This is a genomic window from Enterobacter sp. MGH 16 (assembly GCF_000493175.1).
In the GTDB taxonomy this organism is placed as follows: Bacteria; Pseudomonadota; Gammaproteobacteria; order Enterobacterales; family Enterobacteriaceae; genus Enterobacter; species Enterobacter roggenkampii.
Genome location: NZ_KI535695.1, coordinates 3571341 through 3627280 on the forward strand (window position 1 = coordinate 3571341; position 55940 = coordinate 3627280).

The window sequence follows — 55940 nt, forward strand, 5'->3', positions numbered from 1 at the left end:
ATAGACACATCTTTTTTCAGTTTAATAGTGAAAGCCTGGCTGTGGCAGCGCAGCGCGCCGATACGCACGCACAGACCGTCAACCGGAATGGTGTTCGCGGTATTGAGGATTTTGTTGGTCTCGGCCTGGCCTTTCCACTCTTCGCGGGTCTGGCCGTTATCCAGCTGTTTGTCGATCCACGGGATCAGGCCGCCGGCCAGCGGTACGCCAAAGTTATCCACCGGCAGCTCGCCGCTGCGGGTCAGCTCGGTCACTTTACGCTCGATATCGAGAATAGCGGATGCCGGATTTGCCAGCTCGGTCGCAACGCTCTGGTGCAGCTGGCCCATCTGTGTCAGCAGCTCGCGCATGTGACGCGCGCCGCCGCCGGACGCCGCCTGGTAGGTCGCCACGGAGACCCACTCCACCAGATCCTGCGCGAACAGACCGCCGAGGGACATCAGCATCAGGCTGACGGTGCAGTTACCGCCAACAAAGGTTTTTACGCCGTTGTTCAGGCCATCGGCGATCACGCCCTGGTTAACCGGGTCGAGAATGATGATGGCATCGTCTTTCATGCGCAGCGATGAGGCCGCGTCAATCCAGTAGCCCTGCCAGCCGCTTTCACGCAGCTTTGGATAGATTTCGTTGGTATAATCGCCGCCCTGGCAGGTCACAATAATGTCGAGTGCCTTCAGCGCTTCCAGATCGTAAGCATCCTGCAACGTGCCTGTGGTACCACCAAAGGACGGAGCAGCCTGGCCGAGCTGGGAAGTGGAGAAGAAGACCGGGCGGATAGCGTCGAAATCGCGCTCTTCAACCATGCGTTGCATGAGTACAGAGCCGACCATACCGCGCCAGCCGATAAAACCAACGTTTTTCATAGCATTTTTTTCCTGCTGAGGGTGTGTGCTGATTGTGCAAGCCAGTATTGAACTGGGATATGCTTCACATTACAAAATGCAGCCAAAGTCGCAAGCGAAATTAATCGATGATTGCCCGGCAATCAGAAATACAGCTAATTATCATAATAACCATAGAGAGTTTCAGGGATAATTTACATGAGTGAAATCATTTCCGCCGCGGTTTTATTGATCCTGATAATGGATCCCCTGGGTAACCTGCCGATCTTCATGTCGGTGTTGAAGCACACCGAGCCGAAGCGCCGCCGGGCGATCATGATCCGCGAGCTGCTCATCGCCCTGCTGGTGATGTTTATCTTCCTGTTTGCGGGTGAAAAAATCCTCGCCTTCCTGAACCTGCGCGCTGAAACCGTGTCGATTTCCGGTGGGATTATTCTGTTCCTGATTGCGATTAAGATGATTTTCCCGAGCGCGGAAGGCAGCAGCAGCGGCCTGCCTGCGGGTGAAGAGCCGTTTATTGTGCCGCTGGCGATCCCGCTCGTCGCGGGGCCAACCATTCTGGCGACGCTGATGCTGCTGTCGCACCAGTATCCGAACCAGATGAGCCATCTGGTGATTGCCCTGCTGATTGCCTGGGGCGGGACGTTTATCATCCTGCTGCAGTCGTCCCTGTTCCTGCGCCTGCTGGGCGAAAAAGGGGTAAACGCGCTGGAGCGCCTGATGGGGCTCATTCTGGTGATGATGGCAACGCAGATGTTCCTGGATGGGATCAGGGCGTGGATGAAAGGATGACGTTCTCCCTCTCCCTGTGGGAGAGGGCATCAGGCCGCAGAGGCCGTATTCTTGCCGGGTGGCTGCTTCGCCTTACCCGGCCTACAACGGCTCTAGTCCCGTAGGTCGGGTAAGCGTTAGCGCCACCCGACTTTTTTCACAGTGGCAGGATGCCTTCATTTGTACGCAACCAGCGCGGTGCTTTCAACATACCGCTATACAGCCCAACTAAGCCTTGCAACAAATCTCCAGCCACTCTTTCATCACTCTCTGAAAGTGAACGAGCCAACAGCAACTGCGTTAATAGCGGGCAATAGCTTCCCAACTGTTCAACTTCCGGTTCGAAGGCAGGGACGTCCAGAGGCAGGTCATCTACCGTTAAACTCGCTTTTAAATATTCAGGAACAGGTTCAAGCATGGGTGCGGCCTGATACCCTCAACCTCCCCCCAAATAAGTGAGGGCTACCCCTTACGAATCAAATACCGGTACGGCAGCGTTTCCGTCTGCTGCGCCACCAGTTCATGCTCCATAAAGGTACAAAAACCGGGAATGTCGCGCGTGGTGGCAGGGTCGTCGGCAACGATCAGCAGCGTTTCACCGGTCTGCATGTTGCGCACGGTTTTACGTACCATCATTACCGGTTCCGGGCAGCGAAGGCCCTGGGCATCAAGAGTGTGGTCTGGGCTGGAAAACAGGTCGGTCATGATCTTCTCGGTCAGGTAAAAACGGCTGTAGTTTACGCCCCGTTGCGGTCAATGCAAACCAGGTTAACGATTGCGTAAAAACTAACCATTGCAATGTCCCGCCAAAGCAGTATCATGCTGCGGTTTTTATTGGGTTCCCTCACCCCAACGTATAAAAAGGTCACAATATGACGCAGTTTTCTGAATCACAGCGCGTAAAAGCGTTGTTCTGGCTTTCGCTTTTCCATTTGCTGGTGATCACCTCCAGCAACTATCTGGTGCAGCTCCCTATCTCCATCTTTGGTTTTCATACCACCTGGGGCGCGTTCAGCTTTCCGTTTATTTTCCTCGCCACCGATCTGACCGTGCGTATTTTTGGCGCACCGCTGGCTCGCCGCATTATTTTTGCGGTCATGCTCCCGGCGCTGTTCATCTCGTACGGGGTTTCGTCCCTGTTTTATATGGGAAGCTGGCAGGGCTTTGAGGCGTTAACCCACTTCAACCTGTTTGTCGCCCGTATCGCCGCAGCAAGCTTTATGGCCTACGCGCTGGGGCAGATACTGGACGTACACGTGTTTAACCGCCTGCGTCAGAATCATCGCTGGTGGATGGCACCCACCGCCTCCACGCTGTTCGGTAACGTGAGCGATACGCTGGCCTTCTTCTTCATCGCCTTCTGGCGTAGCCCGGATGCGTTCATGGCCGAACACTGGATGGAAATCGCGCTGGTGGACTACTGCTTCAAGGTGCTCATCAGCATTGTGTTCTTCCTGCCCATGTACGGCGTGCTGCTGAATATGCTGCTGAAAAGGCTGGCAGATAAATCTGAAATCACGGCATTGCAGGCTGGTTAAGGGTTCGCTTTATCAGTTGTGATAAGATGAGCGAATGAGCCGTTATGGCCGTTTATCGAAAGGAAGAAGTCAATGCGCAATCTGGTTAAATATGTCGGGATTGGCCTGCTGGTTGTGGGTCTTGCAGCCTGTGATAACAGCGACACGAAAACGCCTGCTCAGGGCGCATCCGCAGAAAGCAATGCGACCGGCCAGCCGGTGAATCTAATGGATGGCAAACTTAGCTTCTCTCTGCCAGCCGATATGACTGACCAGAGCGGCAAGCTGGGCACTCAGGCGAATAACATGCACGTTTACTCCGACGCAACCGGGCAGAAAGCGGTCATTGTGATTGTGGGCGACGACACCAGCGAAGATCTGGCCGTCCTGTCCAAACGTCTGGAAGATCAGCAGCGCGGCCGCGACCCGCAGCTGCAGGTCGTGACCAATAAATCCATCGAACTGAAAGGCCATAAGCTGCAGCAGCTGGACAGCATCATCTCTGCGAAGGGCCAGACCGCGTACTCCTCTGTCGTGCTGGGCAAGGTCGATAACAAACTCCTGACCCTGCAGATCACCCTGCCAGCGGAAGATCAGCAGAAAGCGCAGACGGCTGCTGAAAACATCATTAACACCATCGTAATCCAGTAACGTTTCACGATGATGACGTGGCCTCCGGTGCCTGCACCGGGGGCCATTTTTTTAGCCGCCACGTCAGCAGCAATGCCATCATGACCAGACCCGCCGCGGCAAGATAGATCACCGGTACCCCCGCCCAGGCCATTACCAGCCCTGCCAGCGGCCCGGTAATGCCCAACGACATATCCATAAACACCGTATAGGTCGCCAGCGCCGCCCCCTGGTTCTGCTGCGGCACCGCTTTCACCGCGACCACGCCCAGCGCCGGGAAGACCAGTGAAAAACCGGCTCCCGCGAGAAATACGCCCATTTTCGCCATCCACGGCGCGCTGGCTACGCCGGTCAACAGCAGCCCGACAATCTCTACCGCAAAGCAGATCGTCGCCACGTTCAGCCCGCCCAGACGGTTGATGCCGTTAGGGAAAAGCAGGCGCGCGCCAACAAACGCACAGCTGAACAGGGTTAACGCAAAGGCCGCGCCGTCCCAGCCTTTGGCGTCATAGAACAGGGTAATGAAGGTGGCGATGACCCCGAAGCCGGTGGTCGCCAGCGCCAGCGCCATCCCGTATGGCCAGACCCGCCCGAGCACCGCCCGGAACGGCAGCGGCTTGCCCTTGCTGGCCTTCACTGTCGGGCGCGGCAGCGCAAACAGTATCGCCACAAGCGCGACCGCCATAATGGTGACGGCCAGGCCATACAGCCCACCAAAGGCATAGCAGGCCACGCCGAGCGGCGCACCGAGCGCCATTGCGCCGTAGGTGACAATCCCGTTCCAGGAGATCACCCGACCAATGTGTGGCGTCCCGACAACCCCCACGCCCCAGAGCGTCGAGCCGGTTCCCGCCAGGCTTTGCCCAATGCCGAGGATGACGCGGCCCAGGCAGAGCAGCGCCAGGCTGACCAGCGGCCAGTGGCTGGCTGAGGCAGCCAGCAGGTAGCTCAGGCCACTGAGGAAGCAGCCACACAATCCCACCACCACGATGCTTTTTGGACCGAACGTGTCCGCGTAGCGCCCGGCATGCGGGCGGCTCAGGAGCGTGGCGAAATACTGCAGGCTAATCACCAGCCCCGCCCAGAAGGCACTGAAGCCCATGACGTCATGGACATAGCCCGGCAGAACCGCCAGCGGCAGGCCGATGGTGAGATAGCTGGCAAAGTTAAAAATCACAACGGAAACGATGCGCAGATTGAGGCGCAGTCCGCTCAGTGCCGGTTCAGCGGCAGGTTCGGGCATGGGGTTCTACCTGGATTTTTTACAACAGTGTTTCACTATTACCACGCCCCAATAAGAAAATCAGCAGCGACTTTCAGATTAACGGTGCCAGACGAAGCGAGGCCCGGGCACTACACTTACCGGGTCATCACATTAAGGAACGCGCATGATCGCTAACCCGTCCGACAAAGCAGGACTCCACATCTTATTAAAACTCGCCTGTCTGGTGGTTATCCTTGCGGGTATCCATGCGGCCGCCGACATCATAGTTCAGCTCCTGCTGGCGCTCTTTTTTGCCATTGTGCTTAATCCTTTGGTCACCTGGTTTCTGCGCCGGGGCGTTAGCCGCCCGGTAGCCATCACTATCGTCGTCATCGTGATGCTGATTGCCCTGACGGCGCTCTTCGGCGTGCTGGCGGCCTCGCTGAGTGAATTCTCCACCATGCTGCCGCAGTACAACAAAGAGCTGACGCGTAAGATCGTCGCACTCCAGGAGATGGTGCCTTTCCTTAATCTGCATATCTCACCCGAACGGATGCTGCGCAGGATGGACTCCGAGAAGGTCATGACCTACGCCACCACCTTGATGACGGGGCTTTCCGGCGCGATGGCCAGCATTCTGCTGCTGGTCATGACGGTGGTGTTTATGCTGTTTGAAGTCCGCCACGTCCCGTATAAGCTGCGCTTTGCACTGAATAACCCACAAATTCACATTGCTGGCTTACACCGGGCGCTGAAGGGCGTCTCTAAATATCTGGCGCTGAAAACGCTGCTGAGCGTCTGGACCGGGATCATCGTCTGGCTGGGGCTGATGCTGATGAACGTGCAGTTCGCGCTGATGTGGGGCGTGCTGGCGTTTCTGCTGAACTACGTGCCCAACATTGGCGCGGTGCTTTCCGCCGTGCCGCCAATGATTCAGGCGTTTCTGTTTAACGGTTTTTACGAATGTATGCTGGTTGGCGCGCTGTTCCTCGTGGTGCATATGGTGCTGGGCAATATTCTCGAACCACGCATGATGGGGCACCGGCTCGGCATGTCGACGCTGGTCGTCTTTTTATCCTTACTGGTTTGGGGATGGCTGCTGGGCCCGGTCGGTATGCTGCTCTCGGTCCCCCTGACCAGCGTGTGTAAGATCTGGATGGAGACCACCAAAGGCGGCAGCAAGCTGGCCATTTTGCTCGGGCCGGGAAGGCCGAAAAGCCGGTTGCCCGGGTAGCTGACCTACCTTTATAGGTAGGTTTAAACCGCCAATAATCCGCCTTAAATTACCGCGTTCATTACCTGACGCGGTATTTTTATTTGCGTTAAGGAAATATTAATTCTGTTTTTGTTTACGTCGGTCGCATTACGTTGAAACGCAAATCATGATTTAACGCAAATTAAAAAAAATGAAATTGTTAATTATTTTCCATGTTATTATGCCCGCCTTCGCGTCAACGTAATGCAAACCTTAATATTGATTAAAAAAACATCTGGCACATAAGAAACGCCGGATAAATATTATTTGTAAAAACCAGTACCTTTAATTGTTATTATTGATATGGAGTTGTTGATGAAAAAGATCGTTAAATGGTGTGCTGCCGCCGTATTCGTTGGCGCACTGGCAGGCTGTGCGCGTACTGCCCCAATCGCTCAGGTTCACTCTACTGTGAGCGCGGGTCATACCGCCGACCAGGTAAAAACCGCGATTTTGAAAGCAGGACAAAAACGTGACTGGATCATGACGGAAGCCGGTCCGGGCGTTATCAAAGGTCGTCTGCAGGCGCGCGACCACTCGGTCGACGTTCGTATTCCTTATTCCGCAACAAGCTATTCCATTAACTACGAAAGCAGTATGAACCTGAAAGCGGCTGACGGTAAAATTCACAAAAATTATAACCGTTGGGTGAATAACCTCGACCACGATATTCAGCTGAACCTCTCCGCGGGCGCCGCACTGTAATATTTTTCTAAAGTCGGGCCGCATATGGCCCGATAACCCTTATTTCTTGCCCTGAAAGGTTACGCAGCAATGTACGAAAAGGATACGCTCAGCGCACTGGATGCCATTACCGAAGCGCAACGCATCGCTTTTGCTCCGATGTTATTTCAGACCGCGCTTTGTCTGCGTAACTCAGGCATTCTCGCCTGGCTCGATAAACAAGGTAAAGAGGGTGCCAGCCTCGAGGAAATAACCGAACACAGCACGCTCGGCAGCTATGGCGTCAGCGTACTGCTGGATATGGGATTAAGCGGGCGGATCGTTACCCAACAGCATGGACGTTATTTTCTGGCGAAAGTGGGCCACTTTTTACTGCACGATGAAATGACCCGCGTAAATATGGATTTCACTCAGGACGTTTGTTACAAAGGGCTATTTCACCTGGCGGACGCCCTGAAGGAAGAAAAACCTGCGGGCTTAGCGGTGTTTGGCAACTGGCCAACCATCTATCCGGCATTATCCCAATTACCGGCACAGGCGAAAGAGAGCTGGTTCGCCTTTGATCATTACTATTCCGACGCCGCGTTTGACGCCGCTTTGCCATATATATTCGCAAGCTCGCCGACAAAATTGTACGATGTGGGCGGAAATACGGGTAAATGGGCGTTACGCTGCTGCCGCTATGACGAAAATGTTGCCGTGACGATCCTCGACCTGCCGCAGCAGATAGCGCTGGCGCAGGAAAACATCGCAAAAGCAGGTTTTTCTCATCGTATTGGATTCCATGCTGTCGATATGCTTAGCCCAGCAGCCTTGCCGGGTGAGGCCGACGTCTGGTGGATGAGCCAGTTTCTGGATTGTTTCTCTCCGGATCAGATTGTCGCCATGCTGACGCGCGTCGCACAGGTCATGAAGCCAGGCGCACGTTTATGCATCATGGAGCTTTTCTGGGATGCCCAGAAGTTTGAAGCGGCCTCTTTCAGCCTGAATGCCACCTCGCTCTATTTCACCTGTATGGCGAATGGCAATAGCCGGTTTTACAGCGTAGAGGCGTTTTATCGTTACCTGGAGAGCGCAGGTTTCAGCGTTGAACAGCGTCTGGATAACCTTGGGGTCGGTCATACCCTGTTGATATGCACCAAACGTGAACAATAGAGCAGCTTAGCTGCCCGGGTGGCCAGGTCTGCCCTTTGAATACGGTTTTTTTTTTCGCGGACGCGCGTAGATGAAATTTTCACTGAACATTATCGACTGGCAGGCGAGAGCCCCAGGACTCAGCGATGCCACAGAGTGGCAGGCGTGGTCACGCCTGCAGCTGCCCGTCGATCCAGCGGCCCCGCTTCCCCGGCTGACCGCTTTACCGATGATGACCGCGCGCCGCCTCAATTCAGGCAGTAAGCTGGCGGTGGACATTGGTCTCGCTATGCTGCAACACCACGCCATTGATGCCGTCGTCTATTCCAGCCGCCACGGCGAGCTGGAGCGCAACTACCGTATTCTGCATGCTCTGGCGACGGGGCAATCCGTATCGCCTACCGACTTCGCCATGTCCGTGCACAATTCGGCGGTGGGCAATCTCACGATTACCGCACGCCAGGCTATCGTCTCGTCATCCATTTCTGCCGGGCTGGACACCTTCCAGCAGGCATTATGTGAAGTCCTGAGCCTGCTGCAGGCGGGCTACTCCCGCGTCTTGCTGGTCGATTTTGACGGCGCACTGCCGGAATTTTACCACCCAGCGTTACCGCACCAGATGCCCACCTGGCCCTACGCGCTGGCGCTGGTGATTGAATCCGGCAAGGAATTGCAGTGTGAAACCCGCAGCGGCAGCACGGGGGATGAACCCGCCCTTCCGCAAAGCCTGATGTTCCTGCAACGCTATCTCAGCGAGGCACGCCAGTTTGTGGTACCCGGCGAACGTTTGCTGTGGCAATGGACGCGCGCATGAACCGCCTGACTGCCCGAATTAACTGGTTATGGCGTCTGGTGATGACCGGATTCTGCTTCGTGCTGTTTGGCGTGGGCGGGCTGCTGCTGTCACTGGTATGGTTCAACCTGCTGCTGATCGTCCAGCGCGACCGCACCAACCGCCGTCGCCTTGCGCGGCGCAGCATTGCGGCCAGCTTCCGCTTCTTCCTGACCGTTGCCCGTGGCCTCGGGGTACTGGACTATCGCATTCACAATCTTGACGCCCTGCGCAACGATCGGGGTTGTCTGGTGGTGGCTAACCACCCCACGTTAATTGACTACGTGATTCTGGCATCGGTGATGCCAGAAACCGACTGTCTGGTGAAAAGCGCGCTGCTGCGCAATCCGTTTGTCAGCGGCGTCATCCGCGCGGCGGATTACCTGATTAACAGCGAAGCCGAGCCTCTGCTGGCTGCAAGCCAGCAGCGTCTGGCTCAGGGCGACACGCTGTTAATCTTCCCGGAAGGCACACGTACCCGGTCTGGCGAAGCTATTTCCCTCCAGCGCGGCGCAGCAAATATCGCCGTGCGCTGTAACAGCGATCTGCGGGTGGTGCTGATCCACTGTAGCGAACATCTGCTGGATAAAAAAAGTCGCTGGTATGATGTGCCGCCAGAAAAACCTGTCTTCACCGTGGATGTCCGCGACCGCGTGAACATCGACGAATTTTACGATGCAAATGAACAAGAACCGGCGCTGGCGGCAAGGCAGTTAAACCGGCATCTACAGCATCGATTAACATCAGGCCTTCAATCTTTGTCAGGAATTAATGATGCAAGCGCTTTATCTTGAAATTAAGAATCTCATTATCACCACGCTGAATCTGGACGAGCTTACCGCAGAGGATATTGATACCGATGCCGCGCTGTTTGGCGATGGGCTGGGTCTCGACTCTATCGACGCGCTGGAACTGGGTCTGGCCGTGAAAAACCAGTATGGCGTGGTGCTTTCCGCTGAAAGCGAAGAGATGCGCCAGCACTTCTTTTCCGTCGCCACGCTGGCGTCCTTTATCAACGCTCAACGCGCCTGAGATGTGATCACGATGACCGAACAAGAAACCATTTATCAGGAAGTCTGTGGCCTTCTGACCCGACTGTTTGAAATCGACCCGCAGGATATTACCCCTGAAGCCCGTCTTTACGAAGACCTGGAGCTGGACAGCATTGATGCGGTGGACATGATTGTTCATCTGCAGAAGAAAACGGGCAAGAAAATCAAGCCGGAAACCTTCAAATCGGTTCGTACCGTTCAGGATGTGGTAGACGCCGTCGAACAGCTTCTGCGCGAAGAGTAAGACGTCGTGCGCGGCGGACGGACATTCCCGATCATCCCACTTCTGACGGGGTTGATGCTGCTGGCGTGGCCCTTCCTGATTGGATTTGGGCTGGCGCATAACAGCCTGCAGTGGCTATTACCCGTGATGGCTCTGGTGTTACTGCTGCGGCTGCGTCAGGCGCAGCGGAACACAAGCCCGATGCGGTATGTGGTGCAGTGCGTGGCGCTGGCGGGGATCGCCCTCTGCACGGCAAGCTACCTGCTGAAAGCCCACCAGTGGCTGCTGCTCTACCCGGTGGTCGTCAACCTTGTCATGCTGGCCGTGTTTGGCGGTTCGCTGTGGACAGCGATGCCGCTTGTCGAACGACTGGCGCGCTTGCGCGAGCCAAACTTGCCCCCGGAGGGCGTGCGCTATACCCGTAAGGTGACCCTCGTCTGGTGCGGTTTTTTCGTCGGCAACGGCACGATGGCGCTGATTACCGTCCTCCACGGCGACATGCATCTGTGGACGCTATGGAACGGTATGTTGGCTTACATCCTGATGGGGATGCTGATGGCAGCAGAGTGGCTGGTGCGCCAGCGGGTGATAAAAAAAGAGATGCACAATGACTAACCCCCTTCCGCTGGGCCAGTGGTTAAATGCGCCGCGCCCTGACGACACGCCTGTTGCCTGGCTTGACGATCGTACCTGGACGCTGGGCCAGTTGCGCCACGATGTAACCTTACTGGTCGAGACCCTGCGTCAGCAGGAAGGCGAGCGCTGGGCGCTGTGCTTTGAAAACAGCTACCTGTTTATTGTTGCGCTGCTGGCCTCGCTGCACGCCGGTAAAACACCGGTCATTCCCGGCCATAGCCGCGTCTCGCAGCTTGAAGAACAGCAATCTTTGTTTAGCGGCGTTCTGAGCGATCGGACTCTTGGTTTTCATGGGAAACAGATTGTGGTGGCCTCCAGCCACCAGACAGCCAGCCACTGGGTGCCTCTGCCGGCCATTGACGAAAACCGCTTCGTTGAACTGTTCACCTCAGGCTCCACGGGCACGCCGCGCCGGGTGGTTAAGCACATCGTCAGTCTGGATCGCGAAGCCCGCCTGCTGGCTAACCGCTTTGGTGAGCGTCTGGCCGGATGCAGCATTGTGGCCTCGGTCGTACCGCAACACCTGTATGGCCTGACATTCCGTATCGTCTTGCCGATGGCGCTGGGCCTGCCGCTGCATGCCGCGATGCTCTATTACGCGGAACAACTGGCCGCCCTGCCTCCTGACAGGCAATACCTGTTCATCAGCAGCCCGGCGTTCCTGAAGCGCCTGGATACCGAGCTTGCCGCGCCGCCCGTCAGGATGCTGATTTCAGCAGGTGGAATGCTGCCCTGGCGTGACGTCTCGACCACTTCCGGCTGGCTTAACCTTTGGCCGGATGAAATTTATGGCAGTACCGAAACCGGGATCCTCGCCTGGCGCCATCGTCAGGAGGATAACGTGCCCTGGCTACCGTTCCCCGGCGTGATCTTCCATCAGGAAGATGACGCCTGTCGCGTTACGTCGCCACTGATCCATGAGCCAGAAGGGCTCCAGCTCGACGATATCCTGCACTTCGACAGCGAGGGGCTTTTCAGCATCGCCGGTCGCCGCGGGCGGGTGGTCAAAATTGAAGAAAAACGCATCTCGCTTAACGAGATCGAACGCCGCCTGCTGGAGCTCGACGGTATTTGCGAAGCGGCCGCACTGCCGGTCACGCGCGGGGGTCGTCAGGGGATTGGCGCCCTGCTGGTTCTGGATGAAACGGCCCGTCAGCGCGGGTATGTGCAGGATAAAAAAGCGCAGGAGTTCGCCTGGCGTCGCGCCCTGCTGCCGTGGCTTGAACCTGTCGCGGTGCCGCGCTACTGGCGCATCGTTGATGAAATGCCGGTAAACAGTATGAACAAGCGTGTCTATGCGCAGTTAGAGGAGTTATTTCATGAAAATTCATGAAATTGAGCGCCACCAGACACAGCCGGAGAAGCTGGAGATCGTTTTGCATCTCGACGCAACGCTGTTCTGGTTTCAGGGCCATTTCGCCGTACAACCGCTGCTGCCCGGCGTTGCGCAGCTTGACTGGGTGATGCACTACGCCACGACGTTACTGGCACCGGGCTATCGCTTTCACAGCATTCAAAACGTGAAGTTTCAGGCACCACTGCTGCCGGAAACCACGGTGACGCTGATGCTTGAGTGGCATGCCGAACGTCAGATGCTGACCTTCAGCTATCAACGCCATGCCGGGGCTGAGCGCCACACCGCCAGCAGCGGGAAAATTCGTCTATGTCAGTAATCTTTCGTCCCTGCGTGCTGATCCCGTGCTACAACCACGGCGCGATGATTGCCCGCGTGCTGTCACGTCTCGCGCCGTTCGGCCTGCCGTGCCTGGTGGTGGATGACGGCAGCGACGCAGTCACCCGTCAGGAGCTTGAGCGCCTGGCGGCGGAGCAGCCGCAGATGACGCTGGTTCGTCTGGCGCAAAACGCCGGAAAAGGTGCCGCTGTCATCAGAGGGCTGGAGGAGTGCGCGCGGACGGGCTACACCCACGCCGTGCAGGTGGATGCGGACGGCCAACACGCCATTGAGGATATCCCCAAACTGCTGGCGCTGGCGGAGCGCCACCCGGACGCGCTGATTTCCGGGCAGCCCATTTACGATGACTCTATTCCGCGCTCACGACTTTACGGGCGCTGGATCACCCACGTCTGGGTGTGGATTGAAACCTTATCGCTGCAGCTTAAAGACAGCATGTGCGGCTTTCGGGTCTATCCGGTTTCACCCACGCTGCGGCTGGCAGCGCGCGAACCGCTCGGCAAGCGGATGGACTTTGACACCGAAGTGATGGTTCGTCTCTACTGGCAGGGCAACACCAGCGTCTTTCTGCCCACGCGCGTGACCTATCCGCAGGACGGTTTGTCCCACTTCGACGCGCTAAAAGATAACGTGCGGATCTCCCTGATGCATACCCGGCTCTTCTTCGGCATGCTGCCCCGCATGCCCGGCCTGCTTTTCCGTCGACGCCGCCAGCACTGGGCGCAGCAGGACGAGGTCAAGGGTCTGTGGGGGATGCGCCTGATGCTGCGCGTCTGGGAACGGCTGGGTCGGCGGGCCTTTACCGTGCTGTTGTGGCCGGTTATCGGCGTGTACTGGCTTATCGCGCGTCCGGCGCGGCAGGCCTCGCGGCAGTGGATGGCGAGAGTGAAGCAAGAACTGCGTCAGCGGAGCATGCCTGTTCCCTCACGGCTTAACAGCTTTTTCCATTTCATGCGCTTCGGCAACGCGATGCTGGATAAAGTCGCCAGCTGGCGCGGCGAACTGAAGCTTCATCGCGATATTGTCTTTGCCCCCGGCGCGAGCGAAGCGTTAAACATCGCGGCTCCACAGGGCAAACTGCTGCTGGCCTCGCACCTTGGCGACGTAGAGGCCTGCCGGGCCCTGGCTCAGCTGGAAGGCAGTAAAATCATCAACGCCCTGGTTTTCAGCGAGAACGCCCAGCGCTTTAAGCAAATCATGAGCGAAATGGCGCCCGAAGCTGGCGTGAATTTGATGTCGGTCACCGACATCGGCCCGGACACCGCCATTGCCATCAAAGAGAAGCTTGAGCGCGGTGAATGGGTCGCGATTGTGGGGGATCGCATCGCGGTGAATCCGCAGCGCGGCGGCGAATGGCGCGTGATCTGGAGCCGATTCATGGGCCAGCCTGCACCGTTCCCACAGGGGCCGTTTATCCTGGCCTCCATCCTGCGCTGCCCGGTGGTGCTGATTTTCGCCCTGCGCCAGCAGGGTAAGCTCGTCCTGCACTGCGAGCCGTTTGCCGACCCGCTGCGCCTGCCGCGCGGTGAACGCCAGCAGGCACTGCAAGATACCGTCGATCGCTATGCGCAGCGGCTGGAACATTACGCCCTCATGTCGCCGCTCGACTGGTTTAATTTTTTCGATTTCTGGCATCTGCCAGAGTCCAGTGAGAAGGAGTAAAGGGTGCTGACCGATCCCCGCTTTACGACTGAAGTCGAAATCACCGTTCCGTTCCACGACGTCGATATGATGGGCGTGGTCTGGCACGGTAACTATTTCCGCTACTTTGAGATCGCCCGCGAGGCGCTGCTCAATCAGTTTGATTATGGCTATCGCCAGATGAAGGCCTCCGGCTACGTCTGGCCCGTCGTCGACACCCGGGTGAAATACCGCGATGCGGTGACCTTTGAGCAGCGTATTCGCGTCCGCGCGCACATTGAAGAGTATGAAAACCGCCTGCGCATTGCCTATCAAATTTTCGATGCGCAGACCGGCAAACGCACGACCACCGGTTACACCATTCAGGTGGCGGTGGAAGAAGCGACCCGCGAAATGTGCTTTGTGAGCCCGGCAATACTGTTTGAACGTATGGGAGTAACACCATGAGATGGTTGCCTTTACTGGCGCTGATCGTCAGCCCGCTGGTCAGCGCCGTGACGCTGGATGAGCTGCAGCAGCGCTTCACCGAGCAGCCCGTGGTGCGCGCGCACTTCGAACAGGTTCGCACGATAAAAGATATGCCGCAGCCGCTGCGCTCGCAGGGCGAGATGCTGATCGCCCGCGACAGCGGCCTGCTGTGGGATCAAAAAGCGCCGTTTCCGATGACGCTCCTGCTGGACGATAAACGGATGGTGCAGGCGATTAACGGCCAGCCGCCGCAAACCATCACTGCCGACAATAATCCGCAGATGTTCCAGTTCAACCATCTTCTGCGCGCCCTGTTCCAGGCGGACCGCAAGGTGCTGGAAGAGAACTTCCGCATCGATTTTAAAGACCTGGGAGCGGGCCGCTGGTCGCTGGTGCTTACGCCAAAAACGACGCCGCTGGACAAGATTTTCGCCACCCTCGATCTGGGCGGCGCGACCTATCTGGAAACGATTCGCCTCAACGACAAACAGGGCGACCGTACCGATATCGCCCTTTCTCACCACCAACTGACGCCCGCCAGCCTGACCGATGACGAACGCCAACGCTTTGCCGCACCGTAAATCCCTGCGCCCGGCGCTGCTGTGGGCCACGCTATGCCTGATTCTGCTGGGCGTGTTGCTGTCGCTGCTGCCCGGCGCGCGACTGAACAGCAGCGTGCTGGCCATGCTGCCGAAGCAGACGCTGGGGGCTATCCCGCCGGCGCTCAACGACGGGTTTATGCAGCGTCTCGACCGCCAGCTGGTCTGGCTGGTCAGCCCCGGCAAAGAGCCGGATCCGCGCGTGGCACAGCAGTGGCTGGCGCTGCTGCAAAGCACTGATTCGCTCAGCGAGGTCAAAGGCCCGATGGACGCCGCCGGGCAAAAGGCCTGGGGAGAGTTCTTCTGGCAGCACCGAAATGGCCTGATTGACCCCGCCACCCGCGCCCGCCTGCAAAACGGCGGAGAAGCGCAGGCGCAGTGGATTTTATCTCAGCTCTATTCGGCCTTTTCCGGCGTCAGCGGCAAAGAGCTGCAAAACGATCCCTTGATGCTGATGCGCGGCTCGCAGCTCGCTCTGGCGCAAAACGGCCAGAAGCTGCGGCTGATGGACGGCTGGCTGGTCGCAAAAGATGAGGCGGGAAACTACTGGTATCTGCTCCACGGCGAGCTGGCGGGCTCATCATTTGATATGCAGCAGACCCACCGGCTTGTGACGACGCTTAACGTGCTGCAGGAGACGCTGAAAGCCCGCTACCCTCAGGCACAGCTGCTTTCCCGCGGGACCGTGTTCTACAGCGATTACGCCAGCCAGCAGGCCAAACGTGATGTTTCGACGCTGGGTATCGCCACCCTGCTTGGCGTGTTCCTGCTCATCGTGGCGGTGTTCCGCTCTCTGCGCCCGCTGCTGCTGAGCGTGCTCTCCATTGCCATCGGCGCGCTGGCGGGGACGGTGGTGACGCTGCTGCTCTTTGGCGAGCTGCACCTGATGACGCTGGTGATGAGCATGAGCATCATCGGAATTTCGGCAGACTACACGCTTTACTACCTGACCGAACGGATGGTACACGGCGCGGAGCATACTCCCTGGCAAAGCCTGGCCAAAGTTCGCAATGCGCTGCTGCTGGCGCTGCTGACGACCGTCGCCGCCTACCTGATTATGATGCTGGCCCCCTTCCCCGGGATCCGCCAGATGGCAGTGTTCGCTGCCGTGGGACTCAGCGCCTCCTGCCTGACGGTGATTTTCTGGCATCCGTGGTTGTGCCGCGGGTTACCGGTGCGCCCGGTTCCCTTTATGGTCCTGATGTTGCGCTGGCTGGCCGCCTGGCGACGCAGTAAAAAACTGTCAATTGGTCTTCCCGTCGCGCTGGCGCTGCTCTCCGCCGTGGGAATAAGCACGCTGAAGGTGGACGACGACATCGCCCAGCTGCAGGCGCTGCCGAAAGATATTCTGGCGCAGGAGAAGGCCATTACCGCCCTGACCGGACAGAGCGTGGATCAGAAATGGTTTGTGGTTCATGGCGCTTCGCCTCAGCAAACGCTGGAGCGGCTGGAAGCCTTTACCCCGGCGCTGGCAGAGGCGCAGAAAGCGGGAGAAATTACCCGCTGGCGCACCCTGCCGCTGAACTCGCTGGCCCGTCAGAAAAGCGATCTTACGCTGCTGCAAAACGCCGCGCCTGCGGTAACGAACGTGCTGAAAAGCGCAGGGCTCAACGCCGTCTCCCCGAATCTGGACGCCATGCCGGTCAGCGTGGACGCGTGGCTTAAAAGCCCGGCCAGCGAAGGCTGGCGTCTGCTCTGGCTGACCCTGCCCGACGGTCAAAGCGGCGTGCTCGTGCCGGTGGACGACGCAAAAAACAGCGCGGCCCTCGGCGAGCTGGCCGCGCGCCATGACGGTGTCGTCTGGGTCGATCGCAAAGCCAGTTTTGACACCCTGTTTGCCCTCTACCGCACGCTGCTGACGGGGCTCCTGTTTGCCGCGCTGGCGGTGATTGCCTGCGGGGCGATGGTGCGCCTCGGCTGGCGTAAGGGACTGATAAGCCTGGTGCCGTCCGTGCTGTCGCTGAGCTGCGGGCTGGCGGTACTGGCCGCAACGGGCCACCCGGTAAACCTGTTTTCACTGCTGGCGCTGGTGCTGGTGCTCGGCATTGGCATTAACTACACGCTGTTTTTCAGCAACCCGCGCGGCACGCCGCTGACCTCGATGCTGGCGATTACGCTGGCGATGATGACCACGCTGCTGACGCTGGGCATGCTCGTCTTCAGCGCCACGCAGGCCATCAGCAGCTTTGGTATCGTGCTGGTGAGCGGTATTTTTACCGCCTTCCTGCTGGCGCCGCTGGCGATGCCGGATAAGAAAGAGAGAAAACGTAAATGAACGCTTTTTACCGCGCCGTCGCGCTAACCGCGGCGCTGCTGCTGGCAGGCTGCAGCCATTCGACCGATACCCAAGAGACGCGTCCCCAGGCCTGGCTCCAGCCGGGAACCCGCGTTACGCTCCCGCCGCCCGGCATTAGCCCGGCGGTAAGCTCCCAGCAGCTGCTGACCGGCAGCTTTAACGGGCAAACGCAGTCCCTGCTGGTGATGCTCAACGCGGATGCGCATAAAGTGACGCTGGCCGGGCTCTCTTCCGTGGGCATTCGTCTGTTCCTGGCGACGTACGATGAGACCGGTATTCATACCGAGCAGTCGATCGTTGTGCCGCAGTTGCCGCCCGCCAGCCAGGTGCTGGCCGACGTGATGCTCAGCCACTGGCCGATTAGCGCCTGGCAGCCGCAGTTGCCGAAGGGCTGGACGCTGACTGACACGGGCGATCGGCGCGAACTGCGTAACGCCAGCGGCAAGCTGGTGACGGAGATTGTCTACCTGCAGCGTAAAGGCAAGCGCGAGCCGATCAGCATCGAGCAACACGTTTTTAAATACCACATCACCATTCAATATCTGGGTGACTGAGATGATTTATATTTCCGCTGTTGGCATGGTCAACGCGCTGGGCAACTCGCATGATGAAATCGCTGCTAACCTGGTGACGGGCGCAGCGCCGGGTATGCATGCCCGAACCGGCTGGTTACAGGGTTCACCCGAAGCCGTGCTGGGCGGTGTGGAAGGCGAACTGCCGCCCATCCCGGAAACGCTGTCCGCACACCGCACCCGCAACAACCAGCTTCTGCTGGCCGCGCTGGCGCAGATTCAGTCGACCGTCGACGAGGCTATCGCCCGCGTCGGCCGCGATCGGGTGGCCGTGGTGCTGGGGACCAGCACCTCTGGGCTGGATGAAGGCGATGAGCACGTGCAGCGCATGACCCATGGCGAAGCGAGCACGCACTGGCAGTACCCGCAGCAGGAGCTCGGCGATCCGTCCCGCTTCCTCGCCAACTGGCTTCAGCTCGAAGGCCCGGCCTATACGATCTCGACAGCCTGCTCTTCCAGCGCGCGGGCGATGATTGGCGGCAAACGTCTGATTGAAGCCGGGCTGGTGGACATCGCGATTGTTGGCGGAGCAGATACCCTGAGCCGGATGCCCGTCAACGGGTTTAACAGCCTTGAATCCTTCTCCCCTACGCTCTGCGAGCCTTTTGGTCGCGACCGTCGGGGGATCACCATCGGTGAAGCCGCCGCGCTGATGGTGCTTAGCCGTGAGCCCGCGGACGTGGCGCTGCTCGGGACGGGTGAATCCAGCGATGCGTACCATATTTCCGCTCCGCATCCGCAGGGCGAAGGGGCGATCAGGGCCATCACGCAGGCGCTCAACGAAGCGGGTATGCAGCCCGGAGATATCGGCTACATCAACCTGCACGGCACGGCCACGCCGCTTAACGATCAGATTGAATCGCAGGTGATACACGATCTCTTTGGGGAAAGCGTGCCCTGTAGCTCTACTAAACACCTTACCGGCCATACGCTGGGCGCTGCCGGTATCACCGAAGCGGCCCTGAGCTGGCTGATTCTGACGCGCGATCTGCCCTTACCGCCGCAGGACTTCGCCCGCTACGCACCGGACGACACGCTGGCGCCGTGCGGTCTGCTGCACCAGCGCACCGCGCTGACAAAGCCGGTCATTCTGTCTAACTCGTTCGCGTTTGGCGGCAACAACGCCAGCATTCTGCTGGGGAGAGCGTCATGAGCTACTTATCACCCGAAGCCTATTTGCCGCACGATGCGCCCATGATGTTGCTGGAGTCCGTTGAGAATGTGACGGACGACATGGCGGTATGCCGCGTCGCGATAGACAGACAAAGCGTGCTGGCACCCTTTCTGAATGCCGATGGCGACCTGCCGGGCTGGTACGCGCTCGAGCTGATGGCGCAGACCATCGGCGTCTGGTCCGGCTGGCATCGCCAGCAGCAGGGGCAGGAGCATATTGCGCTGGGCATGGTGCTCGGCGCGCGTGAACTGATCTGCGCCAGCGGGCGTTTCGCCGCAGGCTTGACGCTGGACATCACCGTTAAGCTGCTGATGCAGGACGAACGCTTCGGCAGTTTTGAATGCGCAATTTCCGCTAATGAAGAGACGCTGGCCACGGGCCGGGTCAACACCTTCCAGCCAAGCGCAGAAGAATTAACCTCGCTTTTTAATCAGGGATCTAACGCATGAGTCGTTCCGTACTGGTCACCGGGGCCAGCAAAGGCATAGGGCGCGCCATCGCCCGACAGCTTGCCGCCGACGGATTTACCGTAGGCGTGCATTACCATCGTGATGCCGCAGGCGCGCAGGAGACGCTGGACGCCATCACGCAGGCGGGCGGCAACGGCCGTTTACTCTCGTTTGATGTGGGCAACCGCGAACAGTGCCGCGAGGTGCTGGAACAGGACATTGAAGCCCATGGCGCATGGTATGGCGTGGTCAGCAACGCGGGTATCACCCGCGATGGCGCCTTTCCGGCATTGAGTGAAGACGACTGGGACAGCGTGATCCACACCAATCTCGACAGTTTTTATAACGTCATTCACCCCTGCATTATGCCGATGATTGGCACCCGTAAAGGGGGACGCATTATCACCCTATCGTCCGTGTCCGGCGTGATGGGTAACCGCGGGCAGGTGAACTACAGCGCGGCAAAAGCGGGCATTATCGGTGCCACCAAAGCGCTGGCGATTGAGCTGGCAAAACGCAAAATCACCGTGAACTGCATTGCGCCGGGGCTGATTGATACCGGAATGATTGAAATGGAAGAGACCGCGCTGAAAGAAGCGATGTCCATCATTCCAATGAAACGCATGGGCCAGGCTGAGGAGGTCGCCGGGCTGGCAAGCTATCTGATGTCAGATATTGCGGGTTACGTCACCCGCCAGGTCATTTCCATTAACGGAGGAATGCTATGACGCGTCGCGTGGTGATTACGGGCATGGGCGGCGTGACCGCCTTTGGCGAAAACTGGCAATCCGTGTCCAGCAGGCTGCTGGCGTATGAAAACGCGGTGCGTAAAATGCCGGAGTGGCAGGTCTATGATGGCCTGCACACCCTGCTGGGCGCGCCGATTGATGACTTCACGCTGCCGGAACATTATACCCGCAAACGGATCCGCGCCATGGGCCGCGTGTCGTTGATGTCGACCCGCGCCACCGAGCTGGCGCTGGAGCAGGCGGGGCTGATTGGCGAGGCGGTGCTCACCAATGGGCAAACGGGTATCGCGTATGGCTCATCCACAGGCAGTACCGGGCCCGTCAGCGAATTCGCCACTATGCTCACCGAAAAGCACACCAATAACATCACCGGCACAACCTACGTGCAGATGATGCCGCACACCACCGCGGTGAATACCGGACTGTTCTTTGGATTACGTGGCCGCGTCATCCCGACCTCAAGCGCCTGTACGTCCGGCAGCCAGGCAATTGGCTACGCCTGGGAGGCGATTCGCCACGGCTATCAGACCGTTATGGTTGCGGGGGGCGCTGAGGAGCTGTGCCCGTCTGAAGCGGCGGTGTTTGACACGCTGTTTGCAACCAGCCAGCGTAACGATGAACCCAAAACCACCCCTTCGCCGTTTGATACGCAGCGCGATGGTCTGGTGATTGGGGAAGGCGCGGGTACCCTGATACTCGAAGAGCTGGAGCATGCCAAAGCGCGCGGGGCCACTATCTACGGCGAAATCGTGGGCTTTGCCACTAACTGTGATGCGGCCCATATCACCCAGCCTCAGCGTGAAACCATGCAGATTTGTATGGAGCAGTCGCTGGCCATGGCGGGATTAAGCGCCCTGGATATGGGGTATATCTCCGCACACGGTACTGCCACCGATCGCGGCGATATTGCTGAAAGCCAGGCCACTGCCGCTATCTATGGTGACAACGTGCCGATTTCATCGCTGAAGAGCTATTTTGGCCACACGCTCGGAGCCTGCGGCGCGCTGGAAGCATGGATGAGTTTACAGATGATGCGTGAAGGCTGGTTTGCCCCGACACTCAATTTAAGGCAACCGGATGAGCAATGTGGTGCTTTAGATTATATTATGGGAGAAGCCCGCCAGATCGATTGCGAGTATCTGCAGAGCAATAACTTCGCGTTTGGCGGCATCAACACCTCGATTATCATTAAACGCTGGGCGTAACTATGTACCAGTTTGTACTGGGAAAAATACCCACCCTTTGCGCGGACCCGCTGGCGTCAACGCTCGCAGACAGCGCACCTCAGGGTGCTCGCAATGCCTCATGGCTGGCTGGCAGGATGCTGCTCGCCAGAGCGTTATCCCCTCATCCGCTCCCCGACATTATTTACGGCGAGCAGGGGAAACCGGCCTTTGCGGAGGGCCATCCGCTGTGGTTCAACCTGAGCCACAGCGGTGACGATATCGCCTTGCTGATGAGCGATGAAGGCGAAGTCGGCTGTGATATCGAAGTGATTCGCCCCAGGAAGAACTGGCAGGCGTTGGCGAATGCCGTCTTCAGCATGACGGAGCATGATGAGCTTGAGCGCGAAGCGCCAGAGGAACGGCTTGCCGCCTTCTGGCGTATCTGGACGCGAAAAGAGGCAATCATCAAACAGCGTGGCGGTAGCGCCTGGCAGATTGTCAGCATCGACAGCACGGCGCCGTCGCACTCGGTCAGCCAGGTGCAGATCGGCTCACTCAGCCTGGCCGTTTGTACGTCGACCCCTTACACCCTGACCACCGAGTCGATTATCCACGTCGGGGCAGGAAAATCACCAGTACACCCAACATAATAAACACAACGCCGACCAGCCCGTGCCAGGAGAAGCTTTCTCCCCAGCCCGGCAGCAGGATCGCGGCGCCCCACACCAGGATATAGCTAAGACTCAGCAAGGCATACGCTTTGCTGAGCGCCATCCGATGCAGCGCCAGGTACCAGCAGCCCATAGAAGCCACATACCCCATCAACCCCAGCAGCAGCGCGCCCGTGCCGGACGAGACGTGCCACAGCGCGGAAATAAACGTCATAATCTCGCTGACCGGAGGCAGAGCCTGCATGGCCTCGCGCAGCAGCAGCTGCGCGGCGCTGACTAACAGCACGCTGCATAAGGCCCAGAACGCCCCTTTCACAGGCTCCCTCCCAGGATAACAATCCCAATGATGATCAACCCCACCCCCAGCCAGTGATGCCAGGCGACGTTTTCGCGCCAGAATACCTTCGCCGCCAGCGTCACCCAGACAAAATTGAGGCTCAGCATGGGGTAGGCAATGCCGACAGGCAGGCGCTGCAGCACCACCAGCCAGACCAGCATCCCGCTGCCCAGCGCCAGCAGAGCCAGGCCAAGCCACAGCGCGATATGCACGCCACGCCGCCCGGCTTTCGCCGGACGGGTAGCCTGTTTCTGGCACAGCTGCCCCGCACAGCTGAGCAGGCTTGCCAGTACCAGCCAGATCCAGGTCATCACTTCGGCAGATACTGCAGGTAGGCCAGACGGCCCTGGATATACAGGCTGTCCGGTTCTGGCAGATTCGCCCGCGAAAGGTCATCGCGTTTTGACAGCAGAATCACCAGCGATACGCGTCCCTGCTGACGGTGCTCAGCCAGCCACTGCGCGAAGTCATCTTTACCGACAAAACGATCTTTCACATCAGGATAATCCAGCCCGTAGCGCAGTTCGCCGCTCTGGCCAAACAGCGTGATGTCATTGCGCTTCAGCTCCCACGCCAGGCCAGCGGCCAGGCCGACGTTATTGGCCAAGACAAATCGGCTGTCCTGAAGCGGCTCGCGCACGGTGTCGACCAGCGACTGCGGCTGTTTGGAATCCACCACCAGGTTAGGAATGGCAAAACCGATCAGCAGCGCCAGGCCCGCAGGGCAGAGCGCCGCAAGCCACCAGCGCTGCTGACTCTGCCTGAACGTAAACCAGCCGACCGCGGCCCAGATGAGGAACGCGACCACCGCGCAGAACACTTTATACAGTTCAACCGAGGACCAGACCGGATGCTTAGCGACCCCCCACGGGGAGACCACCAGCGCCGCCACCATGCCGATAACGCCAAACGCCAGGTTGATCCCGCCGTTAATGCGTAACGCTCTGGCGCCCTTCTCCGCCGCGAGGCAGGCATAGCGCGCCATCAGGATCGCCAGCGGGGCAAAGCACGGCAGGATATAGGTCGGCAGCTTGCCTTTGGCGATGCTGAAGAACAGCAGCGGCATCACCACCCAACCCAGCAGATAGAACCCGCCGCCCGCGTTTTGTCTGTCACGCCAGCCAAGACGGAACGCGCCGGGCAGCAGCGCCAGCCACGGCAGGCTACCCGCGATCAGGAACGGCACGTAGTACCAGAACGGGGCTTTGTGCTGCGCGTCGCTCTGGGCAAAACGCTGAATATGCTCAACCCAGAAGAAGTAACGCCAGAAGTCAGGCTCACGCTGCGCAATCGCCAGCCCCCATGGCAGAACAATCAGCACGCAGCTCAGGATCGCGAGCCAGCCAAAAATCAGCACCTCTTTCCAGCGCTTCTGGGCGATCACCCACGGCAGCACGCCAATCACCGGTACCGCCAGCGCCAGGAAGCCTTTGGTCATCACCCCCATCCCGCAGGCCAGCCCAAGCAGCACATAGCCGCCCGCTTTTCCGGCAACGGTTTGGGCCTGTGACGCCAGCCAGAAGCTGCACATCGCCGCCACCAGCCACAGGGTGATGATGGGATCCAGCACCGCATACGTGCCGATGCCATACACCAGGAACAGGGTCAGGAAGATCAGGCCGGAGAAAATGGCTGTCCGCTTATCCCGCCAGAGACGCCAGGCCATCCAGATGACCAGCAGCGCCGCTAAACCGGTGGAGAAGATAGACCCGGCGCGCACGGCGAGGTTCGTGTGCCCGAACAGCATCTGCCCGATGCTGTTGATCCAGTAGCCGGCAATCGGCTTTTCAAAGTAACGCAGCCCCAAAAAATGCGGGACAACCCAGTCTCCGGAGGCCAGCATTTCGCGGCTGATTTCCGCATAGCGCGTTTCATCAGGCTGCCAAAGCAGGCGGATATCAACCGGGATGAGGTAGTAAACGATAAACAGTGCGAGAAGCGCTAAGCCATAACGGGCTGTTTTCATTGGACCGGACTCACGGTTTGTTGATAGCCAAGCCAGCCTTCCCGGCCAGCCAGTTCATTGCGGACCACTTTGCCCACGGGCAGGGTGCTGAGGTCGTCTGGCAGCAGCTCGCTTAACGGGCAAAACGCAATGCCCTCCTGAGCGGCCATCGTCAGCAGTTCGTCGAAATCATGCTGATACGCAATCCCTTCCACTTCGGCATGGATGGTATACACCGGCGTACCGGCGTCACGATGAATGCGGTCCAGGATGTAGCGATTGAACTCATCAGCTTTCACCTCACGCCCGACCACTTCATCCCAGGTGGGAAGCGTGACCGGAATTTGCACCGTACCGTAGCGATTTTCGCCCAACAGCGGCAAAAAGGGCCCGGTTCCGCGGCAATCGCTGTTGTAGCGAAACGCAAAGGCTTCTTTGGCCTTCACGACGCGCTGATCCGCACGCCATCCCGCCACGGCGGAGCAGCGCACGGGCTGACCGATAATGGCCTCCAGTTCCAGCATCCCACGCTCGACCTCACGGGACAGGCGCGGGATATCCCAGACGCCCGCCCAGGCTTGCCAGGCATGGTGATCCCAGGCGTGCAGACCCACCTCATGATGCTGTGCCGCCTCACGGATAACCGCTTCATTACCCGCGCCGATGCGTCTGCCGGGCCAGGCGGTGCCGGCCAGCAAAATATCCCAGCCGTAGAGGGATGCTGCGCGCGAGCGCAGCATTTTGAACAGAAATGCCGGTTTAACCAGACGCCATAAATGGCGTCCCATGTTGTCAGGCCCCACGCTGAAGAAAATGCTGGAGCGCACGCCGTGCTTGCTCAGCAGTTCCAGCAGTTTGGGTACGCCGTCACGCGTTCCCCTGAAGGTGTCGACATCAATGCGTAAACCGACTTTTTTCATGAGACCTGTTCCGACAGCTCCACGGTGCGCAGGAAGAAATCAAGCGTTTCATCAATGGTCTGTTCCATCTTCACCGTCGGCGTCCAGTTCAGGCAGCGCTTCGCATTGCGAATGCTTGGCTTACGGTGCTCAACGTCCTGATACCCTTTACCGTAGTAGCTGCTGCTTTCCACTTCGCGGAAGCCGGCAAACGGCGGGAATTTATCGCGCAGCGGGTGGCGCTCAAAGCTGGCCAGCAGCATCTCGGCCAGTTCGCGAATGCTCGCTTCGTTGTCCGGGTTGCCGATATTGATGATTTCACCGTTGCAGCGATTATCTTTGTTTTCGATGATGCGGAACAGCGCTTCGATACCGTCGCTGATATCCGTAAAGCAGCGTTTCTGTTTCCCGCCTTCGATAAGCTTGATTGGCGAGCCTTCCACCAGGTTCAGGATCAGCTGGGTGATCGCACGGGAGCTGCCGATACGCGCTGCGTTCAGGTTATCCAGACGCGGACCCATCCAGTTGAACGGACGGAACAGGGTAAAGCGCAGGCCCTCTTTCTCACCGTAGGCCCAAATCACGCGGTCCAGCAGCTGTTTGGAGACGGAGTAAATCCAGCGCTGCTTGTTGATCGGCCCGACCACCAGGTTGGAGGTGTCTTCATCGAAGTTCTTATCGGTACACATGCCGTACACTTCAGAGGTGGACGGGAAGATGATGCGCTTGTCGTATTTCACGCAGTCGCGGATGATCTTCAGGTTCTCTTCGAAGTCCAGCTCGAACACGCGCAGCGGGTTACGGGTGTACTCGATTGGCGTGGCAATAGCGACCAGCGGCAGCACCACGTCGCATTTCTTAATGTGGTATTCAATCCACTCGGAGTGGATGCTGATGTCCCCTTCCACGAAGTGGAAGCGCGGGTTGTCGAGGAAACGGCTGATCGCATCCGCGCCAATATCCAGGCCGTAGATTTCGTAGTTATCGTCTTTGAGCAGACGTTCGGTCAGGTGGTTACCGATAAAACCGTTCACGCCGAGGATCAGCACGCGGGTACGGCGTTTGATGGCCACCACCGGCGCGCTGGTGATCAGCGCCCCGGCCACCAGCCCCAGCGACTGCGCCAGCTGGGTGCCCTGAACGTACAGGCCGTTGTCGGTTTGGCCGGTAACGATCTCCAGCGCCTGCTCGCCGCAGCTCACAATCAGCGGGGAGACGGAGACGACGGTGCCCGGTTTTGCCGCCGGAATGTCGTCACGCACGCGGGATTTCCAGACGATGAACTTGCTGACGCCCGCAAAGCTGTAGGCGCCCGGCCACGGGTCGGTCACGGCGCGCACCAGGTTGTGCAGCTGGCGGGCCGGTTTGTTCCAGTCCAGACGACCATCTTCCGGCGCGCGGCGGCCAAAGCAGCTTGCCTTGCTCTCGTCCTGTGCGGTTTCGCTGAAGGTGCCGTTAAGGATGCCCGGCAGCGCATCGCGCAGCAGCGTCTGTGCCGTCGCGTTCAGCTTTTGATGCAGCTGCAGCGCGGTGTCGTCCGCATCAATAGCGACCTTCTGCTGCGCCACGATAGCGCCCGCATCCGCACGGCGCACCATGCGGTGCAGCGTCACGCCCGTTTCCGTTTCACCGTTCACCAGCACCCAGTTCAGCGGGGCGCGGCCACGGTAGGCAGGCAGCAGAGAACCATGAAGATTAAAGGCGCCTTTTGCAGCCAGGCCTAAGATCTCGTCGGAGAGCAGGTTGCGATAGTAAAACGAGAAGATGACGTCAGGCGCGAGGGCGCGGATGCGCTCCACCCACAGCGGGTGGTTGACGTCGTCTGGCGCATAAACCGGAATACCGCGCTCGGCGGCGATACGCGCCACGGAGCCGAAAAAGTTATTCTCTCCGGCCGTGTCCGGATGGGTAAAGATTGCCGCAATGTCATAGCCCGCTTCCAGCAGGGCCTGCGTGCCCGTGCACCCCATATCGTGATAGGCAAATACAACAGCTTTCATGGGTGAATTTCCTCTTGAGATGCTTTGTGTTCCTGACGGACAACACGTTGAATAAAGTAGCGCGGACGCGCGCGAACGTCGTTATAGATTCGGCCAATGTATTCACCGAGGAGCCCCATCCCGACAAACTGGGCGCCGATGAACATAAACAGCACGGCAAAGAGCATGAAGACCCCTTCCGCCGCCCACTGCGGGCCAAAGACCAGGCGCAGCACCACCAGCAGAACGGACAGCGCGAAACCGGCCACGGCGATGATGCTGCCGAACACGCTCAGCAGACGCAGCGGCGTGGTGGTCAGGCAGGTAATGAGGTCGTACATCAGGTTGATGAGGCGCATAAAGCTGTACTTCGACTCCCCGTGCTCGCGCTCGGCGTGCAGGACCGGGATTTCCGTTGCCTTACGGGCAAAGGTATTCGCCAGAATCGGAATGAAGGTGCTGCGCTCATGGCAATGCAGCATGGCGTCGACGATATGGCGGCGGTAGGCGCGCAGCATGCAGCCGTAATCGCCCATCGCTTTACCGGTCGTACGCTGGATCAGACGGTTGATGGTGCGCGAGGCCAGCTTGCGGAACAGGCTGTCCTGACGGTTCTGACGGACCGTGCCGACCACGTCATAGCCTTCGTCGGCTTTGGCCACCAGGCGCGGGATCTCTTCCGGCGGGTTTTGCAGGTCCGCGTCCAGGGTGATAATCAGATCGCCCGTGACGTGGCTAAACCCCGCCATAATCGCCGAGTGCTGGCCGTAGTTACGGTTGAGCAGCACGGCAACGATGTGGCTGCCTTCAGCCTGTGCGGCTTCGGTCATCATCAGCGCGGAATTATCGCTGCTGCCGTCGTCCACGAGCAGAATTTCGTAGGCCTTGCCCATCGTGTCGCAGGCGGCCGTCGTACGGCGGATCAGCTCGGGCAGGCTCTCCTGCTCGTTATAAACCGGGATAACCACGGATACTTTTTGTACAGGCGGTGCACTGAACATATCAATGTCCTGCAAGCTGATGGAGTGCGGTAATGACGCGGGTTGTGTCGTCATGAGTCATGTCCGGGAAAAGAGGGAGAGAACAAATACGCGCGCTATTCCATTCAGAATTCGGGAGCGATACATCAGGAAAACGCTCGCGGTAGTATTTTTGCGTGTGGGCCGCGCGGAAATGGAGGCCGGTACCGATGCCTTTCTCTTTCAGCGCCGCCATCAGGTTGTCGCGTGAGATCCCGCAGCGCGCTTCATCAACGCGAATAATAAACAGGTGCCAGGCGTGCACGTGCGGCCATGATGGAATGGTGAGCGGCTGGAACGGCGTATCGGCAAGCTCCCGCAGGTAGCGTTGCGCTATTTCCTCACGGCGCCTGTTGGCCTCTTTCAGTTTGCCTAGCTGCACCAGCGCCAGCGCGGCGTTGATGTCCGCCAGGTTGTATTTATAGCCCGGCGCGATCACTTCCGCCTGCGGCGCGCGACCGTGCGTCTGGCGGTCATAGGCGTCTACGCCGAGGCCATGGAATTTCAGACTGCGGATCCGCTGTGCCAGCTGGGCATTATCCGTGACCACCAGGCCGCCTTCCGCGCAGGTCATGTTTTTAATGGCGTGGAAGGAGAAAATTGCCGTTCCTTTCCAGCCCACGTGACGGTTTTTGTAATACGTTCCGGCGGCATGAGCCGCATCTTCAATCACCGGAATACCGTGACGTTCACCGATGGCATGAATTGCGTCGATATCACACGGCGCGCCGGCATAGTGAACGGGAATAATGGCTTTAGTGCGCGGGGTAATAGCGGCTTCAACGGCTTCTGGCGTCACCATTAATGTATCTTTGTCCACATCAATCATGACCGGCGTGGCGCCCAGCAATACGATCATATTCAGCGTGGAGATCCAGGTCTGGGAAGGGGTAATAACTTCATCGCCCGGGCCAATATCCAGCGCCATCAGCGTAACGTGCATGCCCGCGGTGGCTGAACAGACGGCAATCGCATGTTGATTCCCGGTAAGTTGACAGAATGCCTCTTCAAGTTGCTGATTCTTAGGCCCTGTGGTGATCCAGCCCGACATCAAAACGTCCTGAAGCGCCGCAATTTCCTCAGCGCCCATCGACGGCCGCGAAAAAGGCAGAAAATCACTCATTATTAATTTCCTTGCAATCAAAATGGCATGTTTTTGATATTAACCAAATGCCAGCCCGCTTATTTCAACGAACCATAAACTCATATCAAAGTAGCTCTCTTTCCTTAGGGAAAAATTAAGACAGCGTTTACAACGCTATAAGACAACTAGCAGCCAATTGAAAAACAACAAGTTAATTTTATATTAAATATTTTTGATGTGATCTTCCGTAACATTTTGAAATGGAAACATTTAAACCAATCCTCAACAAACAAAAAAAATCCCGGCTATTTCAAAATAATATGAAATAGCCGGGAACTTTTCTATTTAGTTAATTGTCACGCTTATTACAGGTTATCTGGAAAGTTTTTCGGTAATTCACTGGCCGCACAGGCGATCACGCTTTCATTATTGGCACCGCAGTCGCGTACAAAGGTGATTGTGGCAAATTCATCAATCACTTCGGTTGGATACGCCGGGCCCGCATCACGGTAGCTGTTCATCAGCGGAATATGATCGTTCTGGAAGCAGACGGTTTTTTCCGGGTTGTTCATGACCCAGCGCGGGAAGAAGATGGTGCCATGGAACAGTTTGTCGCCCAGGTTCACAATCAGGCTGACGTCGGTACCGGTTGGCTCGGTCCAGGAAATTTTATAGATGCTTTCCCCTACCCGCACGATGTAAGCCTGCTGATCTTTCACCCAACGGTTGGCCACCAGACCGCTGTGAATACGGTAATCCAGGGTCGTCTCGTTTTTGACGTAAATCTCGTAGTTCCAGCCGTTGTCGTAGGTGTAAACAAGGTGTTTGCCAACGAAGCCGCTTAAGTCGTGTTTGTCGAAGGTGTTCATAAGATGTCTCCTTTGTTTTGATGAGACGATCGTACCCCTTCAAAAATTGAATGAATAACGCTATGTTTTAATCAAATTCATCCAAATTTTAGATAAATTATGCATAAGACGACGCTGGAACAATGGTCTTTACTGGAAAGAGTGGTCGAGGCGGGCAGCTTTGCCAAAGCCGCAGAAGAAACCCACCGCAGCCAGTCCTCGGTGAGCTATAACCTGTCGCTGCTGCAGGAGCGGCTGGGCGTGGCCCTCCTGGTGCCGGAAGGACGACGGGCGGTGTTAACGCCGGCAGGAGAACTGCTGCTCAACCAGGTGAAACCGCTGCTGAAAGCCTTTTCGTACGTTGAGACGCGCGCAGCGACCCTTCGCAACGGAATGCGCACGCGGCTGGATCTGGTGGTGGATTCCATTTTCCCTCGCCGCCGCCTGTTTGCCATTCTGCGCCAGTTCCAGCAGCAGTATCCGCAAACCCAGGTACGCCTCACCGAGGTGCTGGAAAACACCCGGGACGATGCCATTAACGACGAAGCCGATGTGATGGTCCTCACCCGCCGCCAGGACATGACCGGGCTCGGCGAATGGCTGATGAATATCGACTTTGTTGCCGTGGCCCACCATCAGCATCCTCTCTTTCACCTCGACGCGCCGCTTAACGACGACATGCTACGCCCGTGGCCGCTCATTCAGATTGCGGACAGTCAGCCCGCCGCGCGCGCGGCCGGTGAGTCATGGACCTTCTCCACCATCGATGCCGCCATTGAGGCCGTCCTCTCTCAGGTCGGCTACGGCTGGCTGCCAGAGGAACGCATCCAGACCCAGCTGGATCAAGGCATCCTGAAACGCCTGCCGCTGAGCCACGGTGCACGCAGAGCGACGCCGCTTCACCTGATTGTTAAGCGCTCCCTCGCCCCGCTTGACGAGCAGGTGGAGACGCTGCTGCGCCTTTTTAGCCAGGAGCCGTCATCCTCACCTGCTACGCTTTAAGGTCCGAACGTTAAAACGATAAGGAGCGGATGATGAAAATCGACTTTACGGGGAAAGTGGCGCTGGTGACCGCCTCAACCGGCGGGATCGGGTTCGCCATCGCCAGAGGGCTGGCAGAAAGCGGTGCCGAGGTGATCGTCAATGGCCGCAGCACGGAATCGGTGAATAAAGGCATTCAGCAGCTGCAGCAGGTGGTGCCTGGCGTGCAGGTGCGCGCCGCGATTGCCGATCTCAGCACGGCGGAAGGGGTCGAGTCGCTGCTGAAGGTGGCGAATAACGTCGACATTCTGGTTAACAACGCCGGGATTTACGGCCCGCAGGATTTCTATGCCACCGACGATGAGACCTGGGAGCGTTACTGGCAGACCAACGTGATGTCCGGCGTGCGTCTGTCCCGCGCCTTGCTGCCAGGCATGGTGCAAAAAGGCTGGGGGCGGGTGGTGTTTATCTCCTCCGAGTCGGCCTGCAATATCCCGGCGGATATGATCCACTACGGGGTGACCAAAACGGCGCAGCTCTCGCTGGCGCGCGGGCTGGCGAAGTTCGTGGCGGGAAGCGGCGTGACGGTCAACAGCGTCTTGCCGGGGCCAACGATGTCGGACGGTTTCGCAGAGATGATGAAGGATGAAATCGAAAAAACCGGTAAATCGCTGGAGCAGCTGGCGAAAGAGTTTGTGATGGCCAACCGCCCCAGCTCGGTGATCCAGCGCGCGGCCACGGTTGAAGAGGTGGCCAATATGGTGATTTATGTCTGTTCACCCCAGGCTTCCGCCACCTCGGGCGCGGCGCTGCGCGTCGATGGCGGCGTCGTGGATGACATCATCTGAGGCTGTCAGGCCGCACTGCCTGCAACCCGACGGGCAGTAATGTAGTGCGCCTGCCAGTAAGCATCCGTCAGGATTGAGACCGTTACGCCCTGGCTGCTTGAGGCATGAATAAACTGGCTATTGCCAATATAAACGCCGACATGCCTGCGGTTCGGACCCGTCTGGAAGAACACCAGATCTCCGGGCCTCAGGCGGTATTGCGTCACCTGCACCCCGCGGTGGATCTGCTCGCCGGTCGTGCGCGGTAAGTTAAGATGCGCCACATCGCTGAACAGGTGCTGCATCAGCGCGGAGCAGTCCACGCCGCGGCGCGTGGTTCCGCCCCACTGATACTGGGTCCCCTTCCACTTTTGGTATTGATCAAGGATGCGTGCGCGCAGCGGGCCCGTATCCTGTTGCATCAGTGCAGATTTCGCTGGCGAGACGGCCAGGTTACTGTTCATCGATAGCATCGACGCGGGGAGTTGAAAACTGAATGCAGAAAACGACGCAAAACTTAACGTCAGGATTGAAATAAACGATCTAAGAGTCATATCAAGAAAGCAGTAGTGAGTGAGTTTTTCCTTACCTGTGGGGCCAAAGGGTTCCCCTGAATATCGTGCGATGTGGCGATAATATAGACAGATCGTTTTTTCACCAATTCTTATCGAGGCCAAAAATGGACTCACTTTGAGATCGCAAGATCGAGAAAAAAATGGTGGTGATGTAAGGACTGTCCTGGTAAAGCAGGTAAACTGATCCACAGAATGTGTATTTCAGCTAAGACGTATTTATGACCAATATGATTGCCGACGAGACGGTGGCGAAATCCAGCGTGCTCTCTGTCTTTGACTTTGATGGGACGTTAACACACCACGACAGCTTTATTCCTTTCCTGCGCTTTGCCTTCGGGAAACGCTACTTCGCGGGCCGTCTGGTGCGTATGGCGCTGCCCACGCTCCACTGCGTGCGTCGCAAGCTGACGCGCGATGAGCTAAAAGAAGTGCTGATCAAAACGTTCCTGACGGGCGTGGATGAACACTGGTTGCGCCAGCAGGCGGAAGCGTTTTGCGAAAAATACTGGAACAAGCTGATGCGCCCCGAAGGGGTTCTGGCCGTGGCGGCCGAGGTGAATTCCGGTGCGGAGGTGACCATCTGTTCCGCGTCTCCGGCGCTGGTGCTTCAGCCGTGGGCTGACAAACTGGGCATTAAGCTGATTGGCACGCAGCTGGAAGTGAAAGACGGCAAGCTGACGGGGCGCATCACGGGCCATAACTGCCGCTGCGCCCAGAAGGTGGCCAGGCTGGAAAAAGTGTATGGCGATCTGAACGCCTATCACCTGCGCGCCTGGGGGGACACCCGCGGCGACCACGAGCTGCTGGCAGCGGCGCAGGATCCGCACTGGCGGCACTTCCACCCGCCGCGCAAGCGCCGCAATTCACCCATCAAGTAGCCTTTTTGCCGGGTGGCGGCTGCGCCTTACCCGGCCTACATTCGAACTGTAGGCCCGGTAAGCGAAGCGCCACCGGGCGGTACATCAGGCCTCACGTTTCCCCGGGAACATCACGCTCGCAATAATTCCCAGCGCCAGCACGCCCAATACCACAAACAGGCTGGCGGTCGCGCCAATGCTGTAACCGTGATGCCAGAAGTGATCGGTGGCATTTAACCCCAGCTTGAACGCCACGAAGAACAGCAGCAGCACCACCGCTTTCTCGAGATGCACCAGATACTGCTTCAGCGCTTCCAGCACGAAGTAAAGCGTACGCAGACCGAGAATAGCGAACATCATGGCGCTGTAGATAATCAGCGGCTCGCGGCTCACGGCAATAATGGCCGGCACGGAGTCAAACGCGAACATCACGTCTGAGAGTTCCACCACCGCCACGCAGAGCAGCAGCGGGGTCGCATAGCGCTTCGCCTTCTTCACGCGTCCGACCATCACGTCCTGGTTTTCCGGCTTTTCAAGCTCCGCATCCACCTCTTTCTGCGTCAGAATAAAGGCATTGCTGCTGATTTTCGGCCAGACCGGATAGAAGCGTTTTACCAGGCGATAGGCGAGATGACCCGAGTAATCTTCCACTTCGTCACTCTCTTCATTACGTCTGAGCATCATCACCGCCGTCCAGCCGACGACCAGCGCGAAAATCACTTCGACGTAGGGCCCCAGACTTAACAGGCTGGTGCCGATAGCCACGAAAATACCGCGGAAGACAATCGCCCCCAGCACGCCCCAGTAGAGCACGCGGTGACGGTACTTATCCGGCACGCCGAACCAGGCGAAGATCGCCATCATCACAAACAGGTTATCGACGGAGAGCACCTCCTCCAGCGCATAACCGGTGAGGAACAGGCTCGCCATCTCGGCGCCATGGTGAACGTACAGGAACCCGGCGAAGGCCATCGCCATCATGACCCAGAAGAGGGACCACATTGCGGCGCTTTTCAGCGAGATCGGTTTATCGTGACGGTGCATAAAGAGGTCGATAAACATCGCCCCAACGGCCATCACCACAAAGACAACAACGGTTTCCGTCGGGAAACCGAGATGAGCAGCAGACATACATAACCCTTTTATAGAGGCAAAGCACAGCACCATGCAGGCTGGCGTAAACCAGCAGAGAAAAAGGGTGGGCTGTTTATCACATCCACCCTCAAAACCGCAGCGCGACGGCCGCGTAAGGGGTGTACTTTACCTTACCAGATGGGGATTGCACATCTACCGTTTAGGCGCTCATGCCACGCAAACGCTGCAGCACCGCGACCAGAACCGCCACAGACCAGCCTACCATCAACGCGCCCACCAGTCCTTCCACCCCGCCGATGAGCCGCCAGTGCTGGGGTAACGTGACGTCGCCGTACCCTACCGTCGCGTAGCTCACCAGCGAAAAGTAGAAGCTGGTGTTCCAGTCATTAAACGCGTCGATGACAAAATAAAAGGCAGCAAACAGCCCGGCCTCCAGGAGATGGGCGAAAATCATAGAGATCACGATACCGACATTGCGTAAAACAATGCGTACCGCAGAATCGACGTCTAACGTGATGAATTTTAAAACGCCAAACATCCACAGCGAATGAATGACCACGGTTAGGGTAAGCAAAATAATAATGCTGAGTAGCTGCATGGTACGTGCTCTGACCAAAAGGGATATGGCCCCGCGAGCGCGGCGGGGCATCTGGTCGAAGCTTAGTCGAAGGGAGAGGAAAAGTTGGTGCAATAATTGCGTTACGTGATTATTTCTCTGCCAGCACGTCCTGCTTGCGGCTGGTCAGCAGCCTTGAGCGATATCCGTAGCGCACTATCTGTGAGTCACCTCTTATTTACATCATTTAAACCTTCCATTAACTGGATAAAAAGAACGCGCCGTCGCTATAGTGGTTTTGTTTAATAAAACTAAGTTGTACCTAATAAAACAAAGAACACACCCTGCGAGGATACAATGACAGAACATTTACGTAACGGCGCGACCGCCACCGAGGACATAGAAAGAGAGACGATGCGGAAGGTGATCTGGCGTATTCTTCCGTTTCTGATTGTCAGTTACCTGGTCTCGATTATCGATCGCGGGAATATCGGCATGGCTTCGCTGCAGATGAATGAGGACCTTGGCCTCAGCAAAGCGGCGTTTGGCTTCGCCAGCAGCCTCTACTTCGTGGCCTATTTCCTGTTTGAGGTGCCGAGCAACCTGGCCATGCAGAAAGTCGGCGCCCGGCTGTGGATCCCGCGCATTATGATCAGCTGGGGCATCGTCTCCATGGGCATGGCGCTGGTTCAAAATACCACGTCGCTCTATATCGTCCGTTTTCTTCTCGGAGCAGCGGAAGCAGGCTTCTTCCCCGGCGTCGTGCTGTATCTGACCTGGTGGATCCCTGCCCGCTACCGCGCGCGCATTATTGCGTCCTTTATGGTCGCCATCCCGCTCGCTAACTTCATCGGCTCCCCGCTTTCCGGATTGATACTGTCGCTGGATGGCTGGCTGGGTCTTCGCGGCTGGCATCTGCTGTTCATTATTGAAGGCTTACCTGCGGTGCTGCTGGGTATTGCGGCCTGGTTTATTCTCCGGGATCGCCCTCATCAGGCGAAATGGCTCAGCGATGAACAGAAAAAGTGGCTGGAAACCACCCTTGAGACCGAGCGTAGCCAGCAAAAGAACATTGGACACCAGACGACGTGGCAGTTGCTGAAGCATCGTCAAATCTGGCTGATGGCGCTGATTTACGCGGGCGCATCGTCCGCGGGCACCACTATTAGCGTCTGGTCTCCTCAGCTGCTGAAATCCTTCCATCTTGATAATCTTCAAACCGGTCTGTTTAACGCCATTCCTTACGGTCTGGCATCGGTTCTGATGATTGTCTGGGGACGACACTCCGATCGCACCAATGAACGCCGCTGGCATACTGCGCTGACTCTGTTCATGATTGCCGCCGGCGTGTTCGCTGCCTTTGTCAGCGTCTCGCTCTTTGCCACTCTCGCGATCCTGAGCATTATCCTGACGGGCGCGTATTCGATGAAAGGGCCTTTCTGGGCGCTGGCGTCCGGCTGGATGAGCAGCTCCTCGGCGGCGGCAGGGCTGGCCGCGATTGGCGCCATCGCGAACCTGATTGGCGGGGCGGTCATGGTAAATGCCTACGGCATGATCAGCGAGCAAACGGGCAGCTACACGCTGGCTATGCTTCCGCTGGCCGTGCTGTGCCTGGCCGGGGGTATCGCGGTACTCATTATGGGACGGCAGGCCCGCAACGCTCAGCTACACGAAAAACAGGTCACACATTCGTGATGACAGAAGCGGGACACATGTCCCGCTTCTGCGTTTAAAGATTTTCTTCCGCCGCGTCGCTCGTTTCACCAAAGAACTGCTGACAGAAGGGCTTACTGGCTCCCATTTTCTGCGACAGACGGCTGGCCGCCGCCTTCATCAAAGGCCCTATCTCCTTCTCACGACGATCTTCCGTCAGCCGTGAGATGGGGCCGGTCAGGGCTAACGCCGCAACCAGCTTGTCGTGAACCCCGAAGACAGGCATCGCAAACGCCGCGGTGTGGGGATCGCGTGCGCCTGACGTGTAGAAAGGGAGTTCAGCGTCGCCCTCCGGCAGGCTCTCATTGAGCCCCCAGTGGCGCAAGACCTTACTGATGGCCGAATTATCGAGCGGGAACTGGCTGCCGGGAAGATTGCTGTGTCGCAGGCCGTGCGACGCTTCCGCGCGAAACAGGCAAAGGCGCTGCCCGCCCTCCAGCACATACCAGCTGGCGCTCTCCTGAGACGCCAGGGATAAGGCCTGAAGCTCTGGCTGAACCACCCGCGAAAGATGGAAAGATTGTTCATACAGCTTGCCGAGGTAAAGCAGGCGTGGGCCAAGCGCATAATTGCCGTCTTCATGCCTGACGACGTAATTCATCCGTTCAAGAGAATTCATCAAGCGGTAAACCGTGGTTTTGTGATAACCCGACAGCTGTGCCAGCGCGGTCAGCGTCAGGCTCTCATCCCCAGGACGGAAGCAATCCAGTAAAGCCAGCGCTTTTTCAACCGCTACAACGCCTTCATTCCCCATCATTATCTCCTTGTTAGCCCGGCAGTGAGTGTACCTCAAATTTTGTGAGTCACTTCGTGTTTACATCACAAACGCCACCTCGGGTCTGGCTAAAAGGAAAGCAACACCGCTATAGTTGTTTTGTTCTGTACACCTGCGTTGTACTAAGTAAAACAATATGGAGGCATTCATGTCCGTTTCTGAAAAAAAACCGATTAATCGCCAGTTCGAACGCGTTTCTGCCGAGGACGTTCGTCGGGCTGCCGAGTATCAGGCCGCCATTCTGGCCGACGTGGCCGGTCGCCGCGGTACGCTTCACGGCCGCATCAAACCGCTGGCTCCTCACATGTCCGTTGCGGGTCCGGCCATCACCGTGGAAGTCCGTCCGGGTGATAATCTGGCGATTCATGCCGCGATGGCGGTTGCGCAACCCGGCGATGTCTTGGTCGTCGACGGCAAAGGCGACCTGAGCTGCGCGCTGCTGGGCGAAATCATGGCCACTCAGGCTCAGGCGAGCGGCATTGCGGGCATCATTATTGACGGTGCTGTACGTGACGCCGATTCCCTGAGCAAAGGCCACTACCCTGTCTTTTCTGCCGGTCTGAACCCCTGCGGCCCGACAAAGTTAATTTCTGGCCGGGTTAATCATCCCATTTCAGTCGCCGGAGCGACGGTTCAGGCCGGGGATCTGGTTGTCGCGGATATCGACGGCGTGGTCGTCATCCCGCGCGATGAGGTTCAGCAGGTTATCGCGCTGGCAAAAGAAAAGCTGGAGATGGAGACCCGGCGTCTTGCCGCCATCCGTGAAGGCGATTTGCGTCCACACTGGCTAGATGACGCGCTTCGTAAGGCAGGTATGTTAGCCGACGGGGAGACGCTGTGATGGGGGGCAAAGACGTAATTCTGGTTACCGGAAGCGACCTGGCGGAGCAGGCCATGGTGATGCTGCAGGGCTTTGAGGTGGTGTTTGCGGGCCGCCAGCCGACAGAAGATGACCTGATCGCGCTGTGTGAACGACACAATCCCGTGGCGATTCTGGTTCGTTACGGCCGGATCACCGCGAAAGTCATGGATGCCGCCCCGGCTCTGCAGGTTATTTCCAAGCACGGAAGCGGGATCGATGTGATAGACCAGACGGCAGCGGCCGAGCGCAATATCGCCGTCCGCGCGGCCCCAGGCGCAAACGCGGCGGCAGTGGCTGAACATACCTGGGCGCTGATCCTCGCCTGCGCAAAGTCCATAGTGCCTCTGGACAAGCGGTTACGAGACGGGCACTGGGATAAGGCGACGCATAAATCCATTGAACTGGAGGGTTTAACCCTGGGGCTAATCGGATTGGGCGCTATCGGCTCGCGCGTGGCAACTATTGGTCACGCCTTCGGCATGAAGGTGCTGGCTTACGATCCTTATGCGAAGTCCCTGCCCGCCCTGTGCGAACGCGCAGAGACGCTGACCGGACTTCTTTCCCGTTCCGATGTCATCTCTTTGCACTGTCCGCTAACCGATGAGAATCGGGGAATGATCAATAGCGAGGCGCTCGCACACTGCAAGCGGAACGCCATTCTGGTCAATACGGCACGCGGTGGACTGATCCACAGTGAATCGTTACTGGCGGCGCTCCGGGATGGCACGCTGCACAGCGCAGCGCTGGACAGCTTTACCCAGGAGCCGCTGACGGCGCCGCACCTCTGGCAGTCCGTAGAAAACGTGGTGATTTCACCGCATATTGGCGGCGTTACCGCCGCGTCATACATCAAGATGGGGACCGTGGCCGCGGGCAATATTCTGGCCGTGACGGATGCCACCACCGTCAGCCCGTAAGGCCAAGCGCGACGAGTGGCAGCACGCTGATGTCACTTGTCTTCTGCCAGCGCCTGAGCACACGCCCAGGCACTTGCCCAGGCCCACTGGAAGTTATACCCGCCGAGCCAGCCGGTCACATCCATCACTTCACCGATGAAGTAGAGCCCCGGCACGTTGCGCGCTTCCATGGTACGGGAAGAGAGTTCATTCGTGTCGACTCCGCCCAGCGTGACTTCCGCCGTGCGGTAGCCTTCCGTGCCGTTTGGCTGCACGCGCCAGTTTGTTAGCGTCTCGACCAGCGTTTCCTGCTCGCGGCTGTTAAGCTGCTTGAGCGACACGTCGGGGATCTGCCCCAGCACCTGCAAACATTCTACCAGACGCTTCGGCAGCTGCATTGCCAGGGTGTTTTTCAGGCTCTGATTCGGGTGCGCCGCACGCTGCTCGTTGAGGAAGGCATCCAGATCGCAATCGGGGAGCAGGTTAACCGTGACAAACTCCCCCGGCTGCCAGTAGCTGGAGATTTGCAGGACCGCCGGGCCGGAGAGGCCGCGATGGGTAAAGAGCAGGTTTTCGCGAAACACCGTGCCGTCTTCGGCGGTGATAACGGCGGGAACGGACACGCCAGACAGCGTCTGAAGCTGTTCCAGAAGCGGTTTATGCAGCGTGAACGGCACCAGCCCGGCGCGCGTAGGCAGGACTTTCAGGCCAAACTGCTCGGCGATTTTATAGCCGAACGGGGAAGCGCCCAGCCCAGGCATAGACAGGCCGCCGCTGGCAATCACCAGATTATCGGCGCTGACGGTTTCACCGTTGAGCTGCAGCGTGTAGCCCTGGTCATCGCGGGAAACGTCCAGCACTTCGGTGCGCAGGCGCATGACCACGCCGCCCTTCTCGCACTCGGCCACCAGCATATCGACAATCTGCTGGGCGGAGTCGTCGCAGAACAGCTGGCCCAGCGTCTTCTCATGCCATGCGATACCGTGCTTACCCACCAGGTCGATAAAGTCCCACTGGGTATAACGCGCCAGCGCAGATTTACAAAAATGACGGTTTTGGCTCAAATAGGCCGCGGGTTCAACATACAGGTTAGTAAAGTTGCAGCGCCCGCCGCCGGACATCAGGATCTTGCGGCCTGGCTTTTTACCGTTATCCAGCAGCAGCACGCGACGACCCGCCTGTCCGGCCATTGCCGCACAAAACATACCCGCCGCACCGGCGCCAATTACCACGGCATCAAACCTTTCCACGTCAAAACCCTCTTTGTTAACTGCCGCGGATTGTAAAGTTTCCTCTGTGGTCACACCAGCGTAAAAAGATATTACAAAGCCATTCCATTGAAATTTAAAGAATATCCTTTCAGGCACTTTTCTCAAATCAGGTGGTATGTCAAAAAAAGTCTATATTTCACTTTGCCCGTTGCGCATTTGTCCTGGATAATGCGCCGCGTTCATGTCCTCAAAATGGCGTAACGTCCTATGCTACATTTGTTTGCCGGCCTGGATTTACATACCGGGCTTTTACTCTTGCTTGCTCTGGTTTTTGTACTGTTTTACGAAGCGATCAACGGCTTCCACGACACTGCAAACGCAGTAGCGACGGTTATCTACACTCGCGCAATGCGATCGCAGCTTGCGGTTGTTATGGCGGCGGTATTTAACTTTTTTGGTGTCCTCCTGGGCGGACTGAGCGTTGCGTATGCGATTGTGCATATGCTGCCAACAGATCTGCTGCTTAACGTAAGTTCTGGCCATGGCCTCGCTATGGTGTTCTCAATGCTGCTTGCTGCAATTATCTGGAACCTCGGTACCTGGTATTTCGGCCTGCCTGCATCCAGTTCTCACACCCTCATCGGCGCGATTATCGGTATCGGGTTAACCAACGCCCTCATGACCGGTACATCGGTTGTTGATGCGTTAAATATTCCGAAAGTACTGGGGATCTTTGCCTCTCTCATCGTCTCCCCTATCGTGGGTCTGGTGGTGGCGGGCGGGCTGATCTTCATCCTGCGTCGTTACTGGAGCAATACCAAAAAACGCTCCCGTATTCACCTGACGCCGGCAGAGCGTGAAAAGAAAGACGGCAAGAAAAAGCCGCCATTCTGGACGCGTATTGCCCTGATCATTTCCGCTATCGGTGTGGCTTTCTCACACGGCGCGAACGATGGTCAGAAAGGCATTGGTCTGGTGATGCTGGTACTGATCGGTGTTGCTCCGGCAGGCTTCGTGGTTAACATGAACGCCTCCGGCTACGAAATCACCCGTACCCGCGATGCGGTCAACAACGTTGAAACTTATTTCCAGCAGCACCCTGAGCTGCTGAAAAAAGCGACCGGCGTTGACCAGTTAATCCCGTCTCCGGAAGCCGGTGCCACGACTGCACCTGGCGAATTCCACTGCCATCCGGCTAACGCGATTAACGCGCTGGAACGTGCCAAAGGCATGCTGGGCAATATCGAAAGTTATGACAAACTGACCGTTGAGCAGCGTGGTCAGCTGCGTCGCATTATGCTGTGCATCTCTGATGTGACGGATAAAGTGGCGAAGCTGCCAGACGTGAATGCTGACGACCAGCGTCTCCTGAAGAAACTGAAAGGCGATATGCTCAACACCATCGAGTACGCGCCAATCTGGATCATCATGGCGGTCGCGCTGGCACTCGGTATCGGTACGATGATTGGCTGGCGCCGTGTGGCGACCACCATCGGCGAGAAGATCGGTAAGAAAGGCATGACCTATGCGCAGGGTATGTCCGCGCAGATGACGGCGGCAGTGTCTATCGGTCTGGCGAGCTACACCGGTATGCCGGTATCCACCACCCACGTACTCTCCTCGTCCGTGGCAGGTACCATGATTGTTGACGGTGGCGGCCTGCAGCGCAAAACCGTGACCAACATTCTGATGGCCTGGGTGTTCACCCTTCCGGCGTCCATCCTGCTGTCTGGCGGGCTGTACTGGATTTCGCTGAAGCTGATTTAATCGGTTAAAGGCGACAAAAAAGCGGGTCAGGAAACTGACCCGCTTTTTTTATGGCTGTTAGTTGCAATCGGAAAGTGTATAACATCAGGATTTCCTGAACATTTTTTGCCCAACGAAATTGCGCAGGTAATACTATGATGGCGATCGGAAGAAAAACCAGACAAAGGAGAATGTATGGCTTCTGTCCCTCTTTCAGGACCAGGTTCAATGGTTATAGCAAACAACATGCGTGAAGCACGCCTTCATGGCATGTCGCGTAATATGGCCACGCCTTCAACGTATTACTGGTTCTACCAAAAAGTACGAAATGGTGGTCCCTGGGATTACAAGAAATTCGACCCTTATTTTGCTGCATTTGGAAATTTCAACTTCGGAGCCGCCGGGACTGCAGCAGGAATTCCTGCAAACATCCTGCTTATGGGTGCTGGCTGGGCTCAAGGCCGCGCTGGCACGTCAAAACCTGAATGGGGAAAATGGCACGAAAAGCCGCCTTACGGGGACGATCCAACGGACCAACGCAATATCAGAGAAGGAATAGAGTATGCCATTCAAAACGGCTACTAAATGGATTCATCGCCTTGTTACCGTTTCGCTTCTGGCGCTGGTCATTGGATTTTTGTGGCTCAACCACCAGCCCAACCGGCAAGAGAGCGATGAATTACAACACGTTTATAAATTATCTGACAGCGTCTGGCTCTATATGACCGTGAACAATCAGGGTGACGCAACCGTACCCACAATCTACCGTTACTATCTCTCGGAAAAGATAACAGGGAAAGACACCGACATTATCCATCAGTTGGCTAAGAAGCATCCTGTCATTGAAGGTACGGGTACAATTACTGCGGCCAGCATTGATACAAACGGAGACGTTAACATCGCCTATAGCGGGAAGGTTACTTCGATTGAGACCAATATCTCCAATCCGCGGTTCTCAGTGAAGCCCTGAACCAGAGGAAAGAAGGCGGGGCTGACCCCGCCTTCTGTGGTAATCAGTGCCAAATCATCAATGCAATCATACTGACGACGACCAGCCCGCACAGGGCGCTGGTTAAAATGAACTGACGACGCAGGCGCTCGCAGCGACGGATAAATTCTTCATCGTGATGATCGCGGTAGCGCTGGTAGTAGATATATCCCACCAGACGCATCTGTTTGCTGGGCTGTCCATGCGAGGTGAAGAACCCTCCACCGTCCACATACTGATAAAGCAACGGATCGCAACCACGAAGTACCACTAACAGCGCACGTAACGATGAGAAGTAGCGCGCCATATTCACTATGCAAACTACGCATAACGCCCAAAACAATGCGACGGTGCTAATCATACATCCTCCCCGGCGTCCGCCCACGAAGCAAGGCTTCTGAGCTACCGCACCCCAATGCCCTGACAGACAGTTCAGTGAAAGAATGACCAAAAGTCGATCCGGTTCGCGTTTTAATATCCGAACGGCTCATTTAATAGTGTAGGAGATCCGTTAATTTTTTTGCCACAAGGTTAATCGTTATCAACACCAAAGCTTGAAAAATATGTTTAACTGGGCCGTAATGAAAGCATCAGACGACGGCTTTCCCATTTAGTCATCGATAACTTAAGGAAGGAGTAACACTATGGCTTACAAACACATTCTCATCGCGGTAGACCTCTCCCCGGAGAGCAAAGTGCTGGTTGATAAAGCGGTATCCATGGCACGTCCCTACAACGCGAAAGTTTCGCTGATTCACGTTGATGTGAATTACTCCGACCTTTACACCGGTCTGATCGACGTCAATCTCGGCGACATGCAAAAACGCATCTCTGAAGAGACGCACCACGCCCTGAGCGAGCTCTCCACCAACGCGGGCTACCCGATTACCGAAACCCTGAGCGGCAGCGGCGACCTGGGCCAGGTATTGGTTGATGCGATCAAGAAATACGACATGGATCTGGTGGTGTGCGGTCACCATCAGGACTTCTGGAGCAAGCTGATGTCTTCCGCTCGCCAGCTGATTAATACCGTTCACGTGGATATGCTGATTGTTCCGCTGCGTGACGAAGAAGACGAGTAAGTGCAAAAAAGCCCGGTGGCGCTAACGCTTACCGGGCCTACAGGCGGCACGAAATGTAGGCCGGGTAAGGCGAAGCCGCCACCCGGCTTTTTTTATTCCGGTGTCCCCGAATAAATATCAAACCGGTGCCCTTTGGTGGTCACCGCATTGGTCGTGGCAACGTCCGCCAGGGGCGGCGCATAGTCAGGGCGCTTCACCACCACCCGCTTCGTCGCCAGCTGACGAGCCGGTTCCAGCAGGCCATCCGCATCCAGATCAGGCCCCACCAGAGACTGAAACACCCGCATCTCTTTCTTCACCAGCGCGCTTTTCTGCTTGTGCGGGAACATCGGGTCGAGATAGACGACCTGCGGGCGCGGGGTGATATCGGTCAGCGCCGTCAGGCTCGAGGCATGGATCAGCTGCAATCGTTCCTGCAACCACGGCCCGATTTCCGGGTCCGCGTAGCCACGCGTCAGACCATCGTCCAGCAACGCGGCCACCACCGGATTACGCTCCAGCATCCGCACATGACAGCCGACAGACGCCAGCACAAACGCATCGCGCCCCAGCCCCGCCGTGGCATCCACCACGTCCGGCAGATAGCTTCCTTTAATCCCAACCGCTTTCGCCACCGCTTCGCCGCGACCGCCGCCGAACTTGCGCCGGTGCGCCATCGCCCCGCCGACAAAATCGACAAAAATCCCGCCGAGCTTCGGTTCGTCGCGCTTGCGTAACTCCAGATGCGCTGTGGTCATCACCAGCGCCATCAGGTTATCTTCATCATGTTCCAGCCCCCAGCGGGCGGCCAGAACAGATAAGGCGCCGTCTCCGGCGCCTGTTTCATCCACTAAGCAGATCTTCACGTAACAATCAGCCTTTGATCCCGTAATGCTCAAGCATCGCGTCCAGCTGCGGCTCGCGCCCACGGAAGCGTTTGAACAGCACCATTGGCTCTTCGGAACCACCGCGGGTCAGGATGTTGTCGAGGAACGACTGGCCGGTTTCGCGGTTGAAAATCCCCTCTTCTTCGAAACGAGAGAAGGCATCCGCCGCCAGCACGTCGGCCCACAGGTAGCTGTAGTACCCCGCCGCATAGCCGCCTGCGAAGATGTGGCTGAACGCGTGCGGGAAGCGGCCCCAGGTTGGCCCTGGAATAACCGCGACCTGCTTTTTAATCTCCGCCAGGGTTTCAAGGATTTTCGCCCCCTGTTCCGGGCTGAACTCGGCGTGCAGGCGGAAGTCGAACAGGCCGAACTCCAGCTGGCGCAGGATAAACATCGCCGCCTGGTAGTTCTTCGCCGCCAGCATTTTATCCAGCAGTTCTTTCGGCAGCGGTTCACCGGTCTCGTAGTGGCCGGAGATAAACGCCAGCGCGTCCGGCTCCCAGCACCAGTTTTCCATAAACTGGCTTGGCAGCTCGACCGCATCCCACGGTACACCGCTGATGCCTGCGACGCCTGCGGTTTCGATGCGGGTCAGCATATGGTGCAGACCGTGACCGAACTCGTGGAACAGGGTGATCACTTCATCGTGGGTAAAGAGCGCAGGTTTGCCGTTCACCGGACGGTTGAAGTTACAGGTCAGGTAGGCGACCGGCTTCTGCAGGGAACCGTCTGCTTTACGCATCTGGCCCACGCAGTCGTCCATCCACGCCCCGCCGCGCTTGTTCTCACGCGCGTAGAGATCGAGGTAGAAGCTGCCGCGCAGTTCGTTTTTCTCGTCATACAGCTCGAAGAAGCGCACGTCCGGATGCCAGACGTCGATATCGGTACGCTCTTTTGCAGTGATGCCATAGATGCGCTTCACCACTTCAAACAGGCCGTTAACGGCTTTGTTTTCCGGGAAGTACGGGCGCAGCTGCTCGTCGCTGATGCTGTAGAGGTGCTGCTTCTGTTTTTCGCTGTAGTAAGCAATGTCCCACGGCTGCAGCTCGTCCACGCCGAACTCCGCTTTCGCGAAGGCGCGCAGCTGGGCCAGCTCTTTTTCACCCTGCGGACGGGCGCGTTTCGCCAGATCGGTCAGGAAGTCGAGCACCTGCTGCGGGTTTTCCGCCATTTTGGTGGCGAGAGATTTGTCGGCGTAGTTTTCAAAGCCCAGCAGTTGGGCCAGCTCGTGGCGCAGGGCGAGGATTTCCGCCATGACCGGGCTGTTGTCCCACTTACCGGCATTCGGCCCCTGATCGGAAGCGCGGGTGCTGTAGGCGCGGTACATCTCTTCGCGAAGCGCCTGGTTGTCGCAGTAGGTCATCACCGGCAGATAGCTCGGGATATCCAGGGTTAGCAGGAAGCCGTCCTGCTCTTTCGCTTCGGCCTGCGCTTTTGCCGCCGCCAGCGCGCTTTCCGGCATACCGGAAAGCATAGCCTCGTCGGTGATCAGCTTCGTCCAGCCCATGGTGGCGTCGAGCACGTTGTTGCTGTACTGGTTGCCCAGCTCGGACAGGCGCGCGGCGATTTCACCGTAGCGGGTCTGCTTCTCTTTTGGCAGGCCAATCCCGGACAGCTCAAAATCACGCAGGGCGTTATCGACCGATTTTTTCTGCGCGGTATTCAGCTCGGCGTAGTGATCGCCGTCGCGCAGGTCGCGGTAGGCTTTGTAGAGCCCTTCGTGCTGGCCGACCCAGGTGCTGTACTCAGAGAGCAGCGGCAGGGTTTGCTCGTAGGCTTCACGCAGCTCCGGGCTGTTTTTTACCGAGTTCAGGTGGCTCACCGGGGAGAAGATGCGCCCCAGCACGTCGTCCACTTCGGCCAGCGGCTGACACAGATTTTCCCAGGTGTACGGCCCGCCCTGCGCGACCACGCTTTCTACCGCCGCGCGGCAGTTGTCCAGCGATTGTGTAACCGCTGGAACCACATGCTCGGGGAGGATTTTAGAAAACGGTGGCAACGAAAAAGGCGTCAGTAATGGATTGGTCATAAACGCTGTCCTGTTGAAAGAGGTGAATGAAGCGCGCATCCGGCGCTGTGCATATGCGATCTAGAATGGGGTTAAGTGTAGAGGATTTCAATGCCAGACGTGGCGGAAAAGAGCCCGGTGGCGCTGCGCTTACCGGGCCTGCGGGTAATCTGCGCCGTTCTGCTGTAAACTGTGGCAAATCGTCAATTCAGCGGAATATCATTACCCATGCTCAGTTATCGCCACAGCTTCCACGCAGGCAACCACGCCGACGTCCTTAAACACACCGTTCAGAGCCTGATCATCGAATCGCTCAAAGAGAAAGAAAAGCCGTTTCTCTATCTGGACACCCACGCGGGCGCGGGCCGTTATCAGCTGAGCGGCGAGCATGCCGAGCGTACCGGTGAATATCTGGAAGGGATCGCCCGCATCTGGCAGCAGGACGACCTGCCTGCCGAGCTGGAGCCGTACATCGGCGTGGTGAACCACTTCAACCGCAACGGCCAGCTGCGTTACTACCCGGGGTCCCCGCTGATTGCCCGCCAGCTGCTGCGCGAGCAGGACAGCATCCAGCTGACCGAGCTGCATCCGAGCGACTTCCCGCTGCTGCGTTCTGAATTCCAGAAAGACAGCCGCGCCCGCGTGGAAAAAGCCGACGGCTATCAGCAGCTGAAAGCCAAGCTGCCGCCGGTTTCCCGTCGTGGCCTGATACTGATCGACCCGCCGTACGAAATCAAAACCGACTATCAGGCGGTGGTGACGGGTATTCACGAAGGCTACAAACGCTTCGCCACCGGGACATACGCCCTGTGGTATCCGGTGGTGCTGCGCGCGCAAATCAAGCGCATGATCAAAGACCTGGAAGCCACCGGCATCCGCAAAATCCTGCAGATCGAGCTGGCCGTGCGTCCGGACAGCGACCAGCGCGGCATGACCGCCTCGGGCATGATCGTCATTAACCCGCCGTGGAAGCTCGAAGCGCAGATGAACAACGTGCTGCCGTGGCTGCACAAAACGCTGGTGCCAGCCGGTACGGGTCATACCTCCGTCAGTTGGATCGTGCCGGAGTAATCGCAGCCATCGGTGGAAACTATTGATTTCAGGTATACAATCGCGGCAATTCACGATTAAGGACAAAAGCTATGACTAAGCATTATGACTACATCGCCATCGGCGGTGGCAGCGGCGGCATCGCCTCCATCAACCGCGCGGCCATGTACGGCCAGAAGTGTGCGCTGATTGAAGCCAAAGCGCTGGGCGGCACCTGCGTGAACGTGGGTTGTGTACCGAAAAAGGTGATGTGGCATGCGGCGCAAATCCGTGAAGCTATCCATATGTATGGCCCGGACTACGGCTTTGACACCACCATCAACCACTTCGACTGGGACAAACTGATCGCCAGCCGTACCGCCTACATCGATCGTATTCACACCTCCTACGACAACGTGCTGGGCAAAAATAACGTCGACGTTATCCACGGTTTCGCTCGCTTCGTTGATGCGAAAACGATCGAAGTAAACGGTGAGACGATCACCGCCGATCACATCCTGATCGCCACCGGCGGCCGTCCGAGCCACCCGAACATCCCGGGCGTGGAATACGGCATCGACTCCGACGGTTTCTTCGAACTGCCTGCCCTGCCAAAACGCGTTGCCGTGGTGGGCGCGGGTTACATCGCGGTGGAGCTGGCTGGCGTGATTAACGGTCTGGGTGCCGAAGCGCACCTGTTCGTGCGTAAACACGCGCCGCTGCGCAGCTTCGATCCGCTGATCGTTGATACGCTGGTTGAAGTGATGAACACCGAAGGCCCAACCCTGCACACCAACGCCGTGCCAAAAGCGGTCGTGAAAAATGCAGACGGCAGCCTGACCCTGGAGCTGGAGGATGGCCGCAGCCAGACCGTCGATTGCCTGATCTGGGCGATTGGCCGTGAACCGGCGAACGATAATTTCAACCTGGGCGTGACCGGCGTGAAAACCGACGAAAAAGGCTATATCGTCGTCGATAAATTCCAGAACACCAGCGTACCGGGCATTTACGCGGTCGGCGACAATACCGGTGCGGTTGAGCTGACCCCGGTTGCCGTTGCGGCGGGCCGCCGTCTCTCCGAGCGCCTGTTCAATAACAAGCCGGACGAGCATCTGGACTACAGCAACATCCCGACCGTGGTCTTCAGCCACCCGCCAATCGGCACCGTCGGCTTAACCGAGCCGCAGGCGCGCGAGCAGTATGGCGACGACCAGGTGAAAGTGTATAAATCCGCGTTCACCGCGATGTATACCGCCGTTACCTCCCACCGCCAGCCGTGCCGCATGAAGCTGGTCTGCGTCGGCCCGGAAGAGAAGATTGTCGGTATTCACGGCATCGGCTTCGGCATGGATGAGATCCTGCAGGGCTTTGCGGTAGCGCTGAAGATGGGCGCGACCAAGAAAGACTTCGACAACACCGTGGCGATCCACCCAACGGCCGCCGAAGAGTTTGTCACCATGCGTTAATGCATAAGCCCCTCTCCGGAGGGGCTTTTTTTATTCACATTCATAAATCGTTGCAAAACGAATGCTCCGAAAAGAGTGATCTACCGCACATATCCCTCCACATCTACCGAAGCGAATGTCTACGCTTATAAGACGCCCGGATAAACCTGTCTTTTGAACACACAACCGGAGGTCCCTATCACCATGTTCAACCAGAAACTACAGGCTACCGAGAACATCGAATTCGAGATTGCAGAAGAGCTGCGCTACGAGACCGATCCCTGCGAGTTGAAACTGGATGAAATGATTGAGGCGGAGCCGGAACCCGAGATGATCGAGGGGCTACCCGCCTCCGATGCACTGACGCCCGCAGACCGCTATCTTGAACTGTTTGAGCACGTGCAGTCCTCGCGCCTGTTCACGGACAGCAAAACCTTTCCCGACTGCGCACCGAAGATGGATCCGCTGGATATCCTGATCCGCTACCGCAAGGTCAGACGCCACCGGGATTTCGACCTGCGCCAGTTTGTGGAAAACCACTTCTGGCTGCCGGAGACCTACAGTACGGAATATGTCTCCGACCCCGGTCTGTCCCTCAAAGAGCACATTGACAGCCTGTGGCCGGTGCTGACGCGCGAGCCGCAGGATCATATTCCCTGGTCTTCCCTGCTGGCGCTGCCCCAAGCCTATATCGTTCCCGGCGGACGATTCAGCGAGACCTACTACTGGGATTCCTATTTCTCCATGCTGGGGCTGGCGGAGAGCGGTCGTAACGATCTGCTGAAATGTATGGCGGATAACTTCGCCTGGCTGATTGAACGCTACGGGCATATTCCCAACGGCAACCGTACCTATTATCTCAGCCGCTCCCAGCCGCCGGTCTTTGCGCTGATGGTGGAGCTGTTTGAGGAGGACGGCGTGCGCGGTGCGAAACGCTATCTGGAACACCTCAAAATGGAGTACGCCTTCTGGATGGACGGCGCGGAGTCGCTCCTGCTTAACCAGGCCTACCGCAGCGCCGTGCGTATGCCGGACGGCTCGTTGCTCAACCGCTACTGGGATGACCGTGATACCCCGCGCGATGAATCGTGGATTGAGGACGTGGAAACTGCCCGCCATTCGGGCCGTCCGCCAAACGAGGTGTATCGCGACCTGCGCGCCGGGGCGGCGTCCGGCTGGGACTATTCCTCCCGCTGGCTGCGCGATCCGTCGCGGCTCGCCAGCATCCGCACGACGCAGTTTATCCCCATCGACCTGAACGCCTTCCTGTTCAAGCTGGAAAGCGCCATTGCCAACATCTCGGCGTCGAAAGGGGATAAAGAGACGGCCGACCTGTTCCGCCAGAAAGCCAGCGATCGCCGCGAGGCGGTGAACCGCTATCTGTGGGACGAGGAGAGCGGCTGTTACCGCGATTACGACTGGCGACGCGAAGAGCTGGCGCTGTTTTCTGCCGCCAGCATTGTGCCGCTGTATGTCGGCATGGCGACCCATGAGCAGGCCGAGCGCCTGTCTGATGCGGTCAAGGCGCGACTGCTGACGCCGGGCGGGATTCTGGCGACCGAGTACGAAACCGGCGAGCAGTGGGATAAACCCAACGGCTGGGCGCCGCTGCAGTGGATGGCGATCCAGGGGTTCAAGCAGTACGGCAACGACTCGCTGGGGGATGAAATCGCCTGGAGCTGGCTGCATACGGTGAACCATTTTTATCAGACGCATCATAAGCTGATTGAGAAGTACCACATCGCCAGCAGCACGCCGCGCGAAGGGGGCGGGGGTGAGTATCCGCTGCAGGATGGTTTCGGCTGGACGAACGGCGTGGTGCGGCGGCTGATTGGGTTGTATGGGGAGCCTTGAATAGGGTGCGGTCTGGTGCCCTCACCCCGGCCCTCTCCCACGGGGAGAGGGAGGAGAGATCAGCGAATCACCTCATAAATGGCGCTCTGAATAGACTGCCATTTTTTGGTGGTGGCATCCGGCTGTGACTTCGCACGGCGTGTGGCCATGTCGAGATCGTGCTGCTGGCGTTTCACCACCGCTGGCACGGTGCAGAAAGCTTTGAGGTACTCTTTACGTACCGAGGTCAGAGACTCGCCGTTCGACATCGCGTGGCTGAGCGTGTTGATGAAGCGCCGACACGGCTTCTCCTCCACCATGTTTTGCCGGTAGCGTAGCATCAGCTCCAGCACGTCGTCATAGCCTGCAGACATCGCCTCTTCGGTCCAGGACAGCTTCCAGTCCATACCGCCCTGCAAAAAGAGCTGGGTCACGCGGGTGTCGTTGCGGTTAATGGCCGAGCGGAAATTATTCTCGTCCCAGGTCACTCCCATGCGCGTGAGCGTTTCGCGCGAGGAAGGCGTCTCACGCATTTCCTGTGGCGGCGCCGCTTCAGCCGCGCTGACGGCCGCAGGCTGCGGTTTACTGCTGGTCACCAGCCAGAAGCCTCCCGCCACGATGGCAATCACCATAACGCCAACCGCCCCCCATAACGCACCGGAAATAAGCTGCTCGCGTTGTTCGGGGGTGCGCGGCGCGCGCTGGGTCGGCTTTTCAATGGTGTCACGGACTTCAAACAGATCCCCACCGGTGACCCGATCCATTTTCTGCGCCTTTTCCCAGAAGGTATGCAGTTCGCTGGCATCTACCGCCATGAATCCCGCCGGATTGACGCGCGTTCTCCCCTCTTCAAACGCGCGTTGAACGGGCCGCGCGATCTGCGCGTAGTAGTTATCCAGCAGCTGGATTTGCGCCGAGCTTAACGTTTTCTGGACGGTGATGTTGTTGCGAATTTGCCGAATGTCATCGAGGAAGGTTTGCAGCGTTTTACGCGGTTCAACCAGCAGCGTCAGCATGGACGGGTCGCTGAACAGCGAAGCGTAATAGCGGCTGAACTCTTTTTTATCCACCAGCATTTGCGCCAGTTCGCTGAACATCATGCCGCTCAGGACATCGTTGATTTCGCCCAACTTCAGCCAGCGCCGTACGCGATCGGCGTTAAACAAAGTCTTGAGATGGTTATTCAGCCTTACCTGATCGGGCCAGGCCTGCTGGATGAGCCCTTTTATCATGAGCTCTATCGCCCGCACCTGCTTATGCGCCTGCTGCTGCTGGAGTTCGCTGCCCGGAGCCAGCTCCGTGCTGTAGGTTAACAGCGGCTGCTGCAGGCGAAGGTGCTCCAGCGCGGTGACAAAGCGCATCGCCGCAATCAGCTGGTTTTCACTCACATCCTGTCCGCTTTCATACTGCGGCACGCGCTGCTGCAGCAGGCGCAGCTGGAGCGTAAATTCCGACATCTCGGCATCATTCAGGTTGAGTTTTTTCGCCACGGCTCCCCAGCCGCCCAGGGCTAATCGCGCGCTGTCCAGTTGTTCCAGAAACCAGCGTGGATCTTTGCCCTCAGAAGCATGTACATTCAGAAGAAGCAAAATTTCCACCGACGCATGGCGAATGACCGCCAGACAGTGTTCGAACTGTTCGCGAATATGATGTGATGTGCTGAGAGTCATTGTTTTCCTTAAGCGACAACGAAGACATCCGGATTGGCACGTAACGGCCTTTTTTCTTTTTATTTATACGCGGTTAACCATACCTGACTTTCTGTTGAAATAAAGTGACAACCCTAAAATCATTTAAAATGTTTCAGGAGAATCTGAATGCCGGTTTTAATTACCCCTCGCCTGAACTGCTCGCCTTTACAAGAAGAAGACTGGCCCTTTTTTCTGGCGCTACAGCAGCATCCCGACGTCATGCGCTTTGTGGCGGAAGACCGCCCCGTCGCGGCGATCCGCGAGGCGTTTGATTCGCGCCTGACGCCCTGGACGCCAGGGAGCGCGCACTGGCTGTGCCTCGCCGTGCGTGACGCCGCTTCCAGGGCTCCGTTGGGCGTCACCGGGTATATTCATCGGGAGGAGGATTGCGCTGAGGTCGGTTTTCTTTTCGCTCCCGAGGCGCAGGGGAAAGGTTACGGCTTTGAATCCCTGAAAGCGCTTTGCGATTACGCTTTTCATCAGGGCGGTATACGTCGACTTACCGCCACCGTCACCGCCGGGAATGTCGCCTCACGACGTCTGCTGGAAAAAGCCCGCTTTTGCCTGAAGGGCGAATTACGCGAGAGCTATTACCTTGCGGGACGTTGGCATAATGACTGGTTATTTGGTTTATTGCGGCAGGAATATCTGAATAACAATCCCTGATCAATAGCCATTTGGCGGATATTTCTCGTACCTCATTTCCTCTACAGTGTCGCCATTAAGAGGAAATGAATATGAAAGAGCATGCGCTGAAAATATCTTCTGCCGCCATCGCGTTAATAAAGAAACATCAGGGTCTTTCTCTGGAAAAATATCGTGACGAAAAAGGATTATGGGTTATCGGCTATGGCCACGTTATCCGCGATCAGGAGCATTTTCACGGCCCTGTCACACCTCTGGAGGCTGAGACTTTGTTGCGCGAAGATATCCGGTTGTGTGAAGCGCTGCTGCGGGAAAATATGACACGTCCATTAACCCAACAGCAGCATGATGCGCTGGTGATGATGATATTCAGTTTCGGAGAGATAACGTCGCTCCCAAACGCGCTTTTTCAGGCCGTCGCCCGGGTATAATACATGGCTGCCTGCGTTCTGTTTTTCACGTCCAGCCGCCGGAAAAGTGCCTCGAGGTGCGCTTTTACCGTGGCCGCACTGATGTTCAGATTGCGGCCAATCTCTTTATTCGACTCCCCCGCCGCCAGCAATTTCAAGACTTCGCGCTGGCGCTCGCTCAAGGATAATAATGCCTGAGGCGACGTCGGCTCTCTGACCCACTCTCCGGGAAAACAGACCATCCCTCTGGATACCGAATCCAGTACGGCGGAAAACCGTTCGGGATTGGCGTTTCGGGGAACAATGGCCATGACGTTTCGCTGCCGCAGCTGCTCAGCACATTTGGCCTCTTTTTTCGCCAAAATGAGAATCACACGTATTGCCGGAAAGCGATGCAGGATCGCTTCCAGCAAAGTGCTCCCTTCGTCCTGAATTAAATTCCCATCAATCATGACGATAGCCGACGGTGAAGCAGAAATCTGAGTCCATAAATCTTCTGCCTGACAGGTCCCAGTTATATTTATTTCCGGAATCAACCTCTGAAGACTGTGTATCGCTCCGTGAATAAAGAGTGACTGCCTGTCAAACATGATTACTCGCATCGTTTTTTCCCCTCTGAGAATAGCGAAGGGGGATTCTACAGAGGCATTATTTAAGAAAAAACTCAACGAATGGATACGTTACAAATCCCCGGGGTTCTTTATATCTGTCAGTATTTAGACACATTTATTTTAAGGATTTACTCAAGCGCATACCTCACAGGAACATACCGCCTGATACTTCAATACGTTGCGCATTCATCCAGCCCAGTTTGTCGCTGAGCAGTGCCGCAATGGCATCGCCGATATCGTCAGGCAGCCCCACCCGTCCCAGCGCCGTCTGGGACGCCAGCATCTGGTTGAGCTCCGCGTTGTCGCGCACGTGTCCGCCGCCAAAGTCGGTTTCTATCGCGCCAGGCGCAATGATATTGACGGAGATGCCGCGCGCGCCCAGCTCTTTCGCCTGATAACGCGTCAACACTTCCATTGCTCCTTTCATCGCCGCGTAAGTCGCCGATCCCGGCTGGGTAAAACGGGCCAGCCCGCTGGAGACGTTGAGGATCCGTCCGCCGTCGTTAAGCAGCGGCAGCAGGCGCTGCGTCAGGAAGAAAGGTCCTTTGAAATGAACGTTCAGCGCCTCGTCAAACTGGGCTTCCGTCGTGTCGGTATAAGGCGCATATAAACCCGTCCCGGCATTGTTCAATAAATAGTCAAACGTTTCACGCTGCCAGACGCTCTTAAGGGTTTCCTGAAGCTGTTGGGCAAAATGCTCAAAGCTCGTGATATCCCCGACGTTGAGCTGCAATGCCGCCGCGTTGACGCCTTTTTCCTGAATTTCATGCACAACGTCCAGCGCTTCCTGCTGGCTGCGGTTGTAGGTCAGCACAATTCCCGTGCCGTCTGCCGCCAGCTTTAAGGCAGCGTTTTTACCCAAACCACGG

Annotated in this window: 61 protein-coding genes (2 of these 61 cut by a window edge); 38 read left to right on the plus strand and 23 right to left on the minus strand. The window is 57.6% G+C overall.

What is annotated here, in order from left to right; all coding sequences use genetic code 11:
* Positions 1–863: the 5' portion of an aspartate-semialdehyde dehydrogenase gene (gene asd / locus L362_RS06085; protein ID WP_021242179.1), read on the minus strand. The gene continues 241 nt to the left of window position 1, outside the view; the window shows 863 of its 1104 coding nt (coding positions 1–863); the start codon lies at positions 861–863; the stop codon falls past the left edge of the window.
* Between the two features lie 177 nt (positions 864–1040).
* On the opposite strand from asd, the gene yhgN reads away from it, so the two are divergent.
* Positions 1041–1634 (plus strand): NAAT family transporter YhgN, encoded by a 594-nt coding sequence (yhgN, locus tag L362_RS06080; RefSeq protein WP_003861574.1) that lies wholly within the window; start codon positions 1041–1043, stop codon positions 1632–1634.
* Positions 1635–1770: 136 nt separating this feature from the next.
* Here the strand turns inward: yhgN and L362_RS0123170 are convergent, their stop codons facing one another.
* Positions 1771–2031, minus strand: coding sequence for a hypothetical protein (locus L362_RS0123170; RefSeq protein WP_021242178.1), 261 nt, complete (start codon positions 2029–2031; stop codon positions 1771–1773).
* Between the two features lie 44 nt (positions 2032–2075).
* A complete protein-coding gene (gene tusA, locus L362_RS06075; protein ID WP_017693840.1) occupies positions 2076–2318 on the minus strand; it encodes a sulfurtransferase TusA in 243 nt (80 codons plus the stop codon).
* A 167-nt stretch (positions 2319–2485) separates the two neighbouring features.
* Between tusA and L362_RS06070 the strand changes: the two genes are divergently transcribed.
* Positions 2486–3151: a 7-cyano-7-deazaguanine/7-aminomethyl-7-deazaguanine transporter gene (locus L362_RS06070; protein WP_008503072.1), complete on the plus strand. Its 666-nt coding sequence runs from the start codon at positions 2486–2488 to the stop codon at positions 3149–3151.
* 72 nt (positions 3152–3223) lie between these two features.
* The gene (locus L362_RS06065; RefSeq protein WP_008503073.1) at positions 3224–3781 is read left to right on the plus strand and encodes a DcrB family lipoprotein; all 558 of its coding nucleotides are present in this window, start codon (positions 3224–3226) and stop codon (positions 3779–3781) included.
* Positions 3782–3785: 4 nt separating this feature from the next.
* On the opposite strand, the gene L362_RS06060 is transcribed toward L362_RS06065, so the two are convergent.
* The gene (locus L362_RS06060) at positions 3786–5003 is read right to left on the minus strand and encodes an MFS transporter (RefSeq protein ID WP_023345043.1); all 1218 of its coding nucleotides are present in this window, start codon (positions 5001–5003) and stop codon (positions 3786–3788) included.
* 145 nt (positions 5004–5148) lie between these two features.
* Between L362_RS06060 and L362_RS06055 the strand changes: the two genes are divergently transcribed.
* From L362_RS06055 to acpT, 20 genes are all read left to right on the plus strand, one after another.
* Positions 5149–6198, plus strand: a complete 1050-nt coding sequence (locus L362_RS06055; RefSeq protein WP_008503075.1) for an AI-2E family transporter — start codon at positions 5149–5151, stop codon at positions 6196–6198.
* A gap of 336 nt (positions 6199–6534) precedes the next feature.
* A complete protein-coding gene (locus tag L362_RS06050) occupies positions 6535–6924 on the plus strand; it encodes a lipoprotein (protein ID WP_008503076.1) in 390 nt (129 codons plus the stop codon).
* A 69-nt stretch (positions 6925–6993) separates the two neighbouring features.
* Positions 6994–8058 carry a class I SAM-dependent methyltransferase gene (locus L362_RS06045; protein WP_008503077.1) on the plus strand — a complete coding sequence of 355 codons (1065 nt, stop codon included), beginning with the start codon at positions 6994–6996 and terminating at the stop codon, positions 8056–8058.
* Positions 8059–8128: 70 nt separating this feature from the next.
* Entirely contained in the window at positions 8129–8851 is a 723-nt protein-coding gene (locus tag L362_RS06040) for a beta-ketoacyl synthase chain length factor (protein ID WP_023326242.1), read from the plus strand.
* Positions 8848–9663 (plus strand): lysophospholipid acyltransferase family protein, encoded by an 816-nt coding sequence (locus L362_RS06035; RefSeq protein ID WP_008503080.1) that lies wholly within the window; start codon positions 8848–8850, stop codon positions 9661–9663. Before L362_RS06040 ends, L362_RS06035 begins: the two co-directional genes overlap by 4 nt.
* Complete coding sequence (locus L362_RS06030) at positions 9644–9901, plus strand: phosphopantetheine-binding protein (protein ID WP_008503081.1); 258 nt, start codon at positions 9644–9646, stop codon at positions 9899–9901. Before L362_RS06035 ends, L362_RS06030 begins: the two co-directional genes overlap by 20 nt.
* A 12-nt stretch (positions 9902–9913) precedes the next feature.
* Positions 9914–10165: an acyl carrier protein gene (locus L362_RS06025; RefSeq protein WP_008503082.1), complete on the plus strand. Its 252-nt coding sequence runs from the start codon at positions 9914–9916 to the stop codon at positions 10163–10165.
* A 54-nt stretch (positions 10166–10219) separates the two neighbouring features.
* Positions 10220–10759: a COG4648 family protein gene (locus L362_RS06020; protein ID WP_023345044.1), complete on the plus strand. Its 540-nt coding sequence runs from the start codon at positions 10220–10222 to the stop codon at positions 10757–10759.
* A complete protein-coding gene (locus L362_RS06015) occupies positions 10752–12113 on the plus strand; it encodes a class I adenylate-forming enzyme family protein (RefSeq protein WP_023326243.1) in 1362 nt (453 codons plus the stop codon). Before L362_RS06020 ends, L362_RS06015 begins: the two co-directional genes overlap by 8 nt.
* Positions 12100–12453 (plus strand): ApeI family dehydratase, encoded by a 354-nt coding sequence (locus L362_RS06010; RefSeq protein ID WP_008503085.1) that lies wholly within the window; start codon positions 12100–12102, stop codon positions 12451–12453. Before L362_RS06015 ends, L362_RS06010 begins: the two co-directional genes overlap by 14 nt.
* Positions 12444–14135: a glycosyltransferase family 2 protein gene (locus L362_RS06005; protein WP_023345045.1), complete on the plus strand. Its 1692-nt coding sequence runs from the start codon at positions 12444–12446 to the stop codon at positions 14133–14135. The genes L362_RS06010 and L362_RS06005 overlap by 10 nt, the downstream gene beginning before the upstream one ends.
* 3 nt (positions 14136–14138) lie before the next feature.
* Positions 14139–14561, plus strand: coding sequence for an acyl-CoA thioesterase (locus L362_RS06000; protein ID WP_008503087.1), 423 nt, complete (start codon positions 14139–14141; stop codon positions 14559–14561).
* Positions 14558–15163: an outer membrane lipoprotein carrier protein LolA gene (locus L362_RS05995; protein WP_023345046.1), complete on the plus strand. Its 606-nt coding sequence runs from the start codon at positions 14558–14560 to the stop codon at positions 15161–15163. The genes L362_RS06000 and L362_RS05995 overlap by 4 nt, the downstream gene beginning before the upstream one ends.
* Positions 15132–17456 (plus strand): MMPL family transporter, encoded by a 2325-nt coding sequence (locus L362_RS05990; protein WP_023345047.1) that lies wholly within the window; start codon positions 15132–15134, stop codon positions 17454–17456. The genes L362_RS05995 and L362_RS05990 overlap by 32 nt, the downstream gene beginning before the upstream one ends.
* A complete protein-coding gene (locus tag L362_RS05985) occupies positions 17453–18031 on the plus strand; it encodes a DUF3261 domain-containing protein (protein WP_008503090.1) in 579 nt (192 codons plus the stop codon). Before L362_RS05990 ends, L362_RS05985 begins: the two co-directional genes overlap by 4 nt.
* A 1-nt stretch (position 18032) precedes the next feature.
* Positions 18033–19202: a beta-ketoacyl-[acyl-carrier-protein] synthase family protein gene (locus L362_RS05980; protein WP_023345048.1), complete on the plus strand. Its 1170-nt coding sequence runs from the start codon at positions 18033–18035 to the stop codon at positions 19200–19202.
* Positions 19199–19672, plus strand: a complete 474-nt coding sequence (locus L362_RS05975; protein WP_023345049.1) for a hotdog family protein — start codon at positions 19199–19201, stop codon at positions 19670–19672. Before L362_RS05980 ends, L362_RS05975 begins: the two co-directional genes overlap by 4 nt.
* Positions 19669–20400, plus strand: coding sequence for a 3-ketoacyl-ACP reductase FabG2 (locus tag L362_RS05970; protein ID WP_023345050.1), 732 nt, complete (start codon positions 19669–19671; stop codon positions 20398–20400). The genes L362_RS05975 and L362_RS05970 overlap by 4 nt, the downstream gene beginning before the upstream one ends.
* The gene (locus tag L362_RS05965) at positions 20397–21626 is read left to right on the plus strand and encodes a beta-ketoacyl-ACP synthase (protein ID WP_021242168.1); all 1230 of its coding nucleotides are present in this window, start codon (positions 20397–20399) and stop codon (positions 21624–21626) included. The genes L362_RS05970 and L362_RS05965 overlap by 4 nt, the downstream gene beginning before the upstream one ends.
* A 2-nt stretch (positions 21627–21628) precedes the next feature.
* A complete protein-coding gene (acpT, locus tag L362_RS05960) occupies positions 21629–22237 on the plus strand; it encodes a 4'-phosphopantetheinyl transferase AcpT (RefSeq protein WP_023345051.1) in 609 nt (202 codons plus the stop codon).
* Here the strand turns inward: acpT and arnF are convergent.
* The 8 genes from arnF to L362_RS05920 form a co-directional block, all read right to left on the minus strand.
* Positions 22194–22574 (minus strand): 4-amino-4-deoxy-L-arabinose-phosphoundecaprenol flippase subunit ArnF, encoded by a 381-nt coding sequence (gene arnF, locus L362_RS05955; protein ID WP_023345052.1) that lies wholly within the window; start codon positions 22572–22574, stop codon positions 22194–22196. The genes acpT and arnF overlap by 44 nt on opposite strands.
* Positions 22571–22906, minus strand: a complete 336-nt coding sequence (gene arnE / locus L362_RS05950; RefSeq protein ID WP_023345053.1) for a 4-amino-4-deoxy-L-arabinose-phosphoundecaprenol flippase subunit ArnE — start codon at positions 22904–22906, stop codon at positions 22571–22573. Before arnE ends, arnF begins: the two co-directional genes overlap by 4 nt.
* On the minus strand, positions 22906–24561 hold the full coding sequence (gene arnT / locus L362_RS05945) for a lipid IV(A) 4-amino-4-deoxy-L-arabinosyltransferase (protein WP_023345054.1): 1656 nt from the start codon (positions 24559–24561) through the stop codon (positions 22906–22908). The genes arnE and arnT overlap by 1 nt, the downstream gene beginning before the upstream one ends.
* Positions 24558–25460 (minus strand): 4-deoxy-4-formamido-L-arabinose-phosphoundecaprenol deformylase, encoded by a 903-nt coding sequence (gene arnD, locus L362_RS05940; protein ID WP_023294743.1) that lies wholly within the window; start codon positions 25458–25460, stop codon positions 24558–24560. Before arnD ends, arnT begins: the two co-directional genes overlap by 4 nt.
* Positions 25457–27439: a bifunctional UDP-4-amino-4-deoxy-L-arabinose formyltransferase/UDP-glucuronic acid oxidase ArnA gene (arnA, locus tag L362_RS05935; RefSeq protein ID WP_008503100.1), complete on the minus strand. Its 1983-nt coding sequence runs from the start codon at positions 27437–27439 to the stop codon at positions 25457–25459. The genes arnD and arnA overlap by 4 nt, the downstream gene beginning before the upstream one ends.
* Positions 27436–28419, minus strand: coding sequence for an undecaprenyl-phosphate 4-deoxy-4-formamido-L-arabinose transferase (gene arnC / locus L362_RS05930; RefSeq protein ID WP_008503101.1), 984 nt, complete (start codon positions 28417–28419; stop codon positions 27436–27438). The genes arnA and arnC overlap by 4 nt, the downstream gene beginning before the upstream one ends.
* 1 nt (position 28420) lies before the next feature.
* Complete coding sequence (arnB, locus tag L362_RS05925) at positions 28421–29560, minus strand: UDP-4-amino-4-deoxy-L-arabinose aminotransferase (RefSeq protein WP_023345055.1); 1140 nt, start codon at positions 29558–29560, stop codon at positions 28421–28423.
* Between the two features lie 326 nt (positions 29561–29886).
* A complete protein-coding gene (locus L362_RS05920) occupies positions 29887–30390 on the minus strand; it encodes a phenolic acid decarboxylase (protein WP_008503103.1) in 504 nt (167 codons plus the stop codon).
* 99 nt (positions 30391–30489) lie between these two features.
* Here L362_RS05920 and L362_RS05915 point away from each other — a divergent pair, with 99 nt between their 5' ends.
* Both L362_RS05915 and L362_RS05910 read left to right on the plus strand, forming a co-directional pair.
* The gene (locus L362_RS05915) at positions 30490–31371 is read left to right on the plus strand and encodes a LysR family transcriptional regulator (protein WP_023345056.1); all 882 of its coding nucleotides are present in this window, start codon (positions 30490–30492) and stop codon (positions 31369–31371) included.
* Between the two features lie 32 nt (positions 31372–31403).
* Positions 31404–32198, plus strand: a complete 795-nt coding sequence (locus L362_RS05910; RefSeq protein WP_021242161.1) for an SDR family NAD(P)-dependent oxidoreductase — start codon at positions 31404–31406, stop codon at positions 32196–32198.
* Positions 32199–32203: 5 nt separating this feature from the next.
* On the opposite strand, the gene L362_RS05905 is transcribed toward L362_RS05910, so the two are convergent.
* Positions 32204–32650 carry an NlpC/P60 family protein gene (locus L362_RS05905; protein ID WP_023345057.1) on the minus strand — a complete coding sequence of 149 codons (447 nt, stop codon included), beginning with the start codon at positions 32648–32650 and terminating at the stop codon, positions 32204–32206.
* Between the two features lie 320 nt (positions 32651–32970).
* Here L362_RS05905 and L362_RS05900 point away from each other — a divergent pair, with 320 nt between their 5' ends.
* Positions 32971–33630 carry an HAD family hydrolase gene (locus L362_RS05900; RefSeq protein WP_023345058.1) on the plus strand — a complete coding sequence of 220 codons (660 nt, stop codon included), beginning with the start codon at positions 32971–32973 and terminating at the stop codon, positions 33628–33630.
* Between the two features lie 84 nt (positions 33631–33714).
* Here the strand turns inward: L362_RS05900 and L362_RS05895 are convergent, their stop codons facing one another.
* Together L362_RS05895 and L362_RS05890 are read right to left on the minus strand one after the other, a co-directional pair.
* Positions 33715–34740, minus strand: coding sequence for a TerC/Alx family metal homeostasis membrane protein (locus tag L362_RS05895; protein WP_008503109.1), 1026 nt, complete (start codon positions 34738–34740; stop codon positions 33715–33717).
* 163 nt (positions 34741–34903) lie between these two features.
* Positions 34904–35302 carry a potassium channel family protein gene (locus L362_RS05890; protein ID WP_008503110.1) on the minus strand — a complete coding sequence of 133 codons (399 nt, stop codon included), beginning with the start codon at positions 35300–35302 and terminating at the stop codon, positions 34904–34906.
* Positions 35303–35617: 315 nt separating this feature from the next.
* Here L362_RS05890 and L362_RS05885 point away from each other — a divergent pair, with 315 nt between their 5' ends.
* Positions 35618–36955, plus strand: coding sequence for an MFS transporter (locus tag L362_RS05885; protein ID WP_008503111.1), 1338 nt, complete (start codon positions 35618–35620; stop codon positions 36953–36955).
* Between the two features lie 34 nt (positions 36956–36989).
* Here the strand turns inward: L362_RS05885 and L362_RS05880 are convergent, their stop codons facing one another.
* Entirely contained in the window at positions 36990–37727 is a 738-nt protein-coding gene (locus tag L362_RS05880) for an IclR family transcriptional regulator (protein ID WP_021242157.1), read from the minus strand.
* A gap of 169 nt (positions 37728–37896) precedes the next feature.
* Here L362_RS05880 and L362_RS05875 point away from each other — a divergent pair, with 169 nt between their 5' ends.
* Both L362_RS05875 and L362_RS05870 read left to right on the plus strand, forming a co-directional pair.
* On the plus strand, positions 37897–38589 hold the full coding sequence (locus L362_RS05875; protein WP_023345059.1) for an RraA family protein: 693 nt from the start codon (positions 37897–37899) through the stop codon (positions 38587–38589).
* On the plus strand, positions 38589–39527 hold the full coding sequence (locus tag L362_RS05870) for an NAD(P)-dependent oxidoreductase (protein WP_023345060.1): 939 nt from the start codon (positions 38589–38591) through the stop codon (positions 39525–39527). The genes L362_RS05875 and L362_RS05870 overlap by 1 nt, the downstream gene beginning before the upstream one ends.
* 32 nt (positions 39528–39559) lie before the next feature.
* Here L362_RS05870 and L362_RS05865 read toward each other — a convergent pair whose 3' ends face one another.
* Positions 39560–40756, minus strand: a complete 1197-nt coding sequence (locus tag L362_RS05865; RefSeq protein WP_023345061.1) for a BaiN/RdsA family NAD(P)/FAD-dependent oxidoreductase — start codon at positions 40754–40756, stop codon at positions 39560–39562.
* A 228-nt stretch (positions 40757–40984) separates the two neighbouring features.
* On the opposite strand from L362_RS05865, the gene pitA reads away from it, so the two are divergent.
* The 3 genes from pitA (at position 40985) to L362_RS05850 (ending at position 43433) form a co-directional block, all read left to right on the plus strand.
* Positions 40985–42484: an inorganic phosphate transporter PitA gene (gene pitA, locus L362_RS05860; protein ID WP_008503116.1), complete on the plus strand. Its 1500-nt coding sequence runs from the start codon at positions 40985–40987 to the stop codon at positions 42482–42484.
* 174 nt (positions 42485–42658) lie between these two features.
* On the plus strand, positions 42659–43048 hold the full coding sequence (locus tag L362_RS05855) for a polymorphic toxin type 44 domain-containing protein (RefSeq protein ID WP_032637895.1): 390 nt from the start codon (positions 42659–42661) through the stop codon (positions 43046–43048).
* Positions 43026–43433: a hypothetical protein gene (locus tag L362_RS05850; protein ID WP_023345063.1), complete on the plus strand. Its 408-nt coding sequence runs from the start codon at positions 43026–43028 to the stop codon at positions 43431–43433. Before L362_RS05855 ends, L362_RS05850 begins: the two co-directional genes overlap by 23 nt.
* A 43-nt stretch (positions 43434–43476) precedes the next feature.
* Here the strand turns inward: L362_RS05850 and uspB are convergent, their stop codons facing one another.
* On the minus strand, positions 43477–43812 hold the full coding sequence (uspB, locus tag L362_RS05845; protein WP_003861224.1) for a universal stress protein UspB: 336 nt from the start codon (positions 43810–43812) through the stop codon (positions 43477–43479).
* Positions 43813–44095: 283 nt separating this feature from the next.
* Between uspB and uspA the strand changes: the two genes are divergently transcribed.
* Positions 44096–44533: a universal stress protein UspA gene (uspA, locus tag L362_RS05840; protein ID WP_003861223.1), complete on the plus strand. Its 438-nt coding sequence runs from the start codon at positions 44096–44098 to the stop codon at positions 44531–44533.
* A gap of 92 nt (positions 44534–44625) precedes the next feature.
* On the opposite strand, the gene rsmJ is transcribed toward uspA, so the two are convergent.
* Complete coding sequence (rsmJ, locus tag L362_RS05835) at positions 44626–45378, minus strand: 16S rRNA (guanine(1516)-N(2))-methyltransferase RsmJ (RefSeq protein WP_023345064.1); 753 nt, start codon at positions 45376–45378, stop codon at positions 44626–44628.
* Between the two features lie 7 nt (positions 45379–45385).
* The gene (gene prlC, locus L362_RS05830) at positions 45386–47428 is read right to left on the minus strand and encodes an oligopeptidase A (RefSeq protein ID WP_021242152.1); all 2043 of its coding nucleotides are present in this window, start codon (positions 47426–47428) and stop codon (positions 45386–45388) included.
* 207 nt (positions 47429–47635) lie between these two features.
* Here prlC and L362_RS05825 point away from each other — a divergent pair, with 207 nt between their 5' ends.
* From L362_RS05825 to L362_RS05815, 3 genes are all read left to right on the plus strand, one after another.
* The gene (locus L362_RS05825; protein WP_021242151.1) at positions 47636–48478 is read left to right on the plus strand and encodes a 23S rRNA (adenine(2030)-N(6))-methyltransferase RlmJ; all 843 of its coding nucleotides are present in this window, start codon (positions 47636–47638) and stop codon (positions 48476–48478) included.
* A 71-nt stretch (positions 48479–48549) separates the two neighbouring features.
* Positions 48550–49902: a glutathione-disulfide reductase gene (gorA, locus tag L362_RS05820; protein ID WP_023345065.1), complete on the plus strand. Its 1353-nt coding sequence runs from the start codon at positions 48550–48552 to the stop codon at positions 49900–49902.
* 183 nt (positions 49903–50085) lie between these two features.
* Positions 50086–51735: an alpha,alpha-trehalase gene (locus tag L362_RS05815; protein WP_021242149.1), complete on the plus strand. Its 1650-nt coding sequence runs from the start codon at positions 50086–50088 to the stop codon at positions 51733–51735.
* 59 nt (positions 51736–51794) lie between these two features.
* Here L362_RS05815 and L362_RS05810 read toward each other — a convergent pair whose 3' ends face one another.
* Positions 51795–53384, minus strand: a complete 1590-nt coding sequence (locus tag L362_RS05810; RefSeq protein ID WP_008503122.1) for an STY4199 family HEPN domain-containing protein — start codon at positions 53382–53384, stop codon at positions 51795–51797.
* A 147-nt stretch (positions 53385–53531) separates the two neighbouring features.
* Between L362_RS05810 and L362_RS05805 the strand changes: the two genes are divergently transcribed.
* Both L362_RS05805 and L362_RS05800 read left to right on the plus strand, forming a co-directional pair.
* Complete coding sequence (locus L362_RS05805) at positions 53532–54071, plus strand: GNAT family N-acetyltransferase (RefSeq protein WP_023345066.1); 540 nt, start codon at positions 53532–53534, stop codon at positions 54069–54071.
* A 71-nt stretch (positions 54072–54142) separates the two neighbouring features.
* Positions 54143–54481, plus strand: a complete 339-nt coding sequence (locus tag L362_RS05800; RefSeq protein ID WP_008503124.1) for a lysozyme — start codon at positions 54143–54145, stop codon at positions 54479–54481.
* On the opposite strand, the gene L362_RS05795 is transcribed toward L362_RS05800, so the two are convergent.
* Positions 54460–55062 (minus strand): response regulator transcription factor, encoded by a 603-nt coding sequence (locus tag L362_RS05795; RefSeq protein ID WP_023294761.1) that lies wholly within the window; start codon positions 55060–55062, stop codon positions 54460–54462. The two genes, L362_RS05800 and L362_RS05795, sit on opposite strands and share 22 nt — an antisense overlap.
* A 154-nt stretch (positions 55063–55216) precedes the next feature.
* Positions 55217–55940: the 3' portion of an SDR family NAD(P)-dependent oxidoreductase gene (locus tag L362_RS05790; RefSeq protein WP_008503126.1), read on the minus strand. Its footprint extends 35 nt past the window's final position; only the last 724 of its 759 coding nucleotides appear in the window; its start codon lies beyond the right edge, outside the window; the stop codon is at positions 55217–55219.

Bases quoted from the DNA above. Each gene is read 5' to 3' on its own strand.
- L362_RS05920 (WP_008503103.1), bottom strand. From the start codon at position 30,390: ATGAACACCTTCGACAAACACGACTTAAGCGGCTTCGTTGGCAAACAC.
- uspB (WP_003861224.1), bottom strand. From the start codon at position 43,812: ATGATTAGCACCGTCGCATTGTTTTGGGCGTTATGCGTAGTTTGCATA.
- L362_RS05850 (WP_023345063.1), top strand. From the start codon at position 43,026: ATGCCATTCAAAACGGCTACTAAATGGATTCATCGCCTTGTTACCGTT.
- L362_RS06005 (WP_023345045.1), top strand. From the start codon at position 12,444: ATGTCAGTAATCTTTCGTCCCTGCGTGCTGATCCCGTGCTACAACCAC.
- L362_RS06050 (WP_008503076.1), top strand. From the start codon at position 6,535: ATGAAAAAGATCGTTAAATGGTGTGCTGCCGCCGTATTCGTTGGCGCA.
- L362_RS05870 (WP_023345060.1), top strand. From the start codon at position 38,589: ATGGGGGGCAAAGACGTAATTCTGGTTACCGGAAGCGACCTGGCGGAG.
- L362_RS05975 (WP_023345049.1), top strand. From the start codon at position 19,199: ATGAGCTACTTATCACCCGAAGCCTATTTGCCGCACGATGCGCCCATG.
- L362_RS05885 (WP_008503111.1), top strand. From the start codon at position 35,618: ATGACAGAACATTTACGTAACGGCGCGACCGCCACCGAGGACATAGAA.
- L362_RS05980 (WP_023345048.1), top strand. From the start codon at position 18,033: ATGATTTATATTTCCGCTGTTGGCATGGTCAACGCGCTGGGCAACTCG.
- L362_RS05795 (WP_023294761.1), bottom strand. From the start codon at position 55,062: ATGCGAGTAATCATGTTTGACAGGCAGTCACTCTTTATTCACGGAGCG.
- L362_RS05910 (WP_021242161.1), top strand. From the start codon at position 31,404: ATGAAAATCGACTTTACGGGGAAAGTGGCGCTGGTGACCGCCTCAACC.
- arnC (WP_008503101.1), bottom strand. From the start codon at position 28,419: ATGTTCAGTGCACCGCCTGTACAAAAAGTATCCGTGGTTATCCCGGTT.
- yhgN (WP_003861574.1), top strand. From the start codon at position 1,041: ATGAGTGAAATCATTTCCGCCGCGGTTTTATTGATCCTGATAATGGAT.
- prlC (WP_021242152.1), bottom strand. From the start codon at position 47,428: ATGACCAATCCATTACTGACGCCTTTTTCGTTGCCACCGTTTTCTAAA.
- L362_RS05875 (WP_023345059.1), top strand. From the start codon at position 37,897: ATGTCCGTTTCTGAAAAAAAACCGATTAATCGCCAGTTCGAACGCGTT.
- pitA (WP_008503116.1), top strand. From the start codon at position 40,985: ATGCTACATTTGTTTGCCGGCCTGGATTTACATACCGGGCTTTTACTC.
- L362_RS0123170 (WP_021242178.1), bottom strand. From the start codon at position 2,031: ATGCTTGAACCTGTTCCTGAATATTTAAAAGCGAGTTTAACGGTAGAT.
- L362_RS05990 (WP_023345047.1), top strand. From the start codon at position 15,132: ATGACGAACGCCAACGCTTTGCCGCACCGTAAATCCCTGCGCCCGGCG.
- L362_RS05805 (WP_023345066.1), top strand. From the start codon at position 53,532: ATGCCGGTTTTAATTACCCCTCGCCTGAACTGCTCGCCTTTACAAGAA.
- L362_RS05900 (WP_023345058.1), top strand. From the start codon at position 32,971: ATGACCAATATGATTGCCGACGAGACGGTGGCGAAATCCAGCGTGCTC.
- L362_RS06040 (WP_023326242.1), top strand. From the start codon at position 8,129: ATGAAATTTTCACTGAACATTATCGACTGGCAGGCGAGAGCCCCAGGA.
- L362_RS05890 (WP_008503110.1), bottom strand. From the start codon at position 35,302: ATGCAGCTACTCAGCATTATTATTTTGCTTACCCTAACCGTGGTCATT.
- L362_RS06010 (WP_008503085.1), top strand. From the start codon at position 12,100: ATGAAAATTCATGAAATTGAGCGCCACCAGACACAGCCGGAGAAGCTG.
- L362_RS05915 (WP_023345056.1), top strand. From the start codon at position 30,490: ATGCATAAGACGACGCTGGAACAATGGTCTTTACTGGAAAGAGTGGTC.
- L362_RS06030 (WP_008503081.1), top strand. From the start codon at position 9,644: ATGCAAGCGCTTTATCTTGAAATTAAGAATCTCATTATCACCACGCTG.
- arnD (WP_023294743.1), bottom strand. From the start codon at position 25,460: ATGAAAAAAGTCGGTTTACGCATTGATGTCGACACCTTCAGGGGAACG.
- gorA (WP_023345065.1), top strand. From the start codon at position 48,550: ATGACTAAGCATTATGACTACATCGCCATCGGCGGTGGCAGCGGCGGC.
- uspA (WP_003861223.1), top strand. From the start codon at position 44,096: ATGGCTTACAAACACATTCTCATCGCGGTAGACCTCTCCCCGGAGAGC.
- L362_RS06045 (WP_008503077.1), top strand. From the start codon at position 6,994: ATGTACGAAAAGGATACGCTCAGCGCACTGGATGCCATTACCGAAGCG.
- L362_RS05970 (WP_023345050.1), top strand. From the start codon at position 19,669: ATGAGTCGTTCCGTACTGGTCACCGGGGCCAGCAAAGGCATAGGGCGC.
- arnA (WP_008503100.1), bottom strand. From the start codon at position 27,439: ATGAAAGCTGTTGTATTTGCCTATCACGATATGGGGTGCACGGGCACG.
- L362_RS05895 (WP_008503109.1), bottom strand. From the start codon at position 34,740: ATGTCTGCTGCTCATCTCGGTTTCCCGACGGAAACCGTTGTTGTCTTT.
- arnE (WP_023345053.1), bottom strand. From the start codon at position 22,906: ATGACCTGGATCTGGCTGGTACTGGCAAGCCTGCTCAGCTGTGCGGGG.
- arnT (WP_023345054.1), bottom strand. From the start codon at position 24,561: ATGAAAACAGCCCGTTATGGCTTAGCGCTTCTCGCACTGTTTATCGTT.
- L362_RS06055 (WP_008503075.1), top strand. From the start codon at position 5,149: ATGATCGCTAACCCGTCCGACAAAGCAGGACTCCACATCTTATTAAAA.
- L362_RS05855 (WP_032637895.1), top strand. From the start codon at position 42,659: ATGGCTTCTGTCCCTCTTTCAGGACCAGGTTCAATGGTTATAGCAAAC.
- tusA (WP_017693840.1), bottom strand. From the start codon at position 2,318: ATGACCGACCTGTTTTCCAGCCCAGACCACACTCTTGATGCCCAGGGC.
- L362_RS05825 (WP_021242151.1), top strand. From the start codon at position 47,636: ATGCTCAGTTATCGCCACAGCTTCCACGCAGGCAACCACGCCGACGTC.
- L362_RS06025 (WP_008503082.1), top strand. From the start codon at position 9,914: ATGACCGAACAAGAAACCATTTATCAGGAAGTCTGTGGCCTTCTGACC.
- L362_RS06060 (WP_023345043.1), bottom strand. From the start codon at position 5,003: ATGCCCGAACCTGCCGCTGAACCGGCACTGAGCGGACTGCGCCTCAAT.
- L362_RS05815 (WP_021242149.1), top strand. From the start codon at position 50,086: ATGTTCAACCAGAAACTACAGGCTACCGAGAACATCGAATTCGAGATT.
- L362_RS05995 (WP_023345046.1), top strand. From the start codon at position 14,558: ATGAGATGGTTGCCTTTACTGGCGCTGATCGTCAGCCCGCTGGTCAGC.
- L362_RS06020 (WP_023345044.1), top strand. From the start codon at position 10,220: ATGCTGCTGGCGTGGCCCTTCCTGATTGGATTTGGGCTGGCGCATAAC.
- arnB (WP_023345055.1), bottom strand. From the start codon at position 29,560: ATGAGTGATTTTCTGCCTTTTTCGCGGCCGTCGATGGGCGCTGAGGAA.
- L362_RS06035 (WP_008503080.1), top strand. From the start codon at position 8,848: ATGAACCGCCTGACTGCCCGAATTAACTGGTTATGGCGTCTGGTGATG.
- L362_RS06015 (WP_023326243.1), top strand. From the start codon at position 10,752: ATGACTAACCCCCTTCCGCTGGGCCAGTGGTTAAATGCGCCGCGCCCT.
- L362_RS06065 (WP_008503073.1), top strand. From the start codon at position 3,224: ATGCGCAATCTGGTTAAATATGTCGGGATTGGCCTGCTGGTTGTGGGT.
- L362_RS05965 (WP_021242168.1), top strand. From the start codon at position 20,397: ATGACGCGTCGCGTGGTGATTACGGGCATGGGCGGCGTGACCGCCTTT.
- acpT (WP_023345051.1), top strand. From the start codon at position 21,629: ATGTACCAGTTTGTACTGGGAAAAATACCCACCCTTTGCGCGGACCCG.
- L362_RS05800 (WP_008503124.1), top strand. From the start codon at position 54,143: ATGAAAGAGCATGCGCTGAAAATATCTTCTGCCGCCATCGCGTTAATA.
- L362_RS05905 (WP_023345057.1), bottom strand. From the start codon at position 32,650: ATGCTATCGATGAACAGTAACCTGGCCGTCTCGCCAGCGAAATCTGCA.
- L362_RS05985 (WP_008503090.1), top strand. From the start codon at position 17,453: ATGAACGCTTTTTACCGCGCCGTCGCGCTAACCGCGGCGCTGCTGCTG.
- L362_RS05810 (WP_008503122.1), bottom strand. From the start codon at position 53,384: ATGACTCTCAGCACATCACATCATATTCGCGAACAGTTCGAACACTGT.
- L362_RS05880 (WP_021242157.1), bottom strand. From the start codon at position 37,727: ATGGGGAATGAAGGCGTTGTAGCGGTTGAAAAAGCGCTGGCTTTACTG.
- L362_RS06070 (WP_008503072.1), top strand. From the start codon at position 2,486: ATGACGCAGTTTTCTGAATCACAGCGCGTAAAAGCGTTGTTCTGGCTT.